Origin of the sequence: Aeromonas sp. sif0611, assembly GCF_019218845.1 — a bacterium.
Classification (GTDB): Bacteria; Pseudomonadota; Gammaproteobacteria; order Enterobacterales; family Aeromonadaceae; genus Aeromonas; species Aeromonas media.
In genome coordinates this window covers 518,386-576,056 of sequence record NZ_JAHUWU010000001.1, presented here as the reverse complement: position 1 = coordinate 576,056, position 57,671 = coordinate 518,386, and the positions used below count along the sequence as shown (strand labels likewise).

48 protein-coding genes, 3 tRNA genes and 1 pseudogene (2 of these 52 only partly in view) are annotated in these 57,671 nt (G+C 61.0%); 27 read left to right on the top strand and 25 right to left on the bottom strand.

What is annotated here, in order from left to right:
• Both KW824_RS02500 and KW824_RS02495 read left to right on the top strand, forming a co-directional pair.
• Positions 1–454, top strand: partial view of an LUD domain-containing protein gene (locus KW824_RS02500; protein WP_218408806.1) — the 3' portion only. 191 nt of this gene lie to the left of the window's left edge; the window shows 454 of its 645 coding nt (coding positions 192–645); its start codon lies off the left edge, out of view; its stop codon occupies positions 452–454.
• The gene (locus KW824_RS02495) at positions 454–3,246 is read left to right on the top strand and encodes an FAD-binding and (Fe-S)-binding domain-containing protein (RefSeq protein ID WP_218408805.1); all 2,793 of its coding nucleotides are present in this window, start codon (positions 454–456) and stop codon (positions 3,244–3,246) included. The genes KW824_RS02500 and KW824_RS02495 overlap by 1 nt, the downstream gene beginning before the upstream one ends.
• A gap of 129 nt (positions 3,247–3,375) precedes the next feature.
• On the opposite strand, the gene bla is transcribed toward KW824_RS02495, so the two are convergent.
• Entirely contained in the window at positions 3,376–4,239 is an 864-nt protein-coding gene (bla, locus tag KW824_RS02490) for a class A beta-lactamase (protein ID WP_218408804.1), read from the bottom strand.
• Positions 4,240–4,835: 596 nt separating this feature from the next.
• Between bla and KW824_RS02485 the strand changes: the two are divergent.
• Positions 4,836–5,432, top strand: a pseudogene (locus KW824_RS02485) (alpha/beta fold hydrolase); the annotation flags it as partial.
• A gap of 238 nt (positions 5,433–5,670) precedes the next feature.
• On the opposite strand, the gene KW824_RS21180 reads toward KW824_RS02485, so the two are convergent.
• The 7 genes from KW824_RS21180 to KW824_RS02450 all read right to left on the bottom strand — a co-directional run bounded on the left by KW824_RS21180 (position 5,671) and on the right by KW824_RS02450 (position 11,677).
• A complete protein-coding gene (locus KW824_RS21180) occupies positions 5,671–5,961 on the bottom strand; it encodes a nucleotidyltransferase domain-containing protein (RefSeq protein ID WP_218408803.1) in 291 nt (96 codons plus the stop codon).
• Positions 5,955–6,590 carry a hypothetical protein gene (locus tag KW824_RS02475; RefSeq protein WP_218408802.1) on the bottom strand — a complete coding sequence of 212 codons (636 nt, stop codon included), beginning with the start codon at positions 6,588–6,590 and terminating at the stop codon, positions 5,955–5,957. The genes KW824_RS21180 and KW824_RS02475 overlap by 7 nt, the downstream gene beginning before the upstream one ends.
• A 3-nt stretch (positions 6,591–6,593) precedes the next feature.
• The gene (locus KW824_RS02470) at positions 6,594–7,097 is read right to left on the bottom strand and encodes a hypothetical protein (RefSeq protein WP_218408801.1); all 504 of its coding nucleotides are present in this window, start codon (positions 7,095–7,097) and stop codon (positions 6,594–6,596) included.
• The gene (locus KW824_RS02465; protein ID WP_218408800.1) at positions 7,069–7,263 is read right to left on the bottom strand and encodes a hypothetical protein; all 195 of its coding nucleotides are present in this window, start codon (positions 7,261–7,263) and stop codon (positions 7,069–7,071) included. Before KW824_RS02465 ends, KW824_RS02470 begins: the two co-directional genes overlap by 29 nt.
• Before the next feature lie 227 nt (positions 7,264–7,490).
• A complete protein-coding gene (locus tag KW824_RS02460) occupies positions 7,491–8,558 on the bottom strand; it encodes a lipocalin-like domain-containing protein (RefSeq protein WP_218408799.1) in 1,068 nt (355 codons plus the stop codon).
• Positions 8,555–10,975 carry an FtsX-like permease family protein gene (locus KW824_RS02455; protein ID WP_218408798.1) on the bottom strand — a complete coding sequence of 807 codons (2,421 nt, stop codon included), beginning with the start codon at positions 10,973–10,975 and terminating at the stop codon, positions 8,555–8,557. Before KW824_RS02455 ends, KW824_RS02460 begins: the two co-directional genes overlap by 4 nt.
• A 21-nt stretch (positions 10,976–10,996) precedes the next feature.
• Entirely contained in the window at positions 10,997–11,677 is a 681-nt protein-coding gene (locus KW824_RS02450; RefSeq protein WP_218408797.1) for an ABC transporter ATP-binding protein, read from the bottom strand.
• 152 nt (positions 11,678–11,829) lie between these two features.
• On the opposite strand from KW824_RS02450, the gene KW824_RS02445 reads away from it, so the two are divergent.
• From KW824_RS02445 to KW824_RS02435, 3 genes are all read left to right on the top strand, one after another.
• Positions 11,830–12,303, top strand: coding sequence for a DUF4357 domain-containing protein (locus KW824_RS02445; RefSeq protein WP_171269643.1), 474 nt, complete (start codon positions 11,830–11,832; stop codon positions 12,301–12,303).
• A 125-nt stretch (positions 12,304–12,428) separates the two neighbouring features.
• Positions 12,429–13,856 (top strand): sodium:proton antiporter NhaD, encoded by a 1,428-nt coding sequence (gene nhaD, locus KW824_RS02440; RefSeq protein WP_218408796.1) that lies wholly within the window; start codon positions 12,429–12,431, stop codon positions 13,854–13,856.
• A 29-nt stretch (positions 13,857–13,885) separates the two neighbouring features.
• Entirely contained in the window at positions 13,886–14,452 is a 567-nt protein-coding gene (locus KW824_RS02435; protein WP_218408795.1) for a pyridoxamine 5'-phosphate oxidase family protein, read from the top strand.
• An 80-nt stretch (positions 14,453–14,532) separates the two neighbouring features.
• Here the strand turns inward: KW824_RS02435 and KW824_RS02430 are convergent, their stop codons facing one another.
• The 16 genes from KW824_RS02430 to KW824_RS02355 all read right to left on the bottom strand — a co-directional run bounded on the left by KW824_RS02430 (position 14,533) and on the right by KW824_RS02355 (position 31,199).
• Positions 14,533–15,735 carry a Bcr/CflA family multidrug efflux MFS transporter gene (locus KW824_RS02430; RefSeq protein ID WP_218408794.1) on the bottom strand — a complete coding sequence of 401 codons (1,203 nt, stop codon included), beginning with the start codon at positions 15,733–15,735 and terminating at the stop codon, positions 14,533–14,535.
• 116 nt (positions 15,736–15,851) lie between these two features.
• Positions 15,852–17,498: a hypothetical protein gene (locus tag KW824_RS02425; RefSeq protein ID WP_218408793.1), complete on the bottom strand. Its 1,647-nt coding sequence runs from the start codon at positions 17,496–17,498 to the stop codon at positions 15,852–15,854.
• Positions 17,499–17,585: 87 nt separating this feature from the next.
• Positions 17,586–18,848 (bottom strand): hypothetical protein, encoded by a 1,263-nt coding sequence (locus tag KW824_RS02420; protein WP_218409076.1) that lies wholly within the window; start codon positions 18,846–18,848, stop codon positions 17,586–17,588.
• Positions 18,849–19,048: 200 nt separating this feature from the next.
• Positions 19,049–19,609: a hypothetical protein gene (locus tag KW824_RS02415; protein ID WP_218408792.1), complete on the bottom strand. Its 561-nt coding sequence runs from the start codon at positions 19,607–19,609 to the stop codon at positions 19,049–19,051.
• A 239-nt stretch (positions 19,610–19,848) separates the two neighbouring features.
• Positions 19,849–21,273 carry an NAD(P)/FAD-dependent oxidoreductase gene (locus KW824_RS02410; RefSeq protein WP_218408791.1) on the bottom strand — a complete coding sequence of 475 codons (1,425 nt, stop codon included), beginning with the start codon at positions 21,271–21,273 and terminating at the stop codon, positions 19,849–19,851.
• Positions 21,274–21,358: 85 nt separating this feature from the next.
• Positions 21,359–22,183: an FTR1 family protein gene (locus tag KW824_RS02405; RefSeq protein ID WP_042648106.1), complete on the bottom strand. Its 825-nt coding sequence runs from the start codon at positions 22,181–22,183 to the stop codon at positions 21,359–21,361.
• On the bottom strand, positions 22,183–25,152 hold the full coding sequence (locus KW824_RS02400) for a YncE family protein (RefSeq protein WP_218408790.1): 2,970 nt from the start codon (positions 25,150–25,152) through the stop codon (positions 22,183–22,185). Before KW824_RS02400 ends, KW824_RS02405 begins: the two co-directional genes overlap by 1 nt.
• Positions 25,153–25,156: 4 nt before the next feature.
• The gene (locus tag KW824_RS02395) at positions 25,157–25,606 is read right to left on the bottom strand and encodes a hypothetical protein (protein ID WP_005327423.1); all 450 of its coding nucleotides are present in this window, start codon (positions 25,604–25,606) and stop codon (positions 25,157–25,159) included.
• 123 nt (positions 25,607–25,729) lie between these two features.
• Entirely contained in the window at positions 25,730–26,215 is a 486-nt protein-coding gene (locus KW824_RS02390; protein WP_182785676.1) for a YqhA family protein, read from the bottom strand.
• Positions 26,216–26,297: 82 nt separating this feature from the next.
• A complete protein-coding gene (locus KW824_RS02385; RefSeq protein ID WP_218408789.1) occupies positions 26,298–26,999 on the bottom strand; it encodes a peptidase in 702 nt (233 codons plus the stop codon).
• 16 nt (positions 27,000–27,015) lie between these two features.
• The gene (locus KW824_RS02380) at positions 27,016–27,816 is read right to left on the bottom strand and encodes a transglutaminase family protein (RefSeq protein ID WP_218408788.1); all 801 of its coding nucleotides are present in this window, start codon (positions 27,814–27,816) and stop codon (positions 27,016–27,018) included.
• Positions 27,813–28,739, bottom strand: coding sequence for an alpha-E domain-containing protein (locus tag KW824_RS02375; protein ID WP_218408787.1), 927 nt, complete (start codon positions 28,737–28,739; stop codon positions 27,813–27,815). The genes KW824_RS02380 and KW824_RS02375 overlap by 4 nt, the downstream gene beginning before the upstream one ends.
• Complete coding sequence (locus tag KW824_RS02370) at positions 28,733–30,169, bottom strand: circularly permuted type 2 ATP-grasp protein (protein ID WP_218408786.1); 1,437 nt, start codon at positions 30,167–30,169, stop codon at positions 28,733–28,735. The genes KW824_RS02375 and KW824_RS02370 overlap by 7 nt, the downstream gene beginning before the upstream one ends.
• A gap of 311 nt (positions 30,170–30,480) precedes the next feature.
• A tRNA-Asn gene (locus KW824_RS02365) sits at positions 30,481–30,556 on the bottom strand.
• Between the two features lie 2 nt (positions 30,557–30,558).
• Positions 30,559–30,634: transfer RNA gene (locus KW824_RS02360), tRNA-Asn, on the bottom strand.
• A gap of 52 nt (positions 30,635–30,686) precedes the next feature.
• A complete protein-coding gene (locus KW824_RS02355) occupies positions 30,687–31,199 on the bottom strand; it encodes a hypothetical protein (protein ID WP_218408785.1) in 513 nt (170 codons plus the stop codon).
• Here KW824_RS02355 and dauA point away from each other — a divergent pair.
• Entirely contained in the window at positions 31,198–32,934 is a 1,737-nt protein-coding gene (gene dauA / locus KW824_RS02350) for a C4-dicarboxylic acid transporter DauA (RefSeq protein ID WP_043130379.1), read from the top strand. The genes KW824_RS02355 and dauA overlap by 2 nt on opposite strands.
• A gap of 181 nt (positions 32,935–33,115) precedes the next feature.
• Positions 33,116–33,203: transfer RNA gene (locus KW824_RS02345), tRNA-Ser, on the top strand.
• 439 nt (positions 33,204–33,642) lie between these two features.
• On the opposite strand, the gene KW824_RS02340 is transcribed toward KW824_RS02345, so the two are convergent.
• Positions 33,643–34,857: a hypothetical protein gene (locus KW824_RS02340; RefSeq protein WP_218408784.1), complete on the bottom strand. Its 1,215-nt coding sequence runs from the start codon at positions 34,855–34,857 to the stop codon at positions 33,643–33,645.
• Between the two features lie 671 nt (positions 34,858–35,528).
• Here KW824_RS02340 and hcp1 point away from each other — a divergent pair.
• The 19 genes from hcp1 to vasI all read left to right on the top strand — a co-directional run.
• Positions 35,529–36,047, top strand: a complete 519-nt coding sequence (hcp1, locus tag KW824_RS02335; protein WP_025326621.1) for a type VI secretion system effector Hcp1 — start codon at positions 35,529–35,531, stop codon at positions 36,045–36,047.
• A gap of 58 nt (positions 36,048–36,105) precedes the next feature.
• A complete protein-coding gene (locus KW824_RS02330; protein WP_218408783.1) occupies positions 36,106–36,324 on the top strand; it encodes a hypothetical protein in 219 nt (72 codons plus the stop codon).
• 241 nt (positions 36,325–36,565) lie between these two features.
• A complete protein-coding gene (vgrG, locus tag KW824_RS02325; RefSeq protein ID WP_218408782.1) occupies positions 36,566–38,797 on the top strand; it encodes a type VI secretion system effector VgrG in 2,232 nt (743 codons plus the stop codon).
• Position 38,798: 1 nt separating this feature from the next.
• Positions 38,799–40,118, top strand: a complete 1,320-nt coding sequence (locus KW824_RS02320; protein ID WP_218408781.1) for a hypothetical protein — start codon at positions 38,799–38,801, stop codon at positions 40,116–40,118.
• Between the two features lie 9 nt (positions 40,119–40,127).
• Positions 40,128–41,117, top strand: coding sequence for a PoNi-like cognate immunity protein (locus KW824_RS02315; protein ID WP_218408780.1), 990 nt, complete (start codon positions 40,128–40,130; stop codon positions 41,115–41,117).
• Positions 41,118–41,199: 82 nt separating this feature from the next.
• Positions 41,200–41,787 (top strand): hypothetical protein, encoded by a 588-nt coding sequence (locus tag KW824_RS02310; RefSeq protein WP_256351227.1) that lies wholly within the window; start codon positions 41,200–41,202, stop codon positions 41,785–41,787.
• Positions 41,788–41,922: 135 nt separating this feature from the next.
• Complete coding sequence (locus KW824_RS02305; RefSeq protein WP_218408779.1) at positions 41,923–43,308, top strand: tetratricopeptide repeat protein; 1,386 nt, start codon at positions 41,923–41,925, stop codon at positions 43,306–43,308.
• Between the two features lie 668 nt (positions 43,309–43,976).
• Positions 43,977–44,480, top strand: coding sequence for a type VI secretion system contractile sheath small subunit (gene tssB, locus KW824_RS02300; protein WP_218408778.1), 504 nt, complete (start codon positions 43,977–43,979; stop codon positions 44,478–44,480).
• Positions 44,481–44,515: 35 nt separating this feature from the next.
• Positions 44,516–45,994, top strand: coding sequence for a type VI secretion system contractile sheath large subunit (gene tssC, locus KW824_RS02295; protein ID WP_218408777.1), 1,479 nt, complete (start codon positions 44,516–44,518; stop codon positions 45,992–45,994).
• 6 nt (positions 45,995–46,000) lie between these two features.
• Complete coding sequence (gene tssE, locus KW824_RS02290) at positions 46,001–46,432, top strand: type VI secretion system baseplate subunit TssE (protein WP_218408776.1); 432 nt, start codon at positions 46,001–46,003, stop codon at positions 46,430–46,432.
• Positions 46,433–46,435: 3 nt separating this feature from the next.
• A complete protein-coding gene (tssF, locus tag KW824_RS02285; RefSeq protein WP_218408775.1) occupies positions 46,436–48,202 on the top strand; it encodes a type VI secretion system baseplate subunit TssF in 1,767 nt (588 codons plus the stop codon).
• Positions 48,166–49,164 (top strand): type VI secretion system baseplate subunit TssG, encoded by a 999-nt coding sequence (tssG, locus tag KW824_RS02280; protein WP_218408774.1) that lies wholly within the window; start codon positions 48,166–48,168, stop codon positions 49,162–49,164. Before tssF ends, tssG begins: the two co-directional genes overlap by 37 nt.
• 68 nt (positions 49,165–49,232) lie before the next feature.
• A complete protein-coding gene (tagH, locus tag KW824_RS02275; protein ID WP_218408773.1) occupies positions 49,233–50,483 on the top strand; it encodes a type VI secretion system-associated FHA domain protein TagH in 1,251 nt (416 codons plus the stop codon).
• Positions 50,483–50,998: a type VI secretion system lipoprotein TssJ gene (gene tssJ, locus KW824_RS02270; protein ID WP_201927013.1), complete on the top strand. Its 516-nt coding sequence runs from the start codon at positions 50,483–50,485 to the stop codon at positions 50,996–50,998. The genes tagH and tssJ overlap by 1 nt, the downstream gene beginning before the upstream one ends.
• Before the next feature lie 2 nt (positions 50,999–51,000).
• Entirely contained in the window at positions 51,001–52,335 is a 1,335-nt protein-coding gene (tssK, locus tag KW824_RS02265) for a type VI secretion system baseplate subunit TssK (RefSeq protein ID WP_017411064.1), read from the top strand.
• Between the two features lie 22 nt (positions 52,336–52,357).
• Positions 52,358–53,137 (top strand): type IVB secretion system protein IcmH/DotU, encoded by a 780-nt coding sequence (icmH, locus tag KW824_RS02260; RefSeq protein ID WP_010634228.1) that lies wholly within the window; start codon positions 52,358–52,360, stop codon positions 53,135–53,137.
• A 24-nt stretch (positions 53,138–53,161) separates the two neighbouring features.
• Positions 53,162–55,804, top strand: coding sequence for a type VI secretion system ATPase TssH (gene tssH / locus KW824_RS02255; RefSeq protein WP_218408772.1), 2,643 nt, complete (start codon positions 53,162–53,164; stop codon positions 55,802–55,804).
• 2 nt (positions 55,805–55,806) lie between these two features.
• Positions 55,807–57,345, top strand: coding sequence for a sigma-54-dependent transcriptional regulator VasH (gene vasH, locus KW824_RS02250; protein ID WP_218408771.1), 1,539 nt, complete (start codon positions 55,807–55,809; stop codon positions 57,343–57,345).
• Positions 57,345–57,671: the 5' portion of a type VI secretion system-associated protein VasI gene (vasI, locus tag KW824_RS02245; RefSeq protein WP_218408770.1), read on the top strand. It continues 279 nt past the right edge of the window; the window shows 327 of its 606 coding nt (coding positions 1–327); it begins with the start codon at positions 57,345–57,347; its stop codon lies off the right edge, out of view. Before vasH ends, vasI begins: the two co-directional genes overlap by 1 nt.

Below are 57,671 nucleotides of genomic sequence, written 5' to 3'. Positions count from 1 at the left end.
CGCCTGGCTGGATGAAGAGGGAGTGACGCATCTGGCCTTTGGCCATGGGGGCCGCTGGCAAGCCGAAGTCGCGGCCGCCTGCGCCGGGCGCTCTGTGCTGACCCCGGCGGGGGAGTTCACCAACTGGAAAGACGAGCTGTTCGACGTCTGTCAGGCGGGCATCACCCACTGCGCGGGGGCCATCGCCGATACCGGCACCCTGGTGTTGCTGCCGGATGGCGGCGAGCCGCGCACTCTCTCGCTGGTGCCCCCCTGCCATATCGCCCTGCTGGCGGCTTCCACCATCGCCGACAACCTGGCGGGGCTGGTGGAGGCCGGGTGCTGGCAGCAGGCCATGCCCACCAATCTGCTGCTGGTTTCCGGCCCCTCCAAGACCGCCGACATCCAGCAGACCCTGGCCTACGGTGCCCACGGCCCGAGCCGCCTGCTGGTGGTGCTGGTGGAGGATTGCTGATGCGTTGGAACCAATTTGACGCCGCCGTGCTCGAGCGCATTCCGCCGGAGCGCCTGGTGAGCGACCCTGATCTTCGGCTGGCCCACGGCACGGACGCCAGCTTCTACCGGCTGGTGCCCGAGCGCATCGTGCGCCTCGACTCCCTCGATGAGGTGCGCTTCGTGCTGGGGGTGTGCCGCGAAATGCACCTGCCGTGCACCTTTCGCGCCGCCGGCACCAGCCTCTCGGGCCAGGCCCTGAGCGATTCGGTGCTCATCACCCTGACCGACAGCTGGCGCGGCCACCGCATTCTGGACGAGGGGGCGCGCATTGCCCTGCAACCCGGGGTGATCGGCGCCGATGCCAACCGCTATCTGGCGCCTCTGGGGCGCAAGATTGGGCCGGATCCCGCCTCCATCAACGCCTGCAAGCTCGGTGGCATCGCCGCCAACAACGCGAGCGGCATGTGCTGCGGCACCGCCCACAACAGCTATCACACCCTGCACGCCATGACCTTGCTGCTGGCCGATGGCACCGTGCTGGACAGCGGCGATCCGCAAAGCCGCACCGCCTTTGCGGCCAAGCGCCCGGAGTTGCTGACGGGGCTCGCGGCCCTGCGTGCCGAGGTGCTGGCGAATACTGAACTTGCCGCCAAGATCCGCCACAAGTACCGGCTCAAGAACACCACCGGCTACGCCATCAATGCCCTGCTCGACCATGAGGACCCTGTCGATATCCTCACCCACCTGATGATCGGCTCGGAGGGGACCCTCGGCTTTATCGCCGAGGTGGTGCTCGATACCGTGCCCGAATACCCCCACAAGGCCTCTGCGCTGCTGGTGTTTCGGGATGCGGAGCAGGCGTGTCTGGCCACCTCGCGCCTTAAAGCTGCGCCGGTGGCGGCGGTGGAGTTGATGGATGGGCGCTCCCTTCGCTCGGTCGCGGGCAAGCCCGGTCTGCCGGACTTTATCAAGGCGCTGGACCTGGCCGCCTGCGCCTTGCTGATCGAGGTACATGGGGAGTCAAGGGAAGAACTGGTCGATCGCTGCGAGCAGGTGATGGACATGGCCGCCGGGTTCGCCCAGGTCGCCTCGGTGCCCTTTACTACCGATAGCGCCGGCCTCTGGGCCATTCGCAAGGGGCTCTTCCCGGCGGTGGGGGCGGTGCGCACCACCGGCACCACCGTCATCATCGAGGATGTCGCCTTTCCCATCGAGCGTCTGGCGGAGGGGGTGGCGGGGCTGCAGCAACTGTTCGATCGCTTCGAATACGGTGAGGCGATTATCTTCGGCCACGCGCTGGAGGGGAACCTGCACTTCGTCTTTACCCAGGGGTTCGATGATCCGGCGCAGGTGGCCCGCTACGGTGCCTTTATGGATGCGGTGGCGGAGCTCGTCGCCGTGCGCTTTGGCGGGTCGCTGAAAGCCGAGCACGGTACCGGCCGCAACATGGCCCCCTATGTGGAGCTGGAATGGGGGCCTGAGGGGATGGCGCTGATGCGCCGCATCAAGATGCTGCTGGACCCGGACGGCCTGCTCAATCCCGGCGTCATCATCAACGACGACCCCAATGCCCACCTTGCCCACCTCAAGCCCATGCCGGCGAGCGATGCCATCGTGGATCCGTGCATCGAGTGCGGCTTTTGCGAGGCGGTCTGTCCCTCGCGCACCCTGTCGCTCTCGCCGCGCCAGCGCATCGTGCTCTATCGGGAGTTGTCACGCCGTGGTCGCAGCGGTGAAGCGGCAGGGGATCTTGCCCGGCTGTTTGACTATCAGGGCATTGAAACCTGTGCCGCGACCGGGCTCTGCGCCGATCGCTGCCCGGTTGGCATCAACACCGGCAGCCTTATCAAGAAGCTGCGCAGCGACAAGTACCAGCGCTTCGTGCCCATCGCCCGCTGGAGCGCCGATCACTTCGCCGGCGTCACCCGCACGGCGCGCGGTGCCCTGGGGCTCAGGGGCATTGCCGGCAAGCTGTTGGGCGACAAAGCGCTGGCAGGATTGGTAAACGGGGTACGTAACGTCAGCGGCCAGCGCACGCCCGCCTGGCTGCCGACCCTGCCTGGGCCGAGCCGTTACCAGTGGCCGCCAGGGGAGGGGAGCCATAGCGGATCCAGCGAGCGCGCCGTGGTCTATCTGCCGTCCTGCGCCAGCCGGGTGTTTGGCCAACAGGAGGATGCCCCGTCACTGCCGGACGTGGTGCAATCACTCCTCAATAAAGCGGGTTGCCGGGTCATCGTGCCGCAAGGCATTGAGGGGCTCTGCTGCGGCATGCCCTATGACAGCAAGGGGATGGTCGAGGTGGCACAGGCCAAACGCAGTGAGCTGGCCGAGGCCCTGTGGCAGGCAAGCGAAGCTGGCCGCTGGCCCGTGCTGCTCGACACCAGTCCCTGCGTGCAGCGGCTGCTCTCGGGGGCACTGGGCAAGGGCCTGCGCATATTCGAGCCCTCCGCTTTTGTGCTGGAACACCTGCTGCCGCACCTTGAGCTGACCCCCATCGATGAGACAGTGATGCTCCATATCACCTGCAGTAGCCGGCGCATGGGGCTGGGGGAGGCGATGCTCAGCGTCGCCCGTGCCTGCGCCCGGGAGGTGATAGTGCCAGAGCATATCCAGTGCTGTGGCTTTGCTGGCGACAAGGGGTTGATGACCCCTGAGCTCAACGCTGCCGCGCTCGCCAGCCTGCCCGCGCAGGTACCAAGCCATTGCCGCCAGGGTTTCAGCAACAGCCGCACCTGCGAGATGGGGCTGAGCCAGCACGCCGGCATTTCTTATCACAGCATCCTGTATCTGGTGGCGCAGGCGGCGAAATGAACAAGACCCGGCAGAATGAATTCTGCCGGGTCTTATTGGTTGGCTAATAGGTGGGTGTTCTAGATTTTTACACGTACAACGTTATTTATTTGTACAGCGCGTTCTGATGATGCCTTTCCAACACCACACTTATTGATAAGCACCGAAAATAACCGAGCCAATATCGGCAATGACTTTATCACGCTCGTGAATTGAAGAGCCTTCTTTTCTTACATACATTGTAATGACAATGGGATGCTGGGTTTCTGACCACACCATGGATATGATCCCGCGCACACCATAGTCACTGGCCCCGGAACGGTCCGCTATTGACCAACCTTTTGGTAAAGATGCCCTGAGCAAGTCATCAGCGACTCTGTTTCCCATCATCCATTGCTTCAGTTGGGCCCTGGATTCCGTTGACAATACATCTTGTAAAAGCAGTTTGTTTAGGCTGAGAGCCATTGCATCTGTAGTCGTTGTATCTCTGATATCATATTCAATGTTCTTTGTTAATTCCGGCTCATAACGATCGGAACGTAAAACGTTATCTCCCATTGAACGCATAAATGAAGTTAAACCCGCAGGGCCACCAATGGAAGATATGGCATAGTTTGCACCAGTGTTGTCACTGTATGTCAAGGTAGCTTCACAAGCATCTCTAAGCGTAAACCGTTTTCCAACGAGCTTTTCCGCTACCGGAGAATGCGTGACAATGTCAGACTCTTTTAATATGAAAGAGTCATTGAGTGTCAGTTGTCCTTTATCCACTTTTTCAAGTACATTGGCACAAGCCAATGCTTTGATTGTGCTATTAAAGTGGAAGCGTTGGTCGCCGTTTATGGATTCGTGCTCACCTGATTTTGTGTCTAACACAGTGACACCAACACGCCACCCTTGCTTTTCAAAAAAGTTAACTTTTTCTTCCAGCGCGGATGCGAATGCACTCGGAGAGAGAAGGATAATACTCGATGCCAATAACGTGGTTCTGAGGCTTGATATACTGATTTTCATTAGGGATTTTTTAACCTTCTGCAAATTTAAGCTATAAAATGAAGATATAATCTTGGTATGCTTTTCAAGTTTACTGATGAGTCGTATTCGGTTGCATATATTTATGCCAGCCTGGCATGTTTGTTATGTTTTATTTTTCAAAAATTTGATTACCCATGGCATATGGTCAGGAAGCATTTTGACATCACTTGACCCAGGTTTCCCCTCTGCCAAATAGATAGGTCGGCCACCTGTTGAGGGTGATCCCTGTCATCCGACAATTATCGACCCCCCAGCTTACTGCCTGTATCCCCTTTTCTTCCAATAAAGTCAGGATATATCCGTGTCCTCCTCCTGTAGCAGGCCATACTTCTCCATCACCAGACAGAAGATACGGTGGGTTTGTGAGAGGAAAATGAAGTTATGTGAAGTCCAGGTGAAGTCGTGACTGGCGGTCGCCCAGCAGTTGACAGGGACGTGGCGTTAGCGATGGCACTCCATCAGCTGGTTTATTAAGCAGCTCAATGAAACCCGGGCTCGCCAGGCCAATCGGGAGGATGGTTGTAAGGGGCATTTCTGGGAAGGGTCAATTCTGGCAACTCTGGGACACCCACCTTTTTGTTCGGGCCGTGACCGAGGACATCCTGCGCCTGCTCGATCACCCGCGCATTCCCCGCGCCCATTTTGTTGGCATCTCCCTTGGCACCATCCTCATTCGCCATCTGGCCGAGCTCTGCCCCGAGCGGGTCAAGAGCATGGTGCTCGGCGGCGCCATCCTGCGCCTCGACATCCGCTCCCGGGTGCTGGTGCAGCTTGGCCGGGTCGGCCAGCACATACTGCCCTATATGTGGCTCTACCGCTTGTTCGCCTTCATCATCATGCCGCGCCAGCACCATCAGGAGTCCCGCAACCTCTTCGTGCGCGAGGCCCGCAAACTCTGCCAGAAGGAGTTCAAACGCTGGTTCCGCCTCGCCACCGAGGTCAACCCCCTGATGCGCTACTTCAAGGAGCGCGCCCTGCCCATTCCCACCCTCTATGTGATGGGGCAGGAGGATCATATGTTCCTCGCCCCGGTGCGCGAGCAGGTGGCCCGCGACCCCTACAGCCGGCTCGAGATCATCGAAAACTGCGGCCATGTCTGCAATGTGGAGCAGCCGGATCACTTTAACCGGCAGTCGTTGGCGTTTATCTCCAGTCAGACGGTCGCGGCGTAAAGCTATTTAATGGGAGAGTCGGGCGGAGATTGGGTTGAGTAAAGCGAAGCCAAATATGGGGAGGTTATTTTCAACCAGTTAACCGTCGGTTTGGAGCATTTCGAGTAGGTTCGATTAGCGCAGTGTAATCGAACGCACGAGAAGGAAAAATTATTTTGGGGGATTATTCTTACCCAGATTAAGATATTAATATATAACTACACCCCCTTTATTTTAATATCAATGGACGTTTCGCGAACTACGCCCCTAAACTCGCTAGCGCTACAGCTTTAGTTACGTTGATAAAGTCGAGCTCACTAGCCTCTTCAGGTGTCATATAGTAAATATCCAGCGGATACTCTATGCTAATTTTAAAAAGTTGATTCTTTATCACTGAGAGTTCATCTGGAATGCTATAGATGATCAAGATATCTATATCGCTTGGAAAATTGTTATGCAACACAGAACCAAATATATATACATCAATTGATAGCTCTTGTTGTAATAGAGCTTTCTTCAATGAAAGAAAAAGAGATTGCAAATTTACCATCTTCGATTTAACTGACCCAAAAGCTCACCCCACGACAGGATTCTTACACCAGCACTGGCGGCTGCCATCTCACAGTTTCCAGTTCGTCGACAGTTCGGGTTGGATGTTAAAATTGCGTCAAAGTCGCCATATTTTTCAATGCCTGACCTGACAGACTCAGCAGTAAAGTCATAATCATTTAAGGCCAGTACAGTTACACTATGAAGGCCTGTCCTCTGAATCCTAAAACGGCGATTATCCAGTCTCTCTAAGCCCGTTACTCGAGTATGCTGTGATAAACCACGGATAATGAATGACATTTCGGCACTAATATAACCTGAGATGTTTCGACCATTAAGAGCACTAAAAATATCGCCCAAACCACCAATTGCAAACTGAGCACTCGAAGCAAGCTTAAGTAATGGTCCATCAATATAGGCGTCTTTCTTAATATTAAGTAGGAAGTCAAGTTGCTCTATATCTACACCTGTAACAGAGTCTATTGTCGAACGGTCTTCAGACTTTGTGAAGACAATAAACTCATCTCCTTCATCATTGATGATTTTGAGTAAATTATCTCCAACGTCTTCCACGTATTCGACTTTATCGTGGTTGTTTAATTTTTCAATGCACCAACTGTTTAGACTCATGATTCACTCCAAAATACTCAAAATTTTAGCAGGAAACATAGTTCCATTAGATTTGGTTTTTCCAGTATGCTTTGCTGCAAAATCATCCACATGTTGTTTATATTCAGCAAACACCTCAAATTCCCAATCTAGTAGCAAGTGTTTGTTTTTATCAATTAATTCTACGATTTTTGCATTATTAGGAATAATAAAGCTTTGAATTTTTCTAAGCCAGATTTCCGGCATTTCGCTTTCAGGATTAAATCTCTCTTCAGTCATAGGACCATAGGTGTCGAAGATTTTCTTGTTATCGATGAAGCATGGTTGGATGGCTTCTTTAACACTTTTCCTTGTGGCTACCAATTCATCACATTTAATTTCCGTTTTTTCCGAAAGTTGCTTTAGTAGATCTATAATGTCTTCTTTACTAAACCCATTATGAACAGTAATGTCACCATCAGCCATATAGTTAACAGAGTAATCTCCAGCTGATTGCTTCTTATTTGTTATCATTTTTGGTACCAACATTAATATCTCTATCAGCCATATAATTATTCGAGTTTTTTCCCGCGCTCTGTTTTTTATTTACACCATTCTTAACAAAAAACAAACTCAATACAAAAACTCCAACACCACTAAAAACCCACTCAATATTATCTGAAAATAACTTAACTAAATTATCGAAATTCTCCATAAAACCTCTCTTTTTACATAACAAGCGCGGTAGGTTCGATTAGCGAAGCGTAATCGGATTTCGCGAATTTTTCTTGGCCTTATAAACCGATGGTAGAAATCATATGCAACAAGGCAATAAAGGGTCCAGTTGGAGATGGTATCAAGCAGCCGTCAGTCTGTTGAGTGAAAACTCACCCAGCGAATGGAATTTGAATGATTTTTTGAAGCCGATCAGATTTCAAGGTATCAATATCCCGTCATTTCCAGATAGCCGATGCCGTTGGCGTCCCCCGAGACGGAAACCGCCCCTTCCCAGTAATCAAAGCGGCCCGTCATGGCCTGATTGGGCTGTCGAGCCTGAATGCGGAGGTTGAGATCCCCGGCCTTAAGCTGCCACTCGACGGGGTAGTCCTGCCCCTTTGGACCGCGCCAGGTCTTGCCCGGGGTGAGGACGATGGATTCTGGAGCGAGTAACCGGCTGCTGCCGTCCCGCTCGATCAGTATGCCATAGCGGTTTTCTGGCTCAGTGTGTCCAGCCTTGGTGCGCAGGCGAAACAGCATCAGCTCGCGGCCATCGGCCAGTTGCAGGGAGAACCAGTCCCAGCCCGACTGCCACTGGGCCAATACCGAGCTGCTCCACTCGTGATCAAACCACCCCTGGCCCGTGACATTGCGGGTCTCCCCCTCCAGGGTCAAGGTGCCGCTAAGCGTCAGACGCGGGTAGGAGTAGTAGAAGGAGGCGTTGCCCGGGCTCTTCTCGCTGTAACCCTCCCTGCCTTGCAGCACCACCGGCTTGGCGGCGCTCACCTTGAGGTTCAGTTCCCCAATCTTGCTTTGCACCTTGAGGGTGGCGGGAAAGAGCGCTTCCCCCTGAGAGGCAAGCCGCCACTCTCTTAGCCAATATTCACCGCCACTGGCGCCGGCGAGCCCGGGCCCCTGGCGGCTGGTGCGCTCATCCTGGCGGTGGCTGCCTTTACTCAAGTCCGTGATGGCGAACTGGGCCAGCCAGAGCTGGGGGTTGAGCCAGGGGTTGTCAGATGTGATCTGCTGCTCGATACCCTGGCGAAACAGGGTCCACTGCAGGCCGTAGTCGCGCCCCTGCTCATCTTTCAGGTTGCCGGTGAGATACCACCACTCGGATCTGTAGTCGGGGTGGGCGCCGTGATCGGCGGGCAGGCGGATGGGCTGACCCGGCAGAGCCTTTTTGAAGTGATCACTGCCACCGCCAAGAATGGTGCCCAGATCGCTGGCACCGATCGCAGCGCCATAGATGATGCAGACGATCACCAGCGGCCACTTCCAACTCACTTTCATACCACTCTCCTTGCGGCATACCAGGAGGCGAGTGCCCCGCACACCGGCGCCAGCAAGAGCGCTGTGACGGCGTGCAAGGGGGCGGCCTCGAAGGCGAGGCGCCAGCCAAAGGCGCGGGGGTTGACCACCTCAATCAGCACCCAGGCGAGGCCATAGCCTACCGGCAGGGCCAGCAGCGCCGTGAGCAGCCCCAATCCCGCCCCCTGCCACACCAACAGCCGGCGGCAGCCGCGGGGGCCTATCCCTAAGCTCTGCAGAGTCTGCAACTCCCCGTGCCGGGCCAACCCCAGCACCATAAAGGCGGAGCCGATGCCAACGAAGGCGATGCCGAGGATCAGCAACTTCAGCAGCTCGGTCACCACGAAGGTCTGATCGAACACCTTGAGCGCCGCGGCGTGGATGGCAGGGGCAGGTAGCAGGTTGACACTCTCGCCAAGGCGTGCGCGCAGCCGATCGCCGAGGCGCTCGGGGTCGGCGCTGAAGAGGGCGAGGGATTGCACGGCCCCCCCTTCGAAGGCGTGCAGTATCTGCCCCTTGTCGCTGCCGTAATCCTGATAGACGCCGGTGACGGTGAACTGCCTTGGCCCCTGCTCGCCGGTGACGTCCAGCCGCTGGCCTACCCTGACCCCGAGGCGCACAGTGAGCGGTTCGCTCGCCAGCACCTCGTCGGGCGTTGCGGGCCAGCGTCCGGCGAGCAACGGGTAGGCGGCTTTAAGCTCGGGGATAAAGTCCATCTGCGCCCACTCGATGGGGTGTCCCTGCCAGCGGGCGGGGAGCACGGCGCGGCGCGAGGCGGCGCTCAGCTGCGGCTCGGCCAGGATGGCGGTCAGGGTCTGCTCGCTCAGGTGGCCTCTGTTGCCCGCCACCCCCTTGGGGGCGCTGACATAGAGATCGGCGGCCAGACGCTGGCCGAGCCAGATCTCCACGCTCGAGCGAAAGCTCGACACCATGACCCCGATGCCGATGGCCGCGGCGATGGCAAGTTGCAGCGCCATCACCGCAATGGCGGTGCGATCCAGATGGTATTGGGTCTCGGCCACCCCAAGCCGGATGCTGAGGGGGCCGTGCCCGCGCAGCCGCCCCAGCAGCGCGCGCAGGGCATCGGGTAGCCAGAGCGCCATGGCCAGCAGCCAGCCTCCGGCTACGAAGAGGGCGCCCCCCAGACCGGTCTGCGGCAACAAGAGGCAGAGGGCGCACAGCAGCAGTATGGCGATGGCGAGCAGGCGCCTGCGCCAGGGATAAACCGGCGGGCGGCTGTTGCCCTCGCGAAGCTCCAGGGGGGATTGGCGCAGCAACTGCCACCAGCCGGGGAGGTTGGCGGCCAGGGTGCCAGCCAGGCCTATCAGCAGCGCCTTGATGAGACTTGCGGGGGAGAGGCGCAGCAGGTCGATGGGGTTGGGGCCATAGAGATCCGCCAGCGCCTGGGTGAGCTGCCCCATGAGGGCCAGGGCCAAGAGGCTGCCGAGCAGCAGCCCGAGCAGGGTGCCGATGGTGGCGAGGATGGAGAGCTCCAGGGCCAGCCAGCCGAGCACCCGGCTTGGCGGCATCCCGAGGATGATGAGCTGGGCGAGCTGGGGGCGGCGCACGCTCTGCACGAAGCGCTGGGCGTTGAACACCAGAAACAGCCCCACCGCCATGGCGAGCAGGGAGAGGGCGCTGAGGTTGAGGGCCAGGGCATCCCCGAGCTGACTGGCATCGAGGGCCGGACTGATGGGCTCGAGCCAGAGCGGCTTATTGGGGAGAGCGGCTTGCAGCGTGGCTTGCAGGGTAGGGGCCTCTGCCTCCGAGAGTTTGAAGACGATGCGATCCAGCCGGCCTTCTTTGCCGAGCAGGGGTTGGGCGAGACCGATGTCGGTCACCAGCAACCGCTCCATGGGGACGGCGCCTGGCTCGAAGGTGCCGGCCAGGGTGAGGGTCAGCGTGCGGGGGCTTTCTCCGTCTGCGCCCAGCACAAAGGGGCGAGACTGCCCCGGCGACCAGCCGAGTCGGCTTGCCTCGGGGGCAGAGAGCCAGACGCTGTCGGCGCGGCTCAGGGTGAAATCGGGCTCGCGCCCCGGCTGCTCGCCAAAGAGCCGGCGCAAGGGTCCCGGGTTGAAGAGATCCATCCCCAGCAGCTGGAAGCTGCGCCCCTGCTCGTCCTTGAGCCAGGCGTGCAGCTCTGGCATGGCGTCAAGGGCCGGCTGGCTTCGCACCAAGTGCACATAGAGCTGTTCATCCAGCCCGCCGCTCGGGGCCAGCCGGTAGTTCGCTTCTCCCGCGAGCTGGCTGCGGGCGGCGACGAAGTTGGTGCGGGCGCTGTGGTTCAGAAGCTCGATGGCCACCACCAGGGTGACCCCCAGCATCAGCCCGGCCAGGCTCATCAAGAGCAGCCAGGGGTGGGTGCGATAGAGGCGCAGCAGCGCCTTCAGGGGCAGCATCAGCGACCTCCGTGGCAGAGGTTAGCCATGGTGGCGCCCCTTGAGCTCGACCAGTTGCCCCCCTTCCAGGCGCAGCACCCGATCCGCAAGTGCGCCATAGCCCGGGTTGTGGCTCACCAGCAAGAGGCCGGCGCCGGTATCGCGCACCGCCGCCATCATCAGCCCCATCACCTGCTCGGCGTTGTGCTCATCGAGGCTCCCGGTGGGCTCGTCCGCCAACAGCCACTGGGGCTTGTGAATGAGGGCGCGGGCCAGGGCCACCCGCTGGCGCTGGCCGCCGGAGAGCTGTTCCGGCCAGGCGTGGCGCTTGTGGCTCATCCCAAGGCGATCCAGCAGGGCATCGAGGCGCGCCATGTCGCGGGGCAGGTGGTTTATCTCCAGCGGCAGGCGAAGGTTCTCCTCAACGGTCAGGGTCGGCAGCAGGTTGAAGTCCTGATAGACGATGCCAAAATGCCGGCCCCGCAAGCGGGCCCGCTCGTCCGCTGGCAGAGTGTCGAGCCGGGTCTCCCCCAGCCAGATCTCCCCCTCGTCCGGGGCAATGAGACCCGCGATGAGGTTGAGCAGGGTGGACTTGCCACAGCCGCTCTGCCCCAGCAGCAGACAGGTTTCGCCGGGGGAGAGCCGAAGATCCAGCCCCTCGAACAGGGGGAGCGTCTCGCCGCCGCTGGCGAAGCGTTTACTGAGGTTGCGCAGGTTCAGCATGGGATAACCGGTTGATGGCCAATGGCTTTCACAATGTCAGCCACTATGCCAGTTAGTGATCGCGCCTGCAAAAGGGATGAGGATCCTCGCTGGATCCCGCTCGCCAGAGGTGGTTAGAATAGGGGCTTCCATGGGTCACAGGATGAGCAAGGATGTTACACAAGCAAGTCAGTTTTATCGTCGACAGCAAGGGGGCCAAGCAGGCTGCCGTGGTCCCCATCGATATCTACAACGAGCTGATGACCCTGCAAAAGGCGCTCTCCGACAACAAGCCCGGCGAGCGCGAGCTCTACCACTTCAACGGCAAGGGGGCCGAGGCCCATGGCTATCCGGTAGGCAAGCGCCAGAATCCCGGCTTCATGGTGCAGGCGGGCTCCACCGCCAACGGGGAGGATGCCGCCTCCTTGCGCGAGGCGGTGATTGAGCTGCGCCAGGAGTTGCTGGCCAAGGGGGTGCTCATCCCCCGAACCGAGGGGGGCTTCGTGTTCGGCACCGATCAGCTGTTCAACAGCCCGAGCCTGGCCGCCAGCCTGGTGGCGGGCAACAACAGAAGCGGGCTGGATGCCTGGCAAAACAGTGCTGGCTACACCCTCAAGCAGTCCGGTTTTGGCAAGAAGACCCCCTGACGTCCCCTGTTCGGGCCGCGCCGCCTGCCCCGAGGCGGGCGGTCCGGCCTCAGGGTCGGGGTGGCGGTGACTTCCCTGTTCGCTGCTAGCCTCAATGCCAGACGGTTCTCAAGAGAAGCGCACCCATGTCTGGATCCTCACGCCTTGCCCCCTTGCTCGGGCTCTGCCTGTTCTGCGGCCCCGCCCTGGCCGATAGCGGCCCCCTTTCCCTGACGCACACCGGCGTCGGCCTCTTCGCCCTCGTCATCTTCGTGCTCGCCTATCTCCTGGTGATGGCCGAAGAGTACCTCAAGCTGCGCAAATCCAAGCCGGTGCTGATCGCCGCCGGCATCATCTGGATAGCCATTGGCGTCGTCTATGCCGGGCAGGGACAGAGCCCCCTGGCACACGAGGGGTTTCGGCAAAACCTGCTGGAGTATGCCGAGCTGATGCTGTTCCTGCTGGTGGCCATGACCTACATCAACGCCATGGAGGACAGGTTGCTGTTTGCCGCCCTGCGCGCCCGCCTGGTGCGGGCGGGGCTCAGCCTGCGCACCCTGTTCTGGCTCACGGGATTTCTGGCCTTCTTCATCTCCCCCGTGGTGGACAATCTCACCACGGCGCTCTTGATGTGTACCGTGGTGCTCAATGTGGCCAACGGGGATCGCCGCTTCATCAACCTCGCCTGCATCAACATCGTGGTGGCGGCCAATGCCGGCGGCGCCTTCAGTCCTTTCGGCGACATCACCACCCTGATGGTGTGGCAGGCAGGCAAGGTACCGTTCGACCAGTTTTTTGCGCTCTTCATCCCCGCTCTGCTCAACTTCCTGATCCCGGCCAGCCTGATGAGTCTGATGGTGCCGCGCCATGCCCCCAGGGTGCTCGATGAGGAGGTGGTGCTCAGGCGCGGGGCCGTCACCATAGTGCTGCTCTTCCTCCTCACCATAGGGACCGCCGTCGCCTGCCATCACTTCCTGCACCTGCCCCCGGTGCTTGGCATGATGACGGGGCTGGGTTATCTGCAATTTTTCGGTTTCTACCTGCGCAAGACGCAGCGCGGCATCCTGGCGCGGGAACGTGCACTCTACGAGCGTACCGGCGACCATGCGCGCCTGCTGCGCCTCGGCTCCATAGTGCCGTTCGACGTGTTCAACAAGATTGCCAAGGCGGAGTGGGACACCTTGCTCTTCTTCTACGGTGTGGTGATGTGCGTCGGCGGGCTCGGCTTCATGGGGTATCTGGCGCTGGCATCCCAGTTCCTCTACCAGGGGGATCCGACCCAGGCCAATGTGGTCATCGGCCTGCTCTCCTCCGTCATCGACAACATTCCGGTGATGTTTGCCGTGTTGTCGATGGAGCCGCAGATGAGCACGGGGCAGTGGCTGCTGGTGAGCCTGACCACGGGTGTGGGGGGGAGCCTGCTCTCCATCGGCTCCGCCGCCGGGGTGGCCCTGATGGGCCAGGCCCGTGGCATCTATACCTTCGTCGGCCACCTCAAGTGGTTGCCCGCCATTCTCCTTGGTTATATGGTCAGCATAGGGGCGCATCTGTGGCTCAACAGCGCCCTGTTCTGAGCGCCATGGACATTGCAAAGGAAGGGATGATGGGACAACTGTTCGAGGCGCTCTCGCCGCGCCACGTGGCCTTTATCGAGGCGCAGAAAATCTATTTTGTCGGCACGGCGGCGGGTGAGGGCACGGTCAACCTCTCCCCCAAGGGAGGGGATTCGTTGCGCATCCTCGATGCCCATACCCTGGCCTGGCTCAACCTGACCGGCAGCGGCAACGAGTCGGCGGCCCATGTGTTGCAGAACCCGCGCATGACGGTGATGTTCTGCGCCTTCGAGGGGGCGCCCATGATACTGCGGGCCTATGGCCGGGCGCGGGTGCTGCACCGGGGCGACCCGAACTGGGAGGCGGCGCTGGCGCGCTTCCCGGCCAGCGTGGCGGCCCGCCAGATCTTCCTGCTCGACATTGAACGGGTCCAGACCTACTGCGGCATGTCGGTGCCCCTGTTTGACTATCAGGGGGACAGGGAGGATCTCGCCAACTGGTCGGCGCGTCAGGGCAAGGAGGGCATAGAGGCCTACTGGCGCAAGAAGAACCAGCTGAGCCTGGATGGGCTGGAGAGCGAGATCCTGGCCCGCAGCGGCTTGGAGGCTGACGCCTGAGGGCCGCGCCCCTGATGCAAAAAGCCCTGTCCGGTGGACAGGGCTTTTTCGTGTCAGGCTAACCTGAGCCGAAGGGATCGTCAGGCCGCCCCGGCACGTTTGCCGGTGAGCAGCCAGTAGCAGAGCGCCGAGCCCATGCCACAGGCGGCGATGGCCATCGCCATGGGCAGTGGCGACTCGGGCGGGTTGAGGTTGACCAGGATCCCCACCACGGCGCCGATGCCAAAGCGCAGGGTGCCCGCGAGTGCCGAGGCGGTACCCGCCGACTGGGGGAAGTGGCCCATCAGGCCGGTCATGGCGTTGGCCCCCACCAGGCTGATGTGACCGACGAACAGTACCACCGGGATGACGATGCCCCACAGGCCGCCGGTCTGGCTCCAGGCGTTGTAGATGAGCAGGGCCCCGGCGCAGGGCAGCACCATCAGACCGTATTGCAGCATGCGCTCGGCGCCCACCCCCTTGACCAGGCGGCTGTTGACGAAGGTGACCACCATCATCAGCAGGATATTGAGGCCAAACAGCCAGCCGTAATGCTCGGTCGGCACCTTGAAATACTCGATATAGACGTAAGGGGAGGCGCTGATAAAGGCAAACATGCCCGAGCTCGACAGGGCGCCGCACAGCACATAGCCCATGGCGCCGCGGTGGGAGAGCACTCCCCAGTAGTTGCGCAGCACCTGGCCGAGCTTGAGGGGCTGCCTGTGTTCAGGTTTCAGGGTCTCCTGGATCTTCCACTGCATCACCACGCAGATGAGCAGGCTGATGCCAACCAGCAGCCAGAAGATAACCCGCCAGTCGGCATGGGCGCTGATGTAGCCGCCCACCACGGGGGCCACCAGGGGGGCCAGCGTCATCACCAGGATGACGAAGGACATGGCCCGGGAAAAGGCATCCTTCTCGAACAGATCTCGCAGCAGGGCATTGACCACCACGGATCCCGCCGCCCCGCCGGCGGCCTGCAGCATGCGCCAGGCCAGCAGCTCCGGCAAGGAATCCGCCAGGGCGCAGCCCACCGAGGCCACGGCGAACATCGTCAGGCCCGCCAGGATCACCGGCTTGCGGCCGAAGCTGTCGGCGAGCGGCCCGTAGAACAGCTGGCCGATGGCGAAGCCGCCCAAAAAGGCGCTGATGGTGAGCTGGGCCCCGTCGATGCTGGTGGCCAAGTCCCGGGCGATGGCCGGAATGGCGGGCAGGTACATGTCCACCGCGAGCGGGGTCAGGCCCGCCAGGGCGCCGAGCAGGATGAACAGGAAGCGGGGAGAGAGGGTCGTGGCTTGGGGCATAGGGTATCCGAGTCGTGGCAGGGCCGGGAAAAGAGGCAAGTGTTGAGTCTATCAGTTTTGGCAGGCTTGAGCAGGTCTATCCTGGCCCGGGCCCTGAGGGCAGATCTGCGAAGGAATTAGCGCACCGGACGGTATGCTCGGTGGCGGCAGAGGAGCAGGAGCCAGCCGAGCCACCCGAGCAAGGAGAGGGCATTGCCTGCCCGCTCGGGCCAGCGCGCCGTCAGCCTGAGGGTGAGGCTGTGGCTGCCCGCCGGCACCCAGAGCTGCATCAAGCCCTGGGGGTTGGCGCTCACCGTCAGCATCAGGTGCTCGTCGAGCCAGGCCTGCCAGCCGGGGTAATCATACTGGTGCAGGACCAGCCGGGTCGGCACGGTCGCCGTCACCGCCAGGGTCAGGGCCCTGGGTTGCCAGCGGTGCAACGTCCAGCTGGCGCCCGGGGGATCGGCGCTCACCGGGGGCTGGAACTCGTCCTTCCAGGCGAGCAGGGTCGGGGCGAACATGCCCCCCGGCACCTGCCTTGGCCTGTACTCCCGGGCGCTGCGCTTGCTGTCGAACTCGAACGTCATGGCCTCCCGGGTGGGGGCCTGGGTGAGGGGGGCGTGACGGACGTAGGCGAGGGTGGTGATCAGGGTCAGCAGGAGTGTTCCCCACCAGAACCATTGCCAGGGGCGGTGCGTGGGGGTACCCAGGGCAACCACGGCGACCGTGGCCAGGGTGAGGATAAGATTGAGTCGCCAGGGAAACTGCACTCGCTGCAGGGGGGGCAGCAGGCTCCAGAGCGGCTGGCTCACGGGCAGCATCATCAGGAAGGCGATGACGCCGATCGCCCCCCAACACAGGAGCTCGGGGTGGCGCGGCTCGCGGGCGGCGGCCCAGGCGATGAGCAGCAGGGCCAGGGTCAGCAGGCTCTGCCACGCCAGGTGCCCACGAAAGCGCCAGTCTCCCCAGCCCGAGGGCAGGCGGTCCAGGAAGTTGCGCCGAAAGTCGAACATGCCGCCGCGCATCAGCTCCATGGAGATGGCCCCCTGATCCGCCAGGGCGGGCAGCAGCAGGGCGGCCGCCATGCAGAGCCCCAGTCCCTGGGCCCCCAGAGCTATCCAGCAGGGGTGCAGATCCCGTACACGCCAGGAGAGCCAGAGGGCGCGCACGCTGACCAACCCCATCATCAGCAGCAGGCTGGGCAGGTGGGAGAAGGCCAGCAGCGCCAGACCCAGGATCAGCAGGGGCAGGCCCTGGCGCAGGCCGCGATGGGCGAGATCCTGGCCAAGCAGGATCAGCGGCGCCCAGGCGAAGGCCCAGAACTCCGCCAGGGCGAAGCGGGCATAGAGATCCATGGCCAGGTGATAGGGCAGGATCAGGTAGAGCAGGCTGACCGCCAGGGCTCGGCCCGGGGGCGTGGTGGCGCGCAGCCACAGATAGGCGAACGTGCCGGAGAGCAGCAGCGCCAGGGTGGCGCTGCCGAGCAGGGGGTAGATGGCTTGCTGGGCGGGGGCACCGGGGCCGGCAAAGAGGGCGCTGACGTAGTAGGGGAGCGGGGGGTAGAAGAAGAAGGTGGGGCTGCCAAAGCCGCCGTTCATGGCCATCAGCCAGCGGGGATAGAGCTCCCCCTGCCACAGCTGGCGGGCAAAATAGTGGCCCGAGAGCAGGTGGTGGAACAGATCGTGCCCCTGAGTGCCCCCCTGCAGCCAGACAGGCAGCACCAGGAGCGCACTGGCCAGTGCCAGGATCAGGGGCACCAGTGCCCACTCCTTGCCTCCCTTCATGCATCCTCTCCCTGCCACGCCCATGCGCAGTGAGTGTAGACGAGTCAGCTGACGCAGCGACGCGTTTGGGCCAGAGCTTTGAGCCTGTCAGCGCGGTATGGCGAGCCAGAGGCCGGGTTCGGCGCCAAAGCGGGGGGCAAACCAGTGCGTCTGGTGGGGGAGCGGCATCTCGTTCTGCGCTATGGGGCGGCGACTGAGGCGGCAGGCCCCCTGGGTGAGCGCAAGGGCGGCATCCCCCTGATACCAGCCGTCGGTGACGGGTAATGCCGTGGTTTCCCTAAGCAGCCGTACTCCCCACTGAGTCACCAAGGCCGGGCAGGTTCGCTCGGCCAGCCTGGCGGCCTGCACCATGGCGGGCGGCGCTGGCGGTATCAGGATGGTTGCGAGCAGCAGCAGGCTCGCCGCCATGGTCGGCAGTTCGCCCTGGCGCGGCAGCATGCCCGCCAGCAGCACTATACCGAGCAGTGTAATGGGCGCCAGGTGGCGGGGATTGTCGGGGTTCTGGCCAAACAGGGTCCAGAGCAGCAGGGCGAGCCAGTAGAGGGTCCAGAGCAGGGAGAGGGCGGCGGTCTGGCCCTTTAACCGCTGCCAGGCTGGCAGCAGGAGCAAGGCCCCCATCATCAAGGGCCAGAGCGGGGTGAGCTGCTCGTTGAAGGTGCGCGCCCAGCTCAGCAGCCGATCGCCGTGGGCCGCCGCCGTGTTGCCCCAGAGGGTAAAGTGGCCGTCGGTAAAGCGCCGCCCCTCGCTGAAATAGGCCCAGCCGTCGGCCTGCCAGACAAACAGCAGGCAGGCTAGCCCAACCAGCGCGATGGGGAGCATAAACCTGACGCGCGTGCCCTGCTGCGCCAGACCGAGCCAAAAGGGCAGCAGCGCCAGCACCAAGTAGGAGGGGCGCAGCGCCAGCAGCAGACCCAGCAGCAGACCGGCCAGTGTTATCTTGCGATGCAGCAAGGCCAGCAGCGCCCCGAGCCAGGTGGCCAGCGCCGGCCCATCCGAGAGGCCGGAGAGCGCCAGTGTCGGGGTGAGCGGCAGGGCCAGCACCAGCAGCCAGACCGGCGCAAAGAGACCCGGGCGTTGCCACAACCTGGCCGCAAGCCCAGCGGCGAGTGGTGCGATCAGCGCCGTGCCGAGCAGGCTGGTCCACTGCACCGCAGCGGCGGGATCGTCCACCGCCAGGTTGATCAACCGTGCCAGCCAGATAAAGGCGGGGTAGCCCGGAAAGTGGGGGGAGAACTCCAGCACGCTGAAGCGCGTCACCCCGTGGGCGAAATTGAGGGCATCATCGGAATCGAGCGCCACCGGGAAGGCCAGCAGCCAGCAAAGCCACACCCCTTGCAGCAGGATCAGCAGCCAAATGGTGGTTGAGCAGGAGGAAGCCCAACGCAGAGACCTTGCCTTCCCCCTCATCCCCATCCCTTCTCCCGCAAGGGGAGAAGGGGGCAAACCGGCGTCCGGGTGCATCTAGCGGCAGGCAGTGCGTAGGGTGGGTAGAGCGCAGCGAAACCCACCGTTTGTCACAGCGAGATGGCGCAATGATTGGCAGGTTGCCATCAAAGCGGCGCCAGCACGGCCATCAGCGCTTTTTCTGCATCGGTAAAGGCGGCGGCATCGGCGGGCTTGGCGCCTACCCCGAATACCCCCGGGTTGCCAATGGCGTCGAGCACCCTGGCCAGCGCCTGTTCGGCGGCCTTGCGATCCCCTTCGACGAGGGAGGGGAGGATCAAATCGAGGAAGCGCTTGCTCTTGACCACCAGCACCTTGGCGGTCTGGTAGTCGCCAAGGTTCTGGCTGGCCCCCTCAAGGCGGCGTTCGATCTCCGCCTTGTAGGCCCGGTTGAGCAGGGCCGCGGTAGCCGCGGCGTCTTTGGCCTTGATGGCGGCCGCGAGCGGTGCTTGCAGCTCGACCTTGTGGTGCTCTTCCAGATAGGTCAGCTCGTCGGCAATCTCGCTCAAGGTGGCGCTGGCATCCTTGCCGTCAGTGGCGGCGGTCAGCAGTGCCTCGCGGGCGTCGATCAGCGGCTCCTTGCCTGCGGCGGCGTAGGAGTAAGCCTGTGCCTGCCCGCTCAGCGTCAGCAGCAGGGTGAGGGCAAGTAAACCCGGGCGTATGTTCATCCTGTTCTCCTTACTTATGCCAAAAGGTTATGCCAATGGCGCGGCCCTCAGGCCACGCTCTGGGTTTCGATCACGGTGTTTTCGTTGCGATGATTGAAGGTGTTGCGGCGTCTGTCTACTTGTTGGACACCGACAATCATCAGGCCACGCTCTGGGTTTCAATCACGGTATTTTCATTGCGATGGTTAAAGGTGTTGCGGCGTCTGTCCACCTCCCTCGTTCACCACATTCAGGGGCCATCACGCCACGCTCTGGGTTTCGATCACGGTATTTTCGTTGCGATGATTGAAGATGGCGTGGCGTCTGTCCACCCCGTCGATCACCATGTCGGCCGCCATCATGCCCATCTCCATGGCGGTGTCGGTGAAGATATAGCGAAACGTCCCCTGGCGACCGGTCATGATGAGGTTGCCTATCGGCATCAGCGCCTTGATGGCTTCGTTGCGGCGCGCCTGATAGCCGAGATCCATCAGCGGATAGGCGTACTCGCTGCGCGCCTCGAAAGTCTCATCGCCAAGCTTGGCGGTATCGACGCCGAGGTTCGCGAGATCGGCGGTGACCCGGCCGCGCAGATCGGCCAGCGGCGCCTGCCAGGTGGCATCGCCCGGGTTGCAGGGGATCTCCAGCATCACCGAGGTCTGGCCCTGGGGCGCCATAAAGGGGCTGCGCCGGCGCGGCTCCTGCAGACGGGTGGCCAGAATATGGGGGTCGGAGAGGTACTGCCAGGTGTTGTCCGACAGGTTCTCCTGCTTGAGCGGCATATTGACGAAGCGAAGCGACCGGTAGTGCAGATCGCACGGCAAGCCCAGATGCTGGCAGGTGAGCGGCAGCGGCAGGGTGGAGATCACCTGATCAAAGCGCTCGCTCTGCTCAACGTCATCTTGTTTCCAATACACCCGTTCGATGCGGCCATCGGCCTGCTCGAGGCGGGTGATGGTGGCGCCGGTTTTGAGCTCAACCCCCTCGGCAACCAGCCGCTCCCCCAGGGTGGTGAAGATCTGGCCAAAGCCATATTTGGGGTAGCGATATTTGCGGGCATAGGTGCGCACCGAAATGCTGCCGTTGCGTCTTGGCAGCAGGCGGCGAGCCACGTCTTTGAGATCGATCAGGCTGATGCGCTGGCCGGCCCAGTCGGCGGAGAGCTTGTCCGGGTTGATGCCCCACAGTTTGCCGGTGTAGCCCTCGAAGAACTGGCGATAGAGGGTGCGACCGAAGTGGCTCTGGATCCACTCGGCAAAGCTCGCCTTGGCGAAATCGTCCGGCTTCTTGGCAAAGGGCAACAGCAGCAGATCTTTCACCGCACCGGCCATCAGGGTGAGCGGGGCGGTCTTGAGCAGGTTGGTCAGATTGAGGGGGTAGTCATAGGTGCGCCCGCCAAAGCGGATCACGCTCTTGCGCTCGGCGTGGAGCAGATCGTCGCCCATCAGCTCGTCGATAAAGGCGAGCAGCTCGGGGTTCTTGGTGATAAAGCGGTGGCCGCCGTAGTCGAAGCGATAGTCGCCGTCGCGCCCCTTGAAGGTCTGGGTGGCGCACATGCCGCCCACGACCGGCTCCTGCTCGAACAGGGTGACCGCAAAACCGGCCTGGCAGAGGCGCCAAGCGGCCATCAGCCCTGCGGGACCGGCACCCAGCACCGCAATGTTTTTCTTGTTGTTGTCGCTCATGACTGTCTATCCGAAAAATCTGGCAAAGGAAGAGGCTTAAAAAGCGGCCCCTTGGCCGCTTTTGAGGGAACTGCGCAACGCGCGATCAGCCTTGGGCCCTGGGTTGATAGCTGCGATGCCAGAGGGTGACGAAGATGGCCAGGTAGGCGGCCCAGGTCAGCAGCTGCAGGCCGGCCGGCGAGGCATTGTAGCCAAACAGGGCGCGCAGGAAGGTACCGAAGACCCCCCGATCGTCGAGAACCTGGCTGATGTTGAACACGGGCGTGGTCCAGAAGGTGATGACGTCTGCCGCCTGCAACATGTTGACCGCAGAGGAGAGCAGGCCAGCGGCGATGATGATGATGAGCAGGCCGGTCCAGCGGAAGAAGGGGGCCAGCGCCACCTTGCGGGTGGAGCGCAGCAGCCCCCACACCAACGCCACCGAGACCAGCAATCCGCCCAAGGCGCCGATGAGCCCCTCATGCAGATCCACCCCCTGCCCTGAGTAGATCAGGGCCGAGAAGAACAGCACGGTTTCAAACCCTTCGCGCATCACGGCGAGGAAGGCGAGCAGCACCAGGCCAAAGAGGTTGCCGCCATCGATGGCCGCATCGATGCGTGCCGTCATGGCCCCCACCTGGGATTTGGCCTGCTTCTGCATCCAGATCGCCATGTAGGTGAGCACCAGGGTGGCGAAGAGCAGGATCCCCGCCATCAGCAGGTGGTTGTAGCGCTCGCTCTCGAACTGGCTCACCACCACCTGGAACAGGAAGGCGACGACGAGGGAGGTGATAAGACCGAGCCCGACTCCCAGATAGATGAGCTTGTTGTAGCGGCTCGCCCCCAGCTTGGCGAGGTAGGAGAGGCAGATGCCGACCAGCAGGAAGGCTTCCAGCCCCTCGCGTAGGGTAATGAGAAAACTTGCGAACATCAGGATTGAGGCTCCGTATCGGGCGTGACGGGGAGGGGCTGCAGGGTCAGTTGCAGCCGATTGAGTTGCACTATGGGTGGCGCCGGCAAGCCCGGCTCGGCGGCGCGCACCGCATCACTGACCCACTTGGGGTAGGTGCGGAAATTGAGTCTGATGTCGGCCTTGAAGGGCCCCTGGGCATCCGCCGGCAGCGGCCAGGCTTCATCGCGCCAGCCATCGGCCGGAATGCGGGTGTCTTCAAGGAGCTTGGCGTAGCGCCAGAACTTGAGTCCCACCGGCTTGCCCTCGGCATCGCCGAACACTTTTCTGAACAGCCGCGCATCCTCGGGCACGGCGCCGTTCACCGGCTGGCCGCTGGTGAGCACGATGTTTCCGTTGGCGTCGGTGACGGTCAGCTCCAGCCAGATCTCGCGAAAATCGGCCACCCCGGTGGGGAGGGCGTGGCCGGCGCCGACGTTGGTAACCCGCACCACCAGCTGGCGGTTATCGACAGTCCCATCAATGCGGGCGGAGAGCGTGGCGCTGGCGCGCAGCAGTGCCAGGCTCTCCTGCTCGAGGGCCGGGTTCCTCAGCCCCACCAGCTGGTGCTGGGCGCCGGTGAAGTTGTGGCGATAGAGCCGTTCCTTCACCGGGCCGTTTTCGGTGGATTGGCCCGCTACCGGTGCGCCGCCGTTGCCGGGCTCCGGGTTCATGTGGCAGTCGATGCAGGTGCGCCGCTTGGCGAGATCCTCGGCCTTGGCGAAGCTGGAGTTTTCCCACTCGTCCCAGGTGTTGACGATGTTGGCGCCGGTGCCCGGGGCAAACTCGTTGTGGCACGACTTGCACAGGGCCGCATCCCGGTAGAAATCCTTCTGGTAGGAGGCTTTGTGCATGGCGGGGCGGGAGTTGATCTGCCGCTCGGCCAGCCAGTGCTGAAGGCTGCCCCCCGGGGCATCCTCGAACACATAACTCTCCCTGTCTTTCAGGTTCACCGTGAAGGCACTGTTGCCACCAGCATCCTCGAGTTTGGTGATGCGATGGCACAGCACGCAGCCGGTGCCTTCCTCGACAACCGGTTCACCTGCCTTGTGGGCCGCAACCAGCGAGGCGCCGCCCTGCTCAAACATGTGGGAACCCTTGGGCAGATCCTGCTGGCCGTTCAGCACCTGCTGGGGCATGTGGCAGCCCTGACACCACTGGCCGAACGCTTCCCCTTCGGTCTCGCGGGCCAGCGCCTGCACCACCTTGTAGTAGGGGTGGGAGTTGCCCATCAGCCGGTGGTTGCTCTCGCTCCAGTCCTTGAAGGCCTGTTGGTGGCAGTTCTGGCAGGAGGCGGAGTTGAGCCACTCTTTTGGGTGAGTGGTCGGCGCCTTGGCGGGATCTGTGCGCGGGGCATCGAGTCGCAGCCAGTTGGCAAGGTAGGGGAGGTTGCCGTCCGCCGTCACGAAGGCGTGCAGATCTTCCATCATCGCCTTCACCTCGGGTTGGGGCTTGGCGGGATCCACCATTGCCCCGCCATCTCGGGTGTCGTGGCCCATGCCGCCCTGGGTTTGCTGAGTCATGCGCAGGTATTCGCCGACAAAGTCCCCCGCCACCATGTTGGCGAGGTTGGCGTGGCCGTTGATGGCGTTGTCGCCGCTCTTCTGGCGATGGGCCGCCATCAGGTGGCGGTTGGTGAAGTTGAAGCCGTCCAGATGGCAGGAGTTGCAGCTCATCCAGTTGTCCCCGGCCATGGGGAAGCGGCTGTTGGCGGCGGTATTACCCAGGTTGAACAACCGCTCGCCGCGTTTGAGAGGCTCGGGGCGGGGATCCGTCTCCACCAGTTTGGCGAAGTGGGGCACATCCACTGTCACCCGGGCGAAGGGGCCGCTGCCGCCGGTACTGAGGCGGGTGAGATCCTGCCCCATGGCGTTGTGCACCAGGATATGGTCGCCGTCTACAAACAAGTCCCGCGGATTCTGGCCCGGCAGGTGGCGCAGCAGCTGGGTCGCCTTGGCGCCCCCCTGGAACTTCTTGCGGCGATGGCGGTTGCTGTTCTGCTTGCCGCTGCGCGAGAGGTCGAACACCAGCAAGTCCTCGGAGCCCGCCAGGGTCAGATAGACCCGCTTGCCATCGGCGGCGAAGCGCGCCGCGAACGGGTTGGAGACGATCTGGCTGCGGTTGCCGACGTTTGGCAGGTTGATCTGCAAGAAGAGCTGCTTTCTTTCATCTACCCGCTCTTTCTCCTCATCGAGATCGATGATGGAGACCGCCGGGAAGACGGTGCTCTGAAACTGGAAGGGGTGGTCGAAACTCCACAGCACATGGGGCAGCCAGGCTTCGCTGCCATCGGGGGAGAGGGCGATGCCATCGAGCAGGCGCGGCAAGCCCTGGGAGTCGCTTGGTGTGGCGCTGTGGGTCTCGGCCAGGGTGATGAGGCTGGGTTTGGGCAGGGTGGCACCCTTGGCGCTATTGCCAAGCTTGGCGAGATCATAGATGGCGAGTTGGCCCGTCATAGCGTGGGTGAGCAGCAGGCGATCGTCGTCGGTCAATGCCAGCCCGCGCGGGGTCTCGGCAGTCTCTGCATCCAGCTGGAGCTTGCCTGAGCTGTCATAGGCCTGCAGGTGACCCGATTCGAACAGGCTGACCCAGAACCAGCGCCGCTTGGGGTCGAAGATGACGCCGTAGGGTCGATGGCCGGTGGGGATCGCCTTCTCCAGATCGAGATCATCATCCAGCAGCAGCAGGCGATCGCCGCTGTAATCGGTGACCAGCAGGGTACCGTCGTCTGCGCGGGCCAGCTGGCGCAGATCCCCCCCCAGTTGCACCTCGTTGAGTCGCTTGCCGATTTTTCGTTCAAGCAGGGTGACCGAGCCGGCGCTCTGGTTGGCGGTGACCAGGCGCGGGGCGTTCCCCTCGTCATAGGCGATCATGGCAGTGCCCATCTCCTGGGCCGAGGCAGTCCCCGGCAGCAGGGCGGCGAACATCAGGGATAACAACAACTTCAACATAAGATCAGGTGCGCCATGTCAAGATGGTCCAGCGCCAGGCGTGGCGCAGCACCAGGGGCGTCAACGCGAGCGCGCTCAGCCAGTGGGCCCAGCTGGCAAGGTTGCCGAGGCTATCCCCCGGGGTGCCGTGTAGCACCAGCAGCAGGCCGCTGGCCAGACAGACCAGCAGCAAGGCTTCGATGATGCGCCCGGTGGTGCGCAAGAAAGGCTTGCGGCTCTTGCTCAGCAGACTGCGATGAGAGAGCCAGAAGGCACCAAATAGCAAGGGAAACAGGGTGAGCGAGAGCATGACATGGAGAAACAGATTCCAGCGTGCCAGGGACCAGACCGGGGTCAGCGGCTCCCACAGCAGCAGGCCGGAGAAAAACATCAGGTAGAGGGAGCCCTCGGCGGCCTGATGGTGATAGGCCAGCCACTGCCAGCACTGTCGGGGTGAGAGGGAAAGGCTTGTCATTGATTGCTCCAACGCCCGGGCGGTACGGCCCGGGGGGAGCAAGTTTATAACGCAGTAAGGGTAATGAAAAGAGTTATCAATTCGGTCGTTGATGAATAGATCCTGAATGAAATCAGGGACGGGTCACTTGTGGTCTGCCAGCCGTTCCGTGATGGCGTAGATGAGGGCCGCGGTGGAGAAGGCGAGGAACACGATGACCGACCATTTCATCTCTGTCTCGTTGCCGGAACCGTCGTCCAGGAAGGCCTTGAGCACCTCGATGCCGGCGATGGTCACCAGAGAGTTGATGACGATGAGTTTGAGTGAGGCGAAGTTGATCTTGCTGAGCCAGTTGTCCCCCAGGGCTGCCCGCTGCTCCGGGGTCTTGATGAACTGCACGTAGCCGCAGATGGCCACCAGGATCAGCATCTGTGCGACCAGCACGAAGTCCACCAGGGTGAGCACCCCGGTGATGAGATCCAGATAGTGGATGTCGATGATGTCGCGGCACAGCACATAGAGCTGCATGGCAAACTTCACCATCAAGAGGGCGACACAGATAAGGATGCAGACATAGAAGGGAAACATCATCAATCGGCTGCCGTTGAGCATGACGTTGAAGCGGCGCATGGGAAACTCCATCGAAAGGAAAGGCAGCCAGAATATCCGGAAAGAAAGGAGCGGGAAAGCGCCTTGGCGCCTCCCGCCTGGCTTAGAGGGGGAAGGTGGGGAGACCCTGGAACAGTTGCTGCAACCCCTCTCCCCAGGCCTTTCGCAGCGCCAGGAAGTGGGGGTTCTGTTCGGTGATGCGGTGCAGGTGTGCCGCCGAGAAGCTTCCCTCGGGATAGACCAGGGCATCCAGGGGCAAGCCCACCGAAAGGTTGCTGCGCAGGGTCGAGTCGATGGAGATGAGGGCGCACTGCAGGGCGGTCTGAAGCGGCGTCTCATGGTGGATGATGCGGTCGATTATGGGCTTGCCGTACTTGCTCTCACCAATCTGGAAGTAGGGGGTGTCGACGCTTGCCTCGATGAAGTTGCCCTCCGGATAGATGTGGAACAGGCGATGGCGCTCCCCCCGGATCTGGCCCCCCAGTAGGATGTTGCAGCCGAAGTTGACATGGCCCTGCTGCTGGCCCCCATCCCGGCTGATGACGGTGCGTATGGTCTGGCCGATGAGGGCCGCGACCTCGTAGAGGCTGGGGAGGGCAAGGAGCTCCTGCCCCTCCGTCAGCAGGCTGATGACGCTCTGGGTAGTGGCCAGATTGCCGGCGCTTTGCAGCACCAGCACCCTGTCCTCCCGGTTGAAGAGGTGCAGTTTGCGGAAGGTGGCGATGTGATCCACCCCCGCATTGGTGCGCGAGTCGGAGGCAAACACCATGCCGTCTTGCAGGCACATGGCGACGCAGTAGGTCATGAGACTCTCCCGGCCTTCATTGCTGCTGCCCATCCAGGCGAGTGACCTGTGCCTGGCTCTGCAACTGTTCACAGCCGCCGCCGTAGCGCACCCCGCGCACCGGACAGGCATCCAGGTAATCCATGCCGACCGCAAGCTTGAGGTGCTCGTTGGCGGAGCAGGTGAGGTTGGTCACATCGAAGGTTTGCCAGCGTTCCTCGATCCACACCTCGGCCCAGGCGTGCATCGCCACGTGGCTGCTGTCCTGGCTGTAGAGGTAACCGCTCACGTACCGCGCTGGCAGACCGGCATGGCGGCAGCAGGTGAGGAACACATGGGTGTGGTCCTGACAGACGCCACTGCCCGAGGCGAGGGCCTCGTCGGCACTGAAGGTGGCGTCCGTGCTGCCGGGCTGGTAGGGCATCAGCACCAGGATGCGCTCCATCAGGCTCTGCAAGTCAGCCAGGGCGGGCTCTTCTGGCAGACAATCCTTCGCAAGATCCCGCAGGGCCGGGGTCGGGCTAGTGAGGGTGGTGGGCCTCAGGTAGCTCAGGGGGGAGATGGGAGAGTGCTCCTCATCCTCCGGGGCGTCGTCGCAGATCTCCACCTCGCCACGGGCGCGGATCAGGATCCCCTCGTGGGGGGACTCCAGGCTCAGCACGTGCAGTATGTTGCCGTAACCGTCCGTGGTGCAGGTGGCCTCCCCGGGCAGCTCCAGCTGCCAGGAGAGGATCTGCTGGCGGGCGGTGCTGTGGGGGGTCAGGCGCAGGTACTGGGTGCTGCGGCGCACCACGTCGGCATAGTGGTAGCGGGTCTGGTGATCGATGATGAGTCTCATAATACCTCCAGGTAGGCGGCGTGGATGCTCTGGCCGATGGCGCCGATGTCGCCGAGGAAATTGCTCAGATACGCCTGCATGCCGAGGGCAAAGACATCGTCGATGGTGCCATAGGTCAGATGGGCGTTGAGTATGGTGGTGAGACGCCGGGGCGTCTGCCCGGCGTTGCCCTCGATCTGGGCCAGGATCAGCTCCATCTCGTCGAGGCAGGCGCGCAGGGAGCGCGGCACTTCGTTGCGCAGGATCAGCAGCTCGGCGATGGAGGCGTGGGAGAGCGTCTTGTAGAGGGTCTGGTGCGCCTCGTAGGCCCCCACCGAGCGCAGCAGGGCGTTCCAGCGGTAGAACTCGCGTACGCTGTCTTCATCTTCCCGGATTACCTGGTACTTGACGGTGAGGATGCGCGCCGTGTTGTCGGCCCGCTCGATGAAGGTGCCAAGGCGCAGGAACCAGAGTACGTCCCCCCGCATCATGGTGCCGTAGGTGGCGCCGCGGAACTGGTGGGAGCGCTCCTTGATCCAGTCGAAGAACTCCTGGGCCTGGCCGCTGGAGAGCCCCGCCTTGCGGCGCCGGCGGATCTCTATCCAGGCGGCGTTGATGCTCTCCCACACCTCACCCGGGATCTTGCCCCGCACCCCGTGGGCGTTGTCCCTGGCCATGCGCAGACAACTGAAGATGCTGACCGGGTTCTCCTCGTCGAAGCAGAAAAATTGCAGCAGGTTCTCCATGTTCACCTGGCCGTAGCGGGCCAGGAAGGGCTCGTGGGTGCCGCTGATGGTGAGGGGGGCCACCAGCTCGCTGTGATCGGCGTCGATGGAGGGCATCAGCGACATGGTCTGGGTGACGTCCAGCATGCGGGCCGTGTTCTCCGCCCGCTCCAGATGGCGGGACATCCAGTAGAGTTCACTTGCGGTACGGCTCAGCATGGGTTGCCCTCCATGACCCAGGTGTCCTTGGTGCCGCCGCCCTGGGAGGAGTTGACCACCAGGGAGCCTTCGGTGAGGGCGACCCGGGTCAGGCCGCCCGGCACCAGGCGCAGCTCCTGTCCGGTGAGGACGAAGGGACGCAGGTCTATGTGGCGGGGGGCGATGCCCGCCTCGACGAAGGTGGGGCAGGTGGAGAGGGAGAGCGTCGGTTGGGCGATGTAGTTGTCGGGCCTGGCCTTGAGCAGCTCGCGAAAACGGGCCAGCTCCTCGCGGCTGGCGCAGGGGCCGATCAGCATGCCGTATCCGCCGGCGCCATGGACCTCCTTGACCACCAGCTCCTCCAGGTGCGCCAGCACATAGGCCAGGGCATCGGGTTCCCGGCACTGCCAGGTGGGGACGTTGTTGAGGATGGGCTCCTCCCCCAGATAGAAGCGGATCATCTCCGGCACATAGGGGTAGATGGACTTGTCATCCGCCACCCCGGTGCCGATGGCATTGGCCAGCACCACGCCGCCGGCGCGATAGACAGAGAGCAGGCCGGGCACACCGATGAGGGAGTCCGGGTTGAAGGCGAGGGGATCCAGGTAGTCGTCGTCGATGCGGCGATAGATGACATCCACCCTTTTCAGCCCAGTGGTGGTGCGCATCAGCACCTGACCATCCTTGACCACCAGATCCGCGCTCTCCACCAGCTCCACCCCCATCTGCTGGGCGAGGAAGCTGTGCTCGAAGTAGGCGCTGTTGAAGCGGCCCGGGGTCATCACCACCACGCAGGGGTTGTCCACCGGGCTGCTCTCGCGCAGGGTCTGCAACAAGAGCGCCGGGTAGCGCTCCACCGGCGCGATGGGCTGGTTGTGAAACAGCTCAGGGAAGAGGCGCATCATCATCTTGCGGTTTTCCAGCATGTAGGAGACCCCGGAGGGCGTGCGCAGATTGTCCTCCAGCACGTAGTAGTCGCCGTCGCTGTTGCGAATGATGTCGACCCCTGTGATGTGGACATAGGTATTGCGGTGCAGGTCGACCCCCTGCATGCAGGGCTGGTACTGGGCATTGGTGAGGATCTGGGCGGCCGGGATCACCCCCGCCTTCAGGATGCGCTGATCGTGATAGATGTCGTGCAGGAAGGCGTTGAGGGCGGTGACGCGCTGGCGGATCCCCTTGTCCAGATGCTGCCACTCCCGGGCGGGAATGATGCGGGGAATGCTGTCGAACGGGATGAGGCGCTCGGCGCCGTCCCCATCCCCATAGACGTTGAAGGTGATGCCGACCCGGTGAAACAGCAGGTCGGCCTCCTCACGCTTGCGCTCTACGCTCTTCTCGTCGGTCTGCTGCAGCCACGCCAGGTAGGCGTGGTAGTGATCGCGAAACTGGTTGTCGGCGAGCAACATCTCGTCGTAACAACCGGGTCCGGGCGGCTTGATGGGTAGCATAGGCAACTCCTTGTGACGTCCCTGACGTCAGGAATTGCAAGGGGTGTGCCAGTCAATTGAGTCGCTATGAAGGCCGGTATCAGTAATTTTCTGCTGATAAATCATATGGATGATTATTCTGTCAGCATGAGGCAAAGGGCGCCGCACCAGACTGGCACCCCATAGAGGGTAGCCCTGCGCCATCTTGTGGCAGTGCCTCCAGGCGCGATGAGGAGAGACCGGCAAGGAGGGGAGGCCACGCTGCTTCGCCTTGCCCCGTGCTGGGGCAGTAGAAACGAAAAAGCCCAGTCCTGAGACTGGGCTTTAGAAGATGGCTCCCTCGACAGGACTTGAACCTGTGACATACGGATTAACAGTCCGCCGTTCTACCGACTGAACTACGAGGGAATTGGCTCCTCCTACTGGACTTGAACCAGTGACATACGGATTAACAGTCCGCCGTTCTACCGACTGAACTAAGGAGGAATTGCCTGTCTCGTCGAGACGCAGCGGATATTAATGATCCCCCGGACGGGTGTCAACCCGCCATTCTACGGAAAAAGGGCTTTTTGGCCCGTTTGCCCAAAACTTGGTCGCTGTGGACTATTTTCAGCACAATCAGCAGCTTGAGATACCTCTGCCTGCGGTTGCGGTTGCGGTTGATCAGGCCGTGAGAGGGGGCGCCCGGGTTGCCTTGCTGGGGCGCGGCAATGGATGGTCCGACATTGATGGTGATTGGCGAGAAAATCGGTGAGGTACCGCCTGTCGATGGTGTTGCATCTGTGATGATAGCGGGTATCGACGCGCTGCAGATTGGCGATGACAAGATATCTGGAGGGATGGGGTTAAAATCGGCGATATGCGGTCTATCGATGACAATAATGCGGGGTAATGGCCATTTCTTGATCCTGCCCATCGAATTATCGGGCCGGCTCAGGTATGGTTGCTCTGGATACCATCGCCGCGTCGACAGCTCTGCCGGCCCTTGATGATGATCGGGTGCCGGTTCACCCCGGCCTTTGTCTCCCTCTTCTGGTATTACCCTAGACATGCACAATCAAGCTTCCTTACAAGGCGTGAAGCTGGCTATCGCATTGCGCCAATCCTGCATCGACGAACCCTACAGCGTGGCGCGTTTCGGCCGTGACCTCATCGCCGGCATCACGGTCGGCATCATCGCGATTCCGCTGGCCATGGCGCTGGCCATCGCCAGCGGGGTGCCGCCCCAGCACGGCCTCTACACCGCCATCATCGCCGGCATCGTCATCGCCGTGACGGGGGGGTCGCGCTTCTCGATTTCTGGCCCCACTGCCGCCTTCGTGGTGATCCTCTATCCGGTGGCCCAGCAATTCGGGGTGGGGGGCCTCTTGATGGCGACCCTCATCTCCGGCTTCTTCCTGGTGGCCATGGGGATGGCGCGTCTCGGCCGCCTCATCGAATACATTCCGCCCTCGGTAACGCTTGGCTTTACGGGCGGGATCGCCATCGTGATCGCCACCTTGCAGATCAAGGACTTCTTCGGCCTGCACGTTCCCGAGATGCCGGAAACCTATGTCGGCAAGGTGCAGGCGCTGGCCCATGCCCTGCCAAGCTGGCAGTGGGGTGATACCCTGGTGGGGGTGGCCACCCTGGCGGTGCTGCTGCTCTGGCCCCGATTGCGGCTGCCGGTGCCAGGCCACCTGCCGGCCGTGCTGGTGGGTGTCGGCCTGGCTTTCGGTCTGCACCAGTTCGGGGTGGACGTGGCCACTATCGGCAGCAAATTCAGCTATACCCTGGCCGATGGCACCCAGGGCATGGGGATCCCCCCCATAGCCCCGACCCTGGTGATGCCCTGGGCCCTGCCGGGACCGGATGGTGCGCCGGTGGAGTGGAACCTCGCCGCCATAGAGCGGCTGCTGCCCGCCGCCTTCTCCATGGCCATGCTGGGAGCCATCGAATCCCTGCTCTGCGCCGTGGTGCTGGATGGCATGACGGGGCGCAAGCACAGCTCCAACGGCGAGCTGGTGGGGCAGGGGCTAGGCAACATCCTCGCCCCCTTCTTCGGCGGCATCACGGCGACGGCCGCCATCGCGCGCTCCGCCGCCAACGTGCGGGCGGGGGCCACCTCGCCCATCTCCGGCATAGTCCATGCGCTGGTGGTGCTGGCCGCCATCCTGGTGCTGGCCCCCTGGCTCTCCTGGCTGCCGCTCTCCGCCATGGCCGCCCTGCTGCTGCTGGTGGCCTGGAACATGAGCGAGGCCCACAAGGTAGTGGATCTGGTGCGCCGGGCGCCCCGCTCGGACGTGCTGGTGCTGCTGGTCTGCCTGTCGCTGACCGTCATCTTCGACATGGTCATCGCCATCACCTTCGGGGTGATCCTGGCGTCCTTGCTGTTCATGCGCGAGATCGCCAAGATGACCAAGCTGCACAATCTGGCGGAGCACGGGCGCTATGCCAGCGAAGTACCGGCGCAGACCCTGCTCTACAAGATCAATGGTCCCCTGTTCTTTGCGGCGGCGGAGCGGGTCTTCGACGAACTGCTGGCCCAGGTGGGTGAGCACAAGGCGCTGATCCTGCAGATGGAGGCCGTCTCCATCCTGGACGCCGGCGGGCTCTCTGCCTTCCAGCAATTTACCAGGCGCATGGCCAAGTCGGGCGTCCAGCTGAAGGTGGCCGAGCTGCAGTTCCAGCCCCTCAAGACCCTGGCGCGGGCCAAGGTGCGTCCTGTCCCGGGTGAGCTGGAGTTCTACGGCTCGCTGGAGGAGGCTATCAGAGGGGAACATTTGCACGAAGCGGTTGAAAATTGATGTAAAGGGATAGGAAACGGCATCTTTTTGGTCACTTGGTTCGCAAATTGAGCAATCGATGGCAAAAGATGAAAAATGAGATTGACCGGTCCTCTCCTATCCCTTACATTACGCCCCGTTCCGGCGCAGCAGCGCAACGAACCCGTGTTGGCTGAACACGTTAAGCGTCAGACCAAAATTTGGTGAGGTGTCCGAGTGGCTGAAGGAGCACGCCTGGAAAGTGTGTATACGGCAACGTATCGAGGGTTCGAATCCCTCCCTCACCGCCAAATTAGAAAAACCGACCTCAGGGTCGGTTTTTTGCTTTATCCGGTGACAGACGGCTCGGTTCGAGCCCTGGTTCGACAGGCGGGCAGGATAACCTGCCTGGACAGCCGCAGGGCGAGCGCCAGGAATGGCGCGAGTCAATCCCGACCCTCCGCCAACTTGAAAGCCCGACCTGATGGTCGGGCTTTTTGCTTTTGGGAACCTAATCTCCCCAAGTGCTGCGAAGAGTGGCCGATCCTTGCCTGAGGAGCATGAGGTTACTTGGCGGCTCCGACGCCGTAAGCCCCACAGGCGTGTCATCTCCCCGATCCTCTCTCCCCTTCGGAGGACTGTACCCGGTTTATCAACCGGGGTAGCTGTTTGTCCCCAGCCCCACCGGCGTGCTGGCGGGACTTTTCTATTGCCCTATCCCTGCCTTGCGCCGAGCCTCTCCCTGCCCTATCAGAAGATCACCCCGACCAGTCTGTCGAGTAATGCTTCGAAGGAGAACAGGGTGAGGAGCAGGGGCAGGAAGGGCACCACAGTCGCGAATACCAGTTGCAGGAACATGTCCCGGCTAAATGGCATGGGCCTGATCTCCTTGATGACGGCATAGGCATTGCCGAAATCGGCGAGGGACTGGATATCCGAGGCACCGAGCAGGGATTCCCCGTCCCGGTCTGCCGTGCGCAGCCAGCGGTGTTCGAAGTTGCGGCTGTATTCGGCGGCGAGGGCACCGTATTCCCGCAGTCCCATACGCTTGGCCGCCAGAATATGGGGGGTGAAGACCGTCAGGGGCGCCAGCACCAGCAGCAATCCAAAGCCGGCTAGCAGGATGATCTCCGGCTTGTAGGCGGTCAGCACGGCGGCGTCATAGAAGATCCGGTTGGCGATAAAACCGGCCAGCTGGGCACCCAGTGCGGTCAGCAGCGGTGAGTAGGCGTAGGCCGATCCCCCGAGAAAGCCTAGGCCGCAGTTGCGATCGGGATGGGTCGGCATGAGAGCGAGGGGGATCCGGGAAACCTGCCAGAGGAAGCGTGCCCAGATCAGAAGCCGGTAGAGCCAGCGCAGGAGCAGGAACTGGATAATGGGATTACTCACCCAGAAGAACCAGAAGCCGGGCAGGGTAAGGGTCGCATGACCCTCATTGAAGGTGGCGTACCAGGTTGAAGATTCCAGGGTGAAGGTGCTGGTCCGGATAAAATACCCCATCGAGAAGACGCACAGGATGAGCCCGACCTCTGCGGGGATCGAGTTTCGCCAGCTCATGGCACTGCGGATGGCGTCATGAAAACGTGGCAAGGAGAGCGGCGAGATCAACCCTCGCTCGACAAACTGGCTGACGATACCCCGGATGCGTTGATGGACGATCAGTTCGGCGAACACCAGCAAAGAGACGCAGATGAGAAAGCGGACATGGGTTTCTATGTCCAGCAGAAAGGGCACGGCCACCCCTTCAAGCAGGCTCCCTTCCCAGCCGCACAGCAGCAACAGGGGCAACCAGCAGATCCCGCAGAGAATAAGGATCCTGCGCCTGATATGCACCTCTATATCGCCAAGGTGAGCCCGGCTCCACAGCTGATAGAGCGGCCCTCCCAGGATCAGGGAGAAGTTGCCTGGATCGGACAGAGGAGGCGTGAGGGGATCGGGCGAAGTGACAGGCCTGTGATGCGACATGATGGGACCACCTTGGTGTGCGATGAAAGCGCCATCCAGCCGGTACTGGCTCGCCTTGCCACCAAAGTGGAGGGCGAGGGCGCTGCGGGCCGGGATCGGAGCTTGGTGTCATGAGTGCACCATGACGAGTCCTCTGAACTCAGCCTCTGTGGTGGCTGAAAACCCCATATGTAAAAGGATTGGCAGAGGAAAGTCATTGTCGCGATGGCGGGTTCCATCTCAGTACCCTTGAGCAAGCCCCATGGCTATAGGTATAGCGTTTGCCATGGACTGGTGACGTGATCAACCTACGACAATTTCACTCTTGAGGGCTCTCCAGCGTTCTCGATGATGGCCAGCACAATCCCTTGCCTCAGGGCTGTGTCATGCCAGAGAAAGCAGGGGCTGTTGTTGGCGAGATAGTCCTGAAAAGAGCCGTGCATTCATCATTGATGGCGGTATTAAATGCTGGTGTGGGCAACTTTTTGCCTCAGATGTGGTGTTAAGTACTGCCATTGCAATAAATGCCAGCAATAGACTCTTTATGCGCAAGGTGTTGCGGTGTGTTGATGCTCAACTGGGCATAAAATAGGTTCAAGTTGTTGTTTTATAGCTAAATAATGAATTGGCATAGTCACTGCTAATGGTTTCGGTTGAGTGTCATTACCGTTCAACCCATCAGGAGCAAACTCATGCCAACTCCATGTTATATCAGCATCGAAGGTAAAACCCAGGGCAACATCACCGCCGGTGCCTTCACCTCCGACTCCGTCGGCAACATCTTCGTGCAGGGCCACGAAGACGAGATGCTGGTCCAAGAGTTCCAGCACGTCGTTACCGTGCCGACCGATCCGCAATCCGGTCAGCCCGCCGGCCAGCGTGTCCACAAGCCGTTCAAGTTCACCGTGGCCCTGAACAAGGCCGTGCCGCTGATGTACAACTCCCTGGCCTCCGGCGAGATGCTGCCGAAAGTGACCTTGAAGTGGTACCGCACCTCGGTGGAGGGCAAGCAGGAGCACTTCTTCTCTACCGTGCTGACCGATGCCACCATCGTCGACATCGACTGCCAGATGCCTCACTGCCAGGATCCGGCCAACGCCGATTTCACTCAGCTGATCCAGGTCTCCCTGGCCTATCGCAAGATTGACTGGGAACACACCGTAGCCGGTACCTCGGGTGCCGACGACTGGCGTGCCCCGATCGAGGCTTGATGCCATGAGGGAGCGCTCGACCGGGGGCTCCCTTTTCTGAATCAGACAGGGAGGCTGCATGCCAAAAGAATCCTTCTATCCCGATACCAACGAACCGCACATTCACCTGCACAGAGGGGGGGCTACCTTCACTGACATTGGCCACAACCATAGAACTCTGGTTCGGGGATCCCTGGTGTACCGCGGAACCCAGCAGGAGGTGATCGCCGATCTGCAAAGTCGTGGTGATGCCCGCAGTCTCCAGATGGCGCAATACATCCAGGCCCATCTGGCGTGATCTCGAAGGCCGGGATACCGGCCTGCTTGTGATGTCCACTCAATAACGCCCGTCCGTTTTTCTCCTGCTTGTTTGCCCTGGTGAGCGAGCACAAGAAAGATCACGACTGACGATCCGACCGCGCGCCTCATGGGCGTGCGGTAGCCATGGCGGCGAGAAAGTGGCGGCCATGGTGGATCTCTTATCCACCTCAGGTTGCCCGGCAGGCTTGCGGGGCTGGGCTGATAGCAGAGGCGTACCGATGGCAGACAGCACAGGTTTACAATTTACCGTCAAGGTGGGGACGCTGCCCGAGAGCACCTTGGTGGTGGCCGAGTTTGCACTGGATGAAGCGCTGAACCGGCCGTTCAACCTGCGCCTGGAGCTGGCAAGCGCTCAGCCCGACCTCGACTTTGGCGCCGTGCTGGACCAGCCGTGCGAGCTGCTGGTGTGGTACAACGGCGAGCTGCAGCGCCGGGTGTGCGGGGTGGTCAGTGACTTCGCGCAAGGGGACAGCGGCTTTCGCCGCACCCGCTATCAGCTGCTGGTGCAGCCGGCCCTGTGGCGACTCTCTTTGCGCCAGAACTCCCGCATCTTCCAGGCGCAAAAGCCCGACGAAATCCTCTCCATCCTGTTGCAAGAGCACGGCATCACCGATTACGCCTTTGCGCTCAAAAACGAGCATGCCAAGCGGGAATACTGCGTTCAGTACCGGGAAACCGACCTCGATTTCGTGAACCGGCTCGCCGCCGAGGAGGGGATGTTCTACTTCCACGAGTTTGAAGCGGGCAAGCACCGCATTGTGTTTGCCGATGATGCTGCCGCCCTGACTGCCGGCCCCGAGCTCTTCTTCAACCTTGGCAACCGTTCCCTCGAGCAAGGCCCCTATGTTCGGCAGTTCCACTACCGCGAGGCCGTGCGCCCCTCGGATGTGGAGCTGAAAGACTACAGCTTCAAGACCCCGGCTTACGGTCTCTCTCACAAAAAGCAGGGCAGTGAGCTAGAGCATCAACGGGATACCTATCAGCACTTCGACTATCCGGGCCGCTACAAGCAGGACCCGAGCGGCAAGGCGTTTGCCCAGCACCGGCTGGATGCGCTGCGCAACGACGCGGTGGCGGGCCAGGCTAAGTCCAACTGCGCCGCCTTGCTGCCGGGCCAGACGTTTTCACTCACTGAACACCCCAACGGCAGCCTCAACACCGACTGGCAAATTGTGCGCATCCAGCACACCGGCTTGCAGCCGCAGGCGCTGGAAGAGGAGGGGGGCAACGGCCCGACCGTCTACCACAACGAATTCGGGGTGGTGAAAGCGAGCACCACCTGGCGGGCGCGCATCGGCAGCCCGGAGGCCCCTCACAAGCCGATGGTGGATGGCCCGCAAATCGCCATGGTGGTGGGCCCCGACGGTGAGGAGATTTACTGCGACGAGCACGGCCGGGTGAAGCTGCAATTCCCGTGGGACCGCTACGGCTCGAGTAACGATCAGAGTTCCTGCTGGGTGCGAGTCTCTCAAGGATGGGCCGGCGGCCAATACGGCATGATGGCCATCCCGCGCATCGGCCACGAGGTCATCGTCTCATTCCTGGAGGGGGACCCGGACCAGCCCATCGTCACCGGCCGCACCTATCATGCCACCAACCGGCCGCCCTACGAGCTGCCGGCCAACAAGACCCGCACCGTGCTGCGCACCGAAACCCACCAGGGTGAGGGGTTCAATGAGCTGCGCTTTGAAGACCAGGCTGGCAAGGAAGAGATTTATATCCACGGTCAGAAAGACCTGAACGTGCTGATAGAGAACGATGCCGCCTGGCATATCAAACATGACGAGCATAGGGACATCGACAATGAGCGGGTTACTCGCATCAGAAAGGTGCCGGGAAAGGAGGGTGCCCCGCCCAGTCTTGGCAACGATCATCTGACCGTTGAAGGAGAGAAGCGGGACCATATCAAGGCTGACTACTCGCTGAGCGTGGATACCTCCATGCATCAAAAACTCGGTCAGAGCTGGCTCACCCAGGCGGGGCAGGAAGTGCACGTAAAAGCCGGTGCCAAGGTGGTGCTGGAAGCGGGTTCTGAGATTACCGTCAAGGTCGGTGGCTGCTTTATCAAGGTCGATGGCGGCGGTGTCACCCTGGTCGGCCCCACCATCAAGATGAATTCGGGTGGCAATGCAGGCTCTGGATCTGGTTGGGCTGGCAAGGTACCCAAGAGCATCGAGGGTATGTTGGACAGCCCTCACACACGCTGGATGAAATTTTATCACCTCGACTCCGAGCTGATGCCGCTGGCGGGCACCCCCTACAAGGCCATATTGAGCGATGGTTCGGTGCGGGAAGGCACGCTGGATGGTGAGGGCATGGCGCTGCTCGAGGATGTGCCGGCTGGCACCGCCTCAGTGACCTATGACCTGCAGGACACTTTTGCCGATCTGCCCCGTGAATCCATCTCGGCCCTCACCGGCCATCTCGACAGTCTGAGCGACGAGGGCTGATATGTTCGGTAACGATCTGTTTGAACAGCTCTATGACCACCTAGATCAGGCGGTGTCTGGTGGCGCGGCCTATGTCAAACAAAGTGCAGAGGCGGTAAAAAAGGGGGTTGCTTCCAGCCTGCAGTGGATTTGGGAGGCCCTGCAGGGTGACTTCAACCCCAATCAAAGTGCAGGACAAATCGCTGCCAATGCGGTACTGGGCCTCATTCCCGTGGTCGATCAGGTGCTGGATTGTCGCGATCTGATTGCCAATGCCCGGGATATTTCCCGTGATCCCAAGCAGCCGGATAAGTGGGTTTTTCTGAGCTTTACTCTGATTGGCCTGATCCCGTCGCTGGGCTCAGCCCTCAAGGGGGTGTTGAAGATCATCTTCCTGTTTGTCCGCAAGGCGGGTGGGGATGCCAGCAAGGCGATCAGACCCGCAATGGCGCCCGTGCTGACGTTTCTCAGTGATCCCAAGGTCAAGAAAGTGCTGGGTATCACGCGCCTCGACAAGGTGCTGAAAGAATTTGCTGGCCAGATCCGTGGGTTGAGAGGACAGATTGCGGTCAGCGTGCTGCTGGGTTATCTGAACGATGCCGTCAAGTCGCTGACCAGTTTGATCGGCAAGATAAAGGGGTTGGCTCCTGCTTCAGTCAGGATCTGGCTTGAGCAATCCCAGCGTCTGGTGTTGCAGATGCAGTCACAGGCGGGTCAGATGCTGCCTGTCGCCATGGGGCCCGTGCTCAAATCCCTCGATGAGATAGCCGCGGGATTGGAGAAAGAGGCTGTCAAGCATGCCCCCGGTTACAAGGCCGTGCCCGGTGGTACCGTTATCCACCCGCTGCCGGACGATGTGGTCAAAGTGGACCTCAAGATCCTGAGCCGCTCGAAGAAAGGGATTTATGGTGAGATCATCAGCGACAACTGGATGGCAAATCACAAGTTCGAGAACCTGTTGCCAGAACATCGCCGGGTACGTAGCCTGAATGACAAACCCAGAGGGCGGGGCATCGATGGTATCTACAAGAACACCAATCCTCCGCCTCCCTACGTGGTGACCGAGACCAAGTTTCGGACGGCAGGGGGGGAGTATATTGACGAGGATGGCACCAAGAGCACCCAGTTGTTGTCGATGACCAAGGGGTCGGGCAAGCAGATGAGCAATTTGTGGATAGAAAGGCGATTACCGGATGAAATAGCAGATAAAAAGCTATTGGCGGATATCAGAAAACAAAAATATGAATCTTGGTTGATGATCGTCGATGAGTCTGGTGAGGTGATTCAGATCACCAAGTTGAATAAGAATGCCGATGCTATCGGTACTATCCCGGTCAAGTAGGAGTAGAGAATGAGTTCGTTTATTGAGCAGCGTCGAGATCCACTATTATCTGAGGATTTCTTCTTGGTTCAGCTAGAAGACTACAAAGAATCGCTCTATTTTGACCAGGAGTGGTGGAGTTGGATAAATGATCCTCACCATGAACGCTGGAGTGACCCAGCAGGATTGCCTACTCGCTCTGGTGCCAGTGCTGGCATGTTTATGGATAATCTTGAACATCTGATCTTGCTTTATTCTGGCGGGGTTTCTCATGAAGAGGTTATTGCTCAGCTAGGCATCGTCACTAAAGAGTTTTTACGCCATAAAAAAGAGTTTCAAGATGAACAGTTTTATTACTGGGAGCAAGATGCCTATCAATATCTGCTCTGGATGTTCTCATTAAGCGTCCTCTATGGCCAGGATGAGATGTTGCCCGAGTTGGTGCGTTATATCAGTAAGAATCCGGAAGGGGACGACGACCCGCTGTGGAGCATACTGTTGGCCCGCTTGGGTTATCCTGGCTTCCCTCGAGGTCCAGAATCCTATATTCCCGAGGTGTATCGCCCCCTATTCGATGCCATCAAGGGAGATGGTGTGAATCCCACCAAGGTTGAGCGTCAGGCGAGCATCAAACAATATCTCAAAGGATGGTACAAGGGGTGTAAAGAGTGCTATTGGCACGACAGGCACAAGGCAAAGCATGCCATCTACTTTGGCTATTGGGCTTTTGAAGCGGCGCTGGTCACCCTGCTTTATGAGCTGGACGACAGTAGCTATCGAGACATGCGTTATTACCCCAAGGATCTGGTCGATTATGCCAGAGCCAATGGTATTGCAGAGAAATGGCAGGCATTGCGAGTAGCCCAACATCCTATTGCCATGCCGGGTTCAGTGGTGGAGCAGGATGGCAACTGGCGCTGCAACCTGACCGATGAGCAGTGGCAGCTTCACAAAGGGCAGCGCTTACCTTCCCAAACCCATGTAAACAAGGATGACATGTTGTTTTGGGTACAGGAGTAGTCCGCAGTGTATCGATCATGCATTGCCTGCGTGATCGATACATCGCGAACCGAGCATCGTTTTGATGCTGCGGCGGTATTGCTTGGCACCCTTGGCTCTGTATGAAAAAAATCGAGAAAGAAAAGTGAAGGCGATAAAAAAACTATTTCTGCTCCTCTCCGTCATCATCTTGTCACCCCTGTTGATTCCCATGGTCTATGTCGAAAGACGAAGAAAGAAATGGCTTCTATCAATTTTACTATCCCCTCTGCCTGAAGAGATCAGAACCGGCAGATTGAACGCGCTGATGAATACCCATGCCGATGAGCTACAGGGCGGCATTGTGTCAACACTTGTTGAATTCAACTCTGATGAACATTGGGTGTGTCTCAATATTGACTGGCGAGACGTCGAGGAAGTTGAGTTGCAGGGCAACGCATTGGTGGATATTCACGGCATCAAGGAACATTTTATTTTCTCCGAGCCGGGTGAGGATACATCGGTTTGGCGCATATTGGTGCTTTATGACTTATGGCTGCAAGCGCGAGGATATGAAGTCGTGCTTTGGGATATAGATGCAGATCAATATACAGGGTTTATTTGTCGAACGGATGTTCTCTATAAACTGTTAAACGAGGGGCGCAAGCTGGGTTTGGCTCTGGTCAAGCTGGATCATGTGAACGAGCAATAAGATTATTGGGCGCCATGGGAATGTCCAGAATAAGGTCTATTTAAAAGTTGATAAGCAATAGAAAATCTATCTGGTTGTAAGAAAGCATTATGTATACAACCACCCTTCCATCTTCATTATTTGCAGATACAAACGATGACATACCGCACATTATGGTTGGTACTGGCGAGCCATTGGCTCGCCGCTTGTACCACAACGACGTCACAAACCGAATCCGAACTGACTCAAGCCGCCCAGCAGGGTCAGGGCAAGGCGCAATATGAACTGGCCCATCGCCTGGCCGCCAAGCCCGATTATCCCGAGGCGATGCACTGGATGAAGCAGGCCGCGGATCAAACAGGGCCTTTGGCTGCGGATGCCGATATTCGGGGAAAAGCGGCTCTGCAGGTAGGAAGCTGGTATCGGGTGGGCCTGGGTGAGCCGAAGAATCCTCAATTGGCCGAGAGCTGGTGGCAGCGCTCGGCCAAGCTGGGCAACCGTGAAGCCAGTTATCAGTTGGGGATGGAGTGTCGCCAGCAGCACAAAGGCAAGCTGGTAAGTGAGTGTCTCGACTGGTTCGAGCAGGCGGCCAAGCGTGATCATGCTGGCGCTCAGTTTATCTTGGGGGAGTGGTATGCCAGCCAGCCCGGCGCCGATGCAGATGCGGTTCAATGGCTGGAAAAGGCCGCCGAGCAGGGGAATCGTGACGCCCAATATCAGCTCGGCCTGCGCTATGGGCAGGGGAGAGGGGTGAGCAAGCGCCCCGACCTTGCCCTGCGTTGGTACGAAAAAGCAGCCGCCCAACAGCAGCCGGATGCCTTGTTGGCTCTGGCCCGTCAAGCAAATACGACAGAGGCGTTTCCCCTTTATCAGCGTGCCGCCAACGCGGGCTCGCCATCAGCTCAGTTATGGTTGGGACAAACCTACCTGGCGGATAAACAGGTACCACAAGATCTTGCGCTGGGCCGGTACTGGCTGGAGATGGCCGCAGGCCAGGGCTTCCATGAGGCCGAATATCAGTTGAGCCTGCAGCAGACGGACACGGTTGCACGTGAACATTGGCTGACCCTGGCCGCTGCTGGTGGTGTGAGTCAGGCTCAACTTGAGCTGGCAGCCTTGCAGCAGGAGAGGGGAGAGCTGAAGGCGGCTCGCCATAGCCTTTCCCTGGCCGCTGGACAGGGCAATGTGGATGCCCGCTATGCCTATGGTGAGATGTTGCGACTGGGGCTCGGCGGAGAGGCAGACTACAGCCAGGCATTGAAACAGTACCGATTGGCGGCAAACGCCAATCACCGTCAAGCACAATATCGTATGGGGACCATGCGCGAGCAGGGCTGGGGGGCGCCTCGCAATAGATTGCATGCCTATGCATGGTATTTGCTGGCGGCCACGGATGGCAATACTGATGCGACGGCTGCCAGTCATGAGCTGGAAAAAGGCATGACAGAACAAGAAAAGGGCGCTGGACAGAAACTGGCGCAGCACTGGTTTGTGACACTGGAAAAAAACAGTCGGTTGGTGCAGCCACACAACGACATTTAGCGTCATGAATGTGGCTGTGGTACCACATATTCAAAGTGAATGAGCGGCATCTTTCCCCTATTCTTCCGGTTCTCTTGTCATTAATCAGTCATGAAGCCGTCATGAAATCCCATTATGGCGGTTTTCTTATATCTCAACAGACATTTTCTGTTACAGAATCTGCCTTGAAATAGGTTGTTGATAGACCTTTCTCATGGTGTGAAGTTCACTCGTCAACATGGGTTAATATCGGATTTATCCTACGTAAATAATTGTTTTTTCTGATGTGCCCTTGTTTTTTTACAACGTGACGCAAAGCGTGGTGTAACTGTAAGTAATTGTTTTTATTGGTTTTTATTATTTGTATTTGTTTTTATTATTCATCTTAAATAATTTTTTGTTGACTCTGTTATATTTGCAAATATACCATTCGTCGCAAATGGCTCTCTAGCCAACATGATCTCTAACAAAGAGTGGAGACGTTATCTGGTTGTATTAAGTAGCAAGATGCATACTGTATTTTCGATTGCCAAGCTTCGCCTTGCCATATATCGAGAATACATCGTCGGTTGATGTTTTTTGTCAGGATCCCTGCCGATCCCGTCAACTGTCATTTTTTACAGTTGCTGACATAGGCATTGGCTATAAGCTTTGGGGTCTTCATGGATCCTTAACTTGGTATTTAGAGCATGGGAAAAGGAATTGATGGCGCTACTGTTGCGCCCAAAGAGCGTATCAATATCAAATATGTGCCGGCAACCGGTGGTCAACAGGCGGAAATAGAGCTTCCGTTGACCATGATGGTGGTTGGCAATATGAAAGGACGTATGGAAGAGACCCCCATTGAGGAGCGTCAAACCGTCTCCATCGACAAGAATAATTTTTCCTCTGTCATGAAAGAATCTGCACTGGAACTGACGTTTTCCGTTCCCAACCGCTTGGAAGAAAACAGCCAGGACGAGTTGCCTGTGTCGATCAAGATCCAGTCTCTGGAAGACTTCACCCCCGACAGCGTGGCCCAGCAAGTGCCCGAGCTGCGCAAACTGTTGGAACTGCGTGAGGCCCTGGTTGCCCTGAAAGGACCGCTTGGCAATATCCCGTCCTTCCGTAATCGTTTGCAGGATCTGCTGTCCAGTGACGAGGCTCGCGAGCAACTGCTCAAGGAGCTGGATCTGATTAAGCCTGCGCAGTGACCGCAGATTAATTGACTGACTGATAAGGAAAAAATATGTCTCTGGTCGAAGAACAGGTTCAAGCGGGGGCGAGTGCCGCCTCCTCGTCCCTGCTGGACGAAATCATGGCGCAGGCTCGTATCACTCCGGTGGACGAGGGCTACAGCGTCGCCAAGCAGGGCGTTGCTGCCCTGATCGCCAACATTCTGGACAGCGGTGCCACCAGCGATCCGGTCAACAAGGCGCTGGTGGACAGCATGATTGTCGAGCTCGACAAGAAGCTCAGCAAGCAGATGGACGTCATCCTGCACGCCAAGGAACTGCAGGAGATGGAGTCTTCGTGGCGCTCCCTCAAACTGTTGGTGGATCGCACCGATTTTCGCGAGAACATCAAGATCCAGGTGCTCCATGCCACCAAGGAAGAGCTGCTGGAGGATTTCGAGTTTTCACCCGAAATCACTCAGTCCGGCCTCTACAAACATGTCTATTCCAGCGGTTATGGTCAGTTTGGTGGCCAACCGGTGGGGGCTGTGATCGGCGACTATGCCTTCACCCACAGCGCACCTGACATCAAGCTGATGCAGTATGTCAGTGCGGTGGGGGCCATGGCCCACGCGCCTTTCATCTCCTCAGTCGCACCGGCCTTCTTCGGCGTAGACAGTTTTACCGACCTGCCGTCCATCAAGGATCTCAAGTCGGTGTTCGAAGGCCCGTCCTACACCAAGTGGCGCTTGCTGCGTGAATCGGAAGATGCCCGCTATCTGGGGCTGACCGCACCGCGTTTCCTGGCCCGTCTGCCCTACGATCCGACCGAAAATCCCATCAAGGGTTTCAACTATCAAGAAGACATCAGCTCGGATCATGACCACTACCTGTGGGGCAATACCGCCTATCTGATGGGTACCTCCCTGACCGACAGCTTCGCCAAGTATCGCTGGTGCCCGAACATCATCGGCCCGCAAAGCGGCGGTGCCATCCACGATCTGCCGGTGCATGTCTATGAAGCCATGGGTCAGTTGCAGGCGAAGATCCCGACCGAGGTGCTGATCACCGACCGTCGCGAGTACGAGCTCTCGGAAGAGGGTTTCATCACTCTGACCATGCGCAAGGACAGCGACAACGCCGCCTTCTTCTCCGCCAACTCGGTACAAAAACCCAAGGTGTTCCCGAACACCAAGGAAGGCCGGGAGGCCGAGACCAACTACAAGCTGGGTACCCAGCTGCCCTACATGTTCATCATCAACCGCCTGGCGCACTACATCAAAGTGCTGCAGCGCGAGCAGATCGGCTCTTGGAAAGAGCGTCAGGATCTGGAGCGTGAGCTGAACAGCTGGATCCGGCAGTTTGTCGCAGACCAGGAAAACCCGCCGGCAGAGGTCCGCAGCCGCCGTCCGCTGCGTGCAGCCCAGATCAAGGTGCTGGATGTGGAGGGGGAGCCGGGCTGGTATCAGGTCGCCATGGCCGTGCGTCCGCACTTCAAGTACATGGGGGCGAGCTTCGAGCTCTCTCTGGTAGGTCGTCTGGACAAGGAATAAGGCCCGATGCCGCATCTCTCTTCCTGGGATAGAGGAAATGCGGCCAGCCTGTTTGATCGTATCAGGGGGGAGGGGCTTGGCTCCTCTCCCCGCTCGGAGTCTGAAGAACTGATCGCATCTGTCAAACGGCAGCTCGAGCAGGTTCTCAACACCCGTCCCGGCAATTGCCGCAGTGCACCCGATCTGGGAGTCATTGATCTCAATGACGCCACTCAGGGCAGTGCGGATATCAAGGGACGGATCCGGGAGGCGATCCGGCAATGCATCCGTCGTTATGAACCACGGATCGTGCATGTGGATGTTCGTTCACCCGACCATCAGGCGAGTCCGCTTGAGATGTCGTTTCAGGTGACGGCCCACGTGCGGCTGGAGCATATCGAGCAAGTTACCTCGTTCAACGTCCATATGGACAGTCACCGTCACTACCGCATGGTCTGATCAATGTCGCTGGAACATTACTTCAGGGATGAACTGGCCTTTTTGCGCCTGCAAGGGCGCGAATTTGCCGATGCGCATCCCGAGCTCACCCGCTTTCTGTCGGAGCAGAATACCGACCCGGACGTGGAACGCCTGCTGGAAGGCTTTGCGTTTCTCACGAGCAACCTGCGCGCCAAGATCGAGGATGAGTTCCCCGAGCTGACCCACGGTCTGCTCAACATGCTCTGGCCCAACTACCTGCGTCCCGTGCCCAGCATGACCATCATGCAGTTTTCGGTCATTCCGGGCGCCATCGCCCAGCCGGCGCTGGTCAGGCAGGGCTGCCAGCTCGACAGCCTGCCCATGGACGAGGTGACCTGTCATTTCCAGACCTGTCACGATACCTGGGTCTATCCGGCAGATATCCGTCATATCGCTGCCCAGAGCGGCAACGATCTCTCCACCATCTCGCTGGATATCGCCCTGCATGCCCCCCTGCCGCTAAACGAACTGCAGCTGGACAAGCTGCGCTTCTTCCTCGGTGGCGACAGCTATACCGCCTATGAACTCTACTTCTGGCTCTCCAACCAGCTCTCTCATATCGAGCTGGAGATAGATGGCAAGCGCTTTCGCCAGGAGGCCAAGGCCCTCAAATCGGTCGGCTTCGAGCGCGATGACGCACTCTTGCCCTATCCGAACAACGTCTATTCCGGTTACCGGATCTTGCAGGAGTATTTCTGCTTCCCGGAAAGCTTCCTCTTCTTCGAACTCTCCGGTGGCGAGTGGCCCAAACAGCCGTTGCCGGTGAGCGAATTCAAGGTGCACTTCTGCTTCGACCGACCGCTGCCGGCGGAGCTCAAGATCCGTCCCGACTCCTTCATGCTCAACTGTGTGCCGGCCATCAACCTGTTCCAGCACGACAGCGAGCCGGTCAATCTCAACGGTCGTCAGGCGGAGTATCCCCTCAAGGCGAGCTATCGCCATGCCGACAGCTTCGAGATCTTCTCGGTGGATCAGGTGGAAGGCTGGGTCGAGGGGAACCTCGGTCGCTCGCGCGGCACACCGCGCATCTATCAGCCGTTCGAGAGCTTTCAGCACCAGATTGAACGAGCCAAACAGCGGCTGGCGCTCTACTACCGGGTGCGGGTCAAGGAGGCGGTGAGCGGGGATGGTTTCGAGCACAGCCTCTCGTTCGTGCGCGGGGATGAAACCACCACGGTCGAACTGGATGAATCCATCTCGGTGACGCTCACCTGCACCAACCGCTCGCGCGCCGCACGCCTCAAGGTGGGCAGTGTCTGCGTACCGACCGGCAGCTCGCCCTCGTTTGCCACCTTCCGCAACCTGATCCGGCCGACCCGGCCGCTGCGCCCGGCGCTGGACGGCAGTCTGCACTGGACGCTGATTTCCAACCTGTCGCTCAACTATGTCTCCCTGCTGCGCCGCGATGCCCTGGTGCAGGTGCTGCGCACCTACGATTTTCCGGCGCTGCACGACAAACAGGCCGAGCAGGCCTCGCGCAAGCGACTGGCGGGGATCGAGGAGATAGAGACCAAGCCGGTGGATCGGCTGGTGCGCGGCATGCCAGTGCGGGGGCTCAAATCGGTGCTCTCCATCCGTCAGTCCGCTTTTGGCAGTGAAGGGGAGCTCTACCTGTTCAGCACAGTGCTGGCGCACTTCTTCTCGCTGTACGCCAGCGTCAACGCCTTCCACCTGCTTGAGGTGGTCAATCTCGACAACAAGGAGCGCTATCAATGGCCAGTCCAGATCGGTCAGCACTCCCTGATGTGACGTCCGCCAGGGACGCGCCTCGCTTCAACTTCTTCCAGCTGGTTGAGCTGCTCAACCGGCTGGACGGTGCCGATCAGGAGCGCGGCCTCGACCATCTGCCGAGTGACGAGAACATCCGCTTCAAGGCGACCGCCTCTCTGGGCTTTCCCACCAGCGACGTGTTGCAGATAGGTAGAGATGGCAAGGGGCGCCACGAGCTGGAGGTGGCCTTCCTCGGCCTGCATGGCAGCCAGTCTCCCATGCCCGGCTATTACCTGGACTCGCTGGCGTGGGAGTACGCGCAGGGGGAGCCGAAGCTGGGTCTGTTTCTGGACTTCTTTCATCACCGTCTGCTGACGCTGCTGCACAGGATCTGGCGCAAGTATCGCTATCACGTCCGTTTTCAGGACAACGGCGAGGATGGATTTTCCCGCCTGATGTTCGCCCTGGTGGGGCTGGGCAACGAGGCTGTCTGCCAGAGCCTGCCGGTCAACCGCGCCAAGATGCTCTCTTATGCGGGCATGCTGGCCAGCCCCAGTCGCTCCCCCGAGGTGGTAGCGGGTCTGGTGGCGCACTGTTTCGATCTGGTGGACGTGGAGGTGAGCGCCTGGCAGTGGCGCAAGGTGCCTGTTCATCAGGATCAGCAAAATCGCCTCGGCGGCGCCTGCGCCACTTTGGGGAGTGATTTTGTCATCGGCGACAAGGTGAACGACTGTGCCGGCAAGTTCTTGTTGAAGATCAACAACCTGAGCTTTGGCCAGTTTCTCGGGTTTCTGCCGAACGGGGAGCACTTTCACGCCCTGGTGACCTTTGTCTCCTTCATCCTGCGCGATCAGCTGGCCTGGGATCTGCGCCTGGGGTTCGGCCAGGAGCAGGCGAGGGGACTGAGGCTCGGTGAGGAGCAGAGTGCCCGCCTGGGGTGGAGTACCTTTCTCGGCCAGCCGCCGAGTGATCCGTTCGTGACCATTTGTGTGCAGGAATAAGTGCAGGAATAAGTGCAGAAATAAGCTGCGCAGAACATTTAAGTACAGAGATCAGTGCAGGAGTAACTGTGGACGATTTTAACCAGCAACTTTCCCTGGTGGTGCTCAACAGCGAACAGCTCGACGGCAGCCAGCAGGTGCAGTACCGCTTCGACGAGATGGGGGGGACCCTGGGGGCCTCCGAGCAGGATGATTGGCAACTGCGCGACAGGCTGGGGGCCGTCATGCCCGCCCACGCCCGCATCGAGCTCAACGACGGTCGCTTCTGCCTGTGCGATCTGAGCGGCCAGACCTATATCAATGGCGCCACGTCACCCATCGGGCGGGCCCGCAAGGTGCATCTGGAGCAGGGGGACGAGCTCGTGGTCGGCCCGTTCCGGCTGCGTGCCTATCTGGGGGCCATCACCCCCGAGCAGAGCCTGCAACAGGTGCTGGGCAATCGCCCCACCGAGCAGCTCGACGAGTGGCTGACCAGCGATGAGCCCGTCGTACCGGCTGACGATCCGCGCACCCTGGCGGCCGATCCCTTGCTGGCATTGCAGCAGGAGCGCAGGGCGCCCAATCCGTTGATAGATGGCCCGCTGGCGGACGGTCGCCTGCAGGCCTCACTGCGTTCACAACCGGATGTGGACGTTCCCCCTCTTGCCCCTTTTTCTGCTGTCGAGAACACCATGAACCAAGAATTTCTGGATATGCCCGCCATCGAGAACCATCCCGATTATCAGCTGTCGCTGGACGGCGTCGACCACGTGGCCCTAACCCCGCTGATGCGCGGCCTGGGTCAACCCTTGCAACTGCAGGACACCCAGCAGGCCCACGACATGCTCGAAGAGATGGGCAAGACGGTGCGAGCCATGGTGGAGGGGCTGCTGCAGCTGCAAAACGAGCAGGCGGCGCTGGCGGACAAGCACCTGCGTCCCATCGAGGACAACCCGCTGCGCCTGGGCCTCGACTATGACGAGACCCTGGCGGTGCTGTTTGCCGAGCAGAAGAGCCCGGTCCACCTGAGTGCACCGGCGGCGGTGGCCGAGAGCCTGCACAATGTGCGCATTCACCACGTGGCGAACCAGCAGGCCATCGGCGCGGCGCTCGACAGCATCCTGCAGGCCTTCTCGCCGCAGGCGCTGCTGGGGCGTTTCGAGCAATACCGCCGCAGCGGTGCACCGGGCACGGCCGACGAAGGCTGGGCCTGGGACATGTACCAGCACTACTACCGCGAGCTCACCTCCGCCCGTCAGCAGGGGTTCGACAAGCTGTTCCACCAGGTGTATGCCCAGGCCTATGACCAGGCCGTGCGTCAGCAACAGGGACTGATTTGATGATACGTGCGCTGATGCTGGGCGTCGCGCTGCTGGCCCTGGCAGGTTGTACCACCATGGGCAAGATGGCCGACGTGGCCATGAACCCGGATATTCAGGTGGGCAGCAATGACAGTCAACCGACGACCCTGGGGCTGAGCCTGCTGGCGGAGCCTGACGTCAACCCCAACGAGAGCGGGGAGGCGGCGCCCATCGAGTTTCAGGTGGTGTTGCTGGCGGAGGATTCCAAGCTGCTCGCCACCGACTACGACCAGGTGACAGCGGACGTGGAGAAGGCCCTTGGCAAGAACTACCTGGATCATCAGGACTACACCCTGCTGCCGGGCCAGTTCAAATACCTGCCCCCCATCAAGCTCGACGAGAAGACCCGCTACATCGGGGTGATCGCACGCTACGCCGACCCCGACAGCGCCGAGTGGCGCAAGGTCATCAAGATCAAGAGCAAGGGGACGGCTTATCAAATCCTGGTGCACCTGCGCCTGGATGAAGTGGAACTGCAAAAAGAAGAAGAATAACCATGTCGAGTCGAAATCGGGTTATCTGGCGTGAGGGGCTGTTCATCAAGCCCCAGCACTTCCAGCAACAACAAAGACATTCGGATTACGCGCTGCACGCTCGCCTGAGCGCGCTGTCCGACTATTTCTATGGCTTGCAGTCGCTCGCCATCAACGAGGACTACCTGGGCTTTGGCCGCATCGCGCTGGTGGGGGCCACCGGCATCTTGCCGGATGGCACAGTGTTCAACATCCCGAACGATGATGTGCTGCCGACCCCGCTGGAAGTCACCGACGCCTCGGTGGCCAACCAGAAGGTCTATCTGGCGCTGCCGCTCTCGGTGAGCGGCGTCAACGAGGTCAATCAGGGCGGCCAGGTGGCCACCCGGTTGCAGGCCCATCGCCACGACGTGCGCGATCTGCACAGTGAAGGGGGGGACGTGGTCTCCCTCGAAGTGGGGCGGGTCAGCCTGCGGCTGATGCTGGAGCGCGAGGATCGCAGCGCCTACGCCTCTTTGGCGATTGCCCGCATTCTGGACAAGCGCCCGGACGGCGGTCTGGTGCTGGATCCCAACTTCATGCCCTGCAGCATCAGCGTCTCCGCCATCCCGACCCTCAAGCGCTTCCTCGGCGAGTCGGCCGGCCTCGTGGCCGAGCGGGCCCGCAGCCTCTCCCAGCGCATCGCCGCGCCGGGTCAGCAGGGGGTGGCCGACGTGGCCGAGTTCATGATGCTGCAACTGCTCAACCGGGCCCAGCCCCAGCTCTCCCATCTGGCGCGCCTTGGCACTCTGCACCCCGAGCGGTTGCACGAATCGTTGGTGCAGCTGTGCGGCGAGCTGATGACCTTTACCGACGAATCCCGCCTGCCGCCCGAGTTCCCCGCCTATCGCCACGACGATCAGCAGGTGAGCTTCGAGCCGGTGATGCTGGCCCTGCGCCAGGCGCTCAGCACCGTGCTGTCGCCGCGCGCCGTCTCCATCCAGCTGCGCAAGCACCAGTACGGCATCATGGTCGCCATGGTCAACGAGAGCGAGCTGATGACCAGCGCCGACTTCGTGCTGGCGGTGCGTGCCCGCATGCCGCAGGAGCAGCTGCGCAAGCAGTTGCTGCAGCAGACCAAGGTGGCCTCCAGCGACAAGATCCGCGAGCTCATCAGCCTGCAGCTGCCCGGCATTCCGCTGCTGCCGCTGCCGGTGGCGCCGCGCCAGCTGCCCTATCACGCCGGTTACAGCTACTTCCAGCTCGACCGGCAGAGCCCGGCCTGGCAGATGCTGGCGGTGGGCAACACCCTTGCCTTCCATATCGCCGGCGACTTCCCCGAGCTCGACATGCAGCTCTGGGCCATTCGCAGCCAGTGATCGCACCAAGGAATAAGCAGAGATGACCACGGACATTATCAAGAACGAGCAACTCAGCGACCTGCTGTTCGATCATGCCGAGCAGCTGGACATGGATTCGGACTACTGGTTCCGCCTGCGCGGCCAGAGCATCAACCCGATGATCGATGCGGTGACCCCCTTGCTGGGGCTGGTGCAGCGGGTGCGCCTGCTGTCGCGCTACGACCGGGTGCCCGAGCTCTACCAGCGGGTGGTGACCGAGATCCAGGCCATCGAACAGGAGCTGATGGCCCAGGGCTACGAGAACGGGGTGGTGCTGTCGTTTCGCTACATCCTCTGCACCTTCATTGACGAGGCCGTGATGGGCCGCGACTGGGGCAGTCAAAGCGAATGGTCCGAGCACTCCTTGCTGACCCGCTTTCACAACGAGACCTGGGGTGGTGAGAAGGTGTTCGTGCTGCTGGCTCGCCTGCAGGAAGACCCGGTGCGTTATCGCGACATTCTGGAGTTCATCTACCTCTGTCTGTGCCTCGGTTTCGAGGGACGTTACAAGGTGATGAGCAAGGGACAAGGGGAGTTCGAGCGCATCGTGCGCCAGCTGCACAAGCAGTTGGCCCCCGAGGCCGGCGGCGAGGCGCCCAGCGTGTTTCACCTCGATCTGGGGCAGCAGGCCTCCCGCTATCAGCTGCGCAAGCAAGTATCCCTGCGCAGCCTGTTCATGGGTGGCGCGCTGATCCTGGCGCTGATCTTTGGCCTCTATCACCACCAACTCAATAACCAGACCCAGGACGTGCTGCGTCAACTGGGCGAATTATTAAAATAAATACTTACTTAAGGAGAGCACGCCTTGATTCGTATAGAGCTACCGGTACTGGTGGAAAGACTCAACCCCATCTGCCGTCACATGCTGGAGGAGGCTGCGGCCCTCTGCGTCAATCACCAGGGCGCCGAGATCCGTATCGAGCACCTGCTGCTCAAGATGCTGGAGACCCCGCTGAGCGACGTGCGCCAGATCCTGAAGGTGGCCGGGGTGGAGGTAGAGGAACTCAAGACCCTGCTGCAACCCTCGAACGCCGACAGCGGTTATGGTCAGGGATACCCCTCCTTCTCACCGCTCTTGGTTGAGTGGCTGCAAGACAGCTGGCTGCTAGCCTCCGCCGAGCTGCAACACGCCCAGTTGCGCAGTGGCGTCATGCTGCTGGTGCTCTTGATGACTCCCCAGCGCTATTTGCCGGGGTCGGTGACCCGTTTGCTTGCCAACGTCAATCGTGAGCTGTTGCGCCAGCAGTTCGACGAGTGGGTCAAGGAGTCCGCCGAGACCCAGGTCACTGTCTCTGCCAGTGGCACTGCGACCCAGGCCGCCCTGCCGGCCGATGCCAGCCTGCTGGCTCGCTTCACCGTCAACGTCACCGAGCAGGCCCGCCAGGGGACGCTGGATCCCGTGCTCTGCCGGGATCACGAGATCGACCTGATGATCGACATCCTCTCCCGTCGTCGCAAGAACAACCCCATCGTGGTGGGTGAGGCCGGTGTCGGCAAGAGCGCCCTCATCGAGGGGCTGGCCCTGCGCATGGTGGCGGGCCAGGTGCCCGAGAAGCTGCGCGGGGTCGAGCTGATGACCCTGGATCTCGGTGCCATGCAGGCCGGCGCCTCGGTCAAGGGGGAGTTCGAGAAACGCTTCAAGGGGGTGATGCAGGAGGTCAAGGACGCCGTGCAGCCGGTCATCCTCTTCATCGACGAGGCGCATACCCTGATCGGGGCCGGCAACCAGGCCGGCGGGCTGGATGTCTCCAACCTCATCAAGCCGGCGCTGGCCCGGGGCGAGCTGCGCACCATCGCCGCCACCACCTGGGGCGAGTACAAGAAATACGTGGAAAAAGACGCGGCCCTGTCGCGCCGCTTCCAGCTGGTGAAGGTCGGTGAGCCCAATGCCGATGAAGCCACCGTGATCCTGCGCGGCCTGCGCAGCATCTACGAGAAGGCCCACGGTGTGCTGATCGACGAGGAGGCGCTGCAGGCTGCCGCCCAGCTCTCCGCCCGTTACATCTCCGGCCGTCAGCTGCCGGACAAGGCGATCGACGTGCTCGATACCGCCTGTGCCCGGGTGGCCATCAACCTCACCACCCCGCCGCGCGCGGTCAGCCACCTGCAAAACGCGCTGCGCCAGCGCGAGCTGGAGATCCGCCAACTGGAACGCCAGAGCCTGATAGGTCTTGGTGACAACGCAGAGCGCCTGGCCGAGTTGCAGGCGGCCCAGCAGGCTTGCCGTGAAGAACTGGCCGAGCAGGAGGCCCGGTGGCAGCAGCAGCAGGGGCTGGTACACCAGATTGTCGAGCTGCGCGCGGCGCTGCTGGCCGATCAGCAGGATGAGATGCTGGCCAGAGAGGCGCTGGATCTGGCCGATGCGCCGCTCGATCCGCAAGCCGCTGCCGAGCAGCTGGCCGCCCTCGAGCGCGAGCTGGCCGAGCTGCAGCAAGGAGAAGTGCTGGTCTCCGCTCACGTCGACAAGACCCAGATCGCCGCCGTCATCGCCGAGTGGACCGGGGTGCCCCTCAATCGCATCTCGCAAGGGGAGCTGGACGTGGTGACCCGCCTGCCGGAATACCTCGGCGAGCTCATCAAGGGGCAGGATGTGGCAGTGGCCCACCTGCACAAGCACCTGCTCACCGCCCGCGCCGACCTGCGTCGTCCCGGCCGCCCGCTCGGCGCCTTCCTGCTGGTGGGGCCGAGCGGGGTCGGCAAGACCGAAACCGTGCTGCAGATTGCCGAGCTGATGTTTGGTGGCCGCCAGTATCTGACCACCATCAACATGTCCGAGTATCAGGAGAAGCACACCGTCTCGCGCCTGATCGGCTCGCCACCCGGCTATGTCGGCTTCGGTGAGGGGGGCGTGCTGACCGAGGCCATTCGGCAGAAGCCTTACTCAGTGGTGCTGCTGGACGAGGTGGAGAAGGCCCACCCGGACGTGCTCAACCTCTTCTATCAGGCGTTCGACAAGGGCGAGCTGGCTGACGGGGAAGGGCGCATCATCGACTGCAAGAACGTGGTCTTCTTCCTCACCTCCAACCTCGGCTTTCAGACCATCGTCGATCATGCCGAGCAGCCGGACGTGCTGCTGGATGCCCTCTATCCGGAGCTCGCCGCCTTCTTCAAGCCGGCGCTGCTGGCGCGCATGGAGGTGATCCCCTATCTGCCGCTGGGTCACGATACTCTGGTGCAGATCGTGGGCGGCAAGCTCAACCGGCTGGTCAAGCTGCTCAAGGAGCGCTTCGGCGCCGAGGTGGTGCTGGACGACGAGGTGGCCGAGGAGATCCTGCTGCGGGCCAATCGCAGCGAGAACGGTGCCCGCATGCTCGAATCCGTCATCGACGGCGCCCTGCTGCCGCCAGTCTCCCTGCAGCTGCTGCAGCGCCTCTCGGCCGGTGAACCCATCAAGCGCGTCCACTTTTCCGTGGCCGATCACCAGTTCGTGGCCGAGGTGGGGGCTTGAGTATGGAGCAAGCCCTCGCATTTGCCCTGGCCCTCACCGCCCAGCGCGATGAGCCGCACCTGTGCCACTGGTGGAGCTCGACCGTCCATGCCAGCTTCCAGCCCAGGGGGCTGCTGCTCGGCATGCTGGATGTGAGCGGCCGCCAGCTGGAGTGCCAAGGCTGGGTCAGGGGGAAGGAAGTGGCGCTGGAGCTGGCGGTGGACGATTTTTCCCATCCGCTTGCCTATGTGCTGCACAAGGCCCAGTCCCGCACCTGGGACTCCCTCTACGGCGGTGCCCGCATCGAGCACGCCGGTTTTCGCGCACTGCTGGCCAATCTGGGGCAGCAGTGCGGGCTGCATGCGTATCCGCTGCTGGATGGCAACGGCAAGCCGTTTGCCGTGCTGGCCCTGATGGATGAAGGGGAGGTGCTGCGAGCCTGGGCCGACGGCCCCGAGCTGGCCCAGCTCTCCCAGGTCTTTTGCAACCAGCTCACCCTCATTCGCGATCTTGGTCGCAGTCGGCGGGATCAGGGGGTACTGCGCGACTCCCTGCGTCAGATGAAGGGAGAGGGGGAGCGGCTGCGTCAGCACGAGAAGCTGCTCGGCGATCAGCTGGTCGGTCAATCAGCGGTGATCCGCGGGTTGCGCGAGCAGATCAACCAGGCCGGCCAGCACAAGCTGACCGTGCTCATTCAGGGGGAGACCGGCAGCGGCAAGGAGGTGGTGGCACGGCTGGTGCACCAGTGCTCCGATCGCGCCAACAAGCCCTTTGTCGCCATCAACTGCGCCGCCATCCCGGAGAACCTCATCGAGAGCGAGCTGTTCGGTTACCAGAAGGGAGCCTTCTCCGGCGCCCTTGCCAACAAGACCGGGCTGGTGGCCCAGGCCAACGGCGGCACCCTGTTTCTGGACGAGGTGGGGGACATGCCCGCCGCCATGCAGGCCAAGCTGCTGCGGGTACTGGAGACGCGAAGCTACCGGCCGCTCGGGGCCGAGCAGGAGTATCACTCCGATTTTCGCCTCATCGCCGCTACCCATCAGCCGCTCACCCGCCATGTGGAGGAGGGGCAGTTTCGGGCCGACCTCTATCACCGCCTCTGTCAGTGCCTGCTGCTGATCGCCCCCCTGCGCGAGCACATGGATGACGTGCCGCTGCTCTGCCAGCACTTCATGGCCCAGTTTGCCGCCCAGGATGGCAAGACCCTGGCTGGGCTGCAGCGCAAGTTCTTGAAACAGCTGCAGACCTATGACTTCCCCGGCAACGTGCGCGAGCTGCGCAACCTGCTGGAGGTGGCTTGTGCCCATACCCGTCACGGGGAGGAGGTGGGGCTGGAGGCGTTGCCGCCGGAGCTGCGCGAGCGGGTCTGCGTCGAGCTGCCCGGCACCATGGACGACTACAACCACATCCGCGATCTGCGCCGGGCCATGCAGCAGTACGAGGCCTCCGTCATCGAGGCGCGGCTGCGCCACTTCCAGGGCAATCGGATGCTGGTGGCCGAGAGCCTCAACATTCCCAAGCGCACCCTGGATCACAAGTGCCAGAAACTGGAGGTGAACTGATGAGCATCCTCGGCTTGTTACCGCTGCTGCTGGCCACCAGTGCGGCCGAGGTCCCGCTGGACATGGCGCGCTGGCAGGCCTGCCGGCAGGAACCCTCGCCGCTGGTACGGCTCGCCTGCTACGACGCCATCGGCAATGGCGCAGCCAGTGCCGCCGAAGGGGCAGCCCCAAAGTCGGCGGCCTGGCAGGCCATCTGGGCCCAGGAGCAGGCCCGCACGCCAGCGAGCGCCCCCTTCCTGTTGCAGAGCGACGCCGGCAGTGGCAGTGAAACCCTGACTCGCCCGGCACTGCGTGGGGCGACGCTCTCCATCGGCTGCGTCGACAGC

Bases quoted from the DNA above. Each gene is read 5' to 3' on its own strand.
- tssE (WP_218408776.1), top strand. From the start codon at position 46,001: ATGCCGCATCTCTCTTCCTGGGATAGAGGAAATGCGGCCAGCCTGTTT.
- hcp1 (WP_025326621.1), top strand. From the start codon at position 35,529: ATGCCAACTCCATGTTATATCAGCATCGAAGGTAAAACCCAGGGCAAC.
- KW824_RS02460 (WP_218408799.1), bottom strand. From the start codon at position 8,558: ATGAAAGTGAGTTGGAAGTGGCCGCTGGTGATCGTCTGCATCATCTAT.
- tssG (WP_218408774.1), top strand. From the start codon at position 48,166: ATGGCCAGTCCAGATCGGTCAGCACTCCCTGATGTGACGTCCGCCAGG.
- KW824_RS02465 (WP_218408800.1), bottom strand. From the start codon at position 7,263: ATGGAGAATTTCGATAATTTAGTTAAGTTATTTTCAGATAATATTGAG.
- KW824_RS02375 (WP_218408787.1), bottom strand. From the start codon at position 28,739: ATGCTGAGCCGTACCGCAAGTGAACTCTACTGGATGTCCCGCCATCTG.
- KW824_RS02320 (WP_218408781.1), top strand. From the start codon at position 38,799: ATGTTCGGTAACGATCTGTTTGAACAGCTCTATGACCACCTAGATCAG.
- KW824_RS02470 (WP_218408801.1), bottom strand. From the start codon at position 7,097: ATGTTGGTACCAAAAATGATAACAAATAAGAAGCAATCAGCTGGAGAT.
- dauA (WP_043130379.1), top strand. From the start codon at position 31,198: ATGCACAATCAAGCTTCCTTACAAGGCGTGAAGCTGGCTATCGCATTG.
- KW824_RS02330 (WP_218408783.1), top strand. From the start codon at position 36,106: ATGCCAAAAGAATCCTTCTATCCCGATACCAACGAACCGCACATTCAC.
- tssF (WP_218408775.1), top strand. From the start codon at position 46,436: ATGTCGCTGGAACATTACTTCAGGGATGAACTGGCCTTTTTGCGCCTG.
- KW824_RS02390 (WP_182785676.1), bottom strand. From the start codon at position 26,215: ATGCGCCGCTTCAACGTCATGCTCAACGGCAGCCGATTGATGATGTTT.
- KW824_RS02380 (WP_218408788.1), bottom strand. From the start codon at position 27,816: ATGAGACTCATCATCGATCACCAGACCCGCTACCACTATGCCGACGTG.
- KW824_RS02315 (WP_218408780.1), top strand. From the start codon at position 40,128: ATGAGTTCGTTTATTGAGCAGCGTCGAGATCCACTATTATCTGAGGAT.
- KW824_RS02355 (WP_218408785.1), bottom strand. From the start codon at position 31,199: ATGTCTAGGGTAATACCAGAAGAGGGAGACAAAGGCCGGGGTGAACCG.
- tssJ (WP_201927013.1), top strand. From the start codon at position 50,483: ATGATACGTGCGCTGATGCTGGGCGTCGCGCTGCTGGCCCTGGCAGGT.
- bla (WP_218408804.1), bottom strand. From the start codon at position 4,239: ATGAAAATCAGTATATCAAGCCTCAGAACCACGTTATTGGCATCGAGT.
- KW824_RS21180 (WP_218408803.1), bottom strand. From the start codon at position 5,961: ATGGTAAATTTGCAATCTCTTTTTCTTTCATTGAAGAAAGCTCTATTA.
- KW824_RS02340 (WP_218408784.1), bottom strand. From the start codon at position 34,857: ATGTCGCATCACAGGCCTGTCACTTCGCCCGATCCCCTCACGCCTCCT.
- tssC (WP_218408777.1), top strand. From the start codon at position 44,516: ATGTCTCTGGTCGAAGAACAGGTTCAAGCGGGGGCGAGTGCCGCCTCC.
- nhaD (WP_218408796.1), top strand. From the start codon at position 12,429: ATGTCTGGATCCTCACGCCTTGCCCCCTTGCTCGGGCTCTGCCTGTTC.
- icmH (WP_010634228.1), top strand. From the start codon at position 52,358: ATGACCACGGACATTATCAAGAACGAGCAACTCAGCGACCTGCTGTTC.
- KW824_RS02435 (WP_218408795.1), top strand. From the start codon at position 13,886: ATGGGACAACTGTTCGAGGCGCTCTCGCCGCGCCACGTGGCCTTTATC.
- vgrG (WP_218408782.1), top strand. From the start codon at position 36,566: ATGGCAGACAGCACAGGTTTACAATTTACCGTCAAGGTGGGGACGCTG.
- KW824_RS02405 (WP_042648106.1), bottom strand. From the start codon at position 22,183: ATGTTCGCAAGTTTTCTCATTACCCTACGCGAGGGGCTGGAAGCCTTC.
- KW824_RS02415 (WP_218408792.1), bottom strand. From the start codon at position 19,609: ATGAACATACGCCCGGGTTTACTTGCCCTCACCCTGCTGCTGACGCTG.
- KW824_RS02305 (WP_218408779.1), top strand. From the start codon at position 41,923: ATGACATACCGCACATTATGGTTGGTACTGGCGAGCCATTGGCTCGCC.
- KW824_RS02410 (WP_218408791.1), bottom strand. From the start codon at position 21,273: ATGAGCGACAACAACAAGAAAAACATTGCGGTGCTGGGTGCCGGTCCC.
- tssB (WP_218408778.1), top strand. From the start codon at position 43,977: ATGGGAAAAGGAATTGATGGCGCTACTGTTGCGCCCAAAGAGCGTATC.
- KW824_RS02455 (WP_218408798.1), bottom strand. From the start codon at position 10,975: ATGCTGCCCCTGAAGGCGCTGCTGCGCCTCTATCGCACCCACCCCTGG.
- KW824_RS02370 (WP_218408786.1), bottom strand. From the start codon at position 30,169: ATGCTACCCATCAAGCCGCCCGGACCCGGTTGTTACGACGAGATGTTG.
- KW824_RS02430 (WP_218408794.1), bottom strand. From the start codon at position 15,735: ATGCCCCAAGCCACGACCCTCTCTCCCCGCTTCCTGTTCATCCTGCTC.
- KW824_RS02475 (WP_218408802.1), bottom strand. From the start codon at position 6,590: ATGAGTCTAAACAGTTGGTGCATTGAAAAATTAAACAACCACGATAAA.
- KW824_RS02400 (WP_218408790.1), bottom strand. From the start codon at position 25,152: ATGTTGAAGTTGTTGTTATCCCTGATGTTCGCCGCCCTGCTGCCGGGG.
- KW824_RS02450 (WP_218408797.1), bottom strand. From the start codon at position 11,677: ATGCTGAACCTGCGCAACCTCAGTAAACGCTTCGCCAGCGGCGGCGAG.
- KW824_RS02445 (WP_171269643.1), top strand. From the start codon at position 11,830: ATGTTACACAAGCAAGTCAGTTTTATCGTCGACAGCAAGGGGGCCAAG.
- KW824_RS02425 (WP_218408793.1), bottom strand. From the start codon at position 17,498: ATGAAGGGAGGCAAGGAGTGGGCACTGGTGCCCCTGATCCTGGCACTG.
- vasH (WP_218408771.1), top strand. From the start codon at position 55,807: ATGGAGCAAGCCCTCGCATTTGCCCTGGCCCTCACCGCCCAGCGCGAT.
- KW824_RS02385 (WP_218408789.1), bottom strand. From the start codon at position 26,999: ATGACCTACTGCGTCGCCATGTGCCTGCAAGACGGCATGGTGTTTGCC.
- tssK (WP_017411064.1), top strand. From the start codon at position 51,001: ATGTCGAGTCGAAATCGGGTTATCTGGCGTGAGGGGCTGTTCATCAAG.
- KW824_RS02395 (WP_005327423.1), bottom strand. From the start codon at position 25,606: ATGACAAGCCTTTCCCTCTCACCCCGACAGTGCTGGCAGTGGCTGGCC.
- KW824_RS02495 (WP_218408805.1), top strand. From the start codon at position 454: ATGCGTTGGAACCAATTTGACGCCGCCGTGCTCGAGCGCATTCCGCCG.